This is a genomic window from Lysinibacillus sp. NPDC086135 (assembly GCF_044746345.1).
Classification (GTDB): Bacteria; Bacillota; Bacilli; order Bacillales_A; family Planococcaceae; genus Lysinibacillus.
This window is the reverse complement of the sequence record NZ_JBIVCA010000005.1, coordinates 57,672-115,342: the sequence shown is the minus strand read 5'-3', so window position 1 is coordinate 115,342 and position 57,671 is coordinate 57,672. Positions and strand designations below refer to the sequence as shown.

Genomic DNA, 57,671 nt, shown 5'->3' with positions numbered 1-57,671 from the left:
TTTAAATCGTACAGGTCGCGATGCTATTAAGGAAGTCTCTTTTTTGAGTCAAGAATTTAGTGGTGAGCATGGGGATGATAAGCAATCTCGGCTAGATATTCTCGTGAGAACCCAAGAAAATCTGATGATTAATGTAGAAATTCAATTAAGCAATCAGTACGATATGATTAAGCGAACCCTTTTTTACTGGTCAAGAATATATACTTCACAGCTTAGAAAGGGTACAGCTTATCACAAATTACGACCAACAATTACCATTAATATTTGTAATTTTAGTTTGTTTGAGCAAACTGATGCTTATCATACTACATTTCATCTGTATGAAGATAATGAAAAATTTAGAATTGATGATGTTCTTGAAATTCACTTTATAGAAATGAATAAATTTATTAAGCATTGGTTTGATAATAAATTGAACCCATTAGATAATGTACTTGCGAGATGGCTATTGTTACTAGGGATGGTTGATGCAAGAAAGGAAAGAGTCTATAAAGAAATCTATTTGGAGTTGGAGGAACTTGCTATGGACGATAAAAAAATAGAAAATGCTTTAACTATTTGGCAAGAATTAAGTCAATCTCCAGAAGAAATCTTTGCCTATGAATCCCGTTTAAAATATATATTAGACGAGGGAGCGAAGTTAGAGGATGCAAAATATTTGGCGGAAAAAGAAGGATTAGCTAAGGGAATAAAACAAGGTATTGAACAAGGTATTGAACAAGGGGAGAAAAAGAAGCAGCAAGAAATAGCTTTGACAATGTTACAGAAAGGCATTGATTTAGAAACAATTGCTGAATTTACAGAATTAACATTAACTGAAATAAATAAATTAAAGGAACAGCTTGATTAATGACAATCCATTTATCAAAAAAATTCGCGGAGAGGTTTTGGAGATGATTTTCGTTGATATCCAACATCCAAGACAGGCTGCCACAACACTTAAGAGAGATAATCCGATGGTTATTGGCCAATTTATCACAAGGGGTAACTCCAGTATGCCATATTCTACAATAATACTTTGTAAAGCTACTGGTATTACTTTTACACCGATACAAATCCCGAATATAGTCCCTAGTGCTGAAAGAAACAGGATTCCTGATGAAATCGACCATCTAATAGTATTTGAGGTCATACCAATAGATTTGAAAATTCCGTAAGTTCCGCATTCTTTTCTTACGTTTATTCTAGAAACACTAATAATGATGAATGTTACAGCGATAAATAAAATTTCGATAACAGATAATGGGATTATTAAAACAGCGATCACTTCTTTAAAGACAGCATCTAATAATGTTTGTTGGGTGACAGCTGAGATAGAGCTTTTAAATTTATTGTTTAAATCATCAACGATTTGAGCTGATAATGTCTCATCGACCAAATTGATCATACTATGTTCTGAAGCAGAATAGGTAGCATTATAAACTTTAATAACATCAGCGGTAATTTTCGCTGAATTAGACATATTTGCTATCGATTGATAAATACCAGTAACAATCAAATGATGCTGCTTGCCTTCGACCTAGTTGTACATTCGTCTCACTAATAATAGGAAAGGCAATTTTAATGATCCCAGGTTGTTGTTGAGACGTAAATAAATCATAATGTAAACCCTCTTCTAAGTTGATAAACTGTGAAGGGTCTCCTTCGATTGAATTAAAAATAACTTTCCCATCTAATTGAACAACTGTAATATCTATTCCTTCACTATTACTCATTTCTTGGAGGAAACTGCGTATATTTGAATTCTGTTCAAGATTTGTATAAAGGTCTTCTATGTACAATAATAGTTCATTTTCTTCTAAACGAATTTGATTGATAACGTATTCATTTTGTGGTTGCTCATTGCGATTTGAATTTGTAAAAAATAGTGTTAGGAAACAAATAAACAACAGTAAAACACAAATTAATATCGCCCATAACCATCTCTTTAACCAATTTTTTAAGTACATTGTGTTCTCCTACGAATGGTTTTGAGTAGTAAATTTATAGCCAACGCCCCAAACAGTTTGAATATAAACAGGACAAGATGGATCGTTTTCAACTTTTTCACGTAGACGTCTAATGTAAACGGTTATCGTATTTTCATCACCATATGTGTCATAGCCCCAAACAGCATCGAGTAACTGATTTTTGGAGAAAACCTTATTACGATGTTTCATTCGAAAAAATAACAAATCAAATTCTTTTGCTGAAAGGGGAATATGCTTTTTATTACAGGAAAAAGTATACTCACCTTTATTGATTTCCATATGATCGATTCGAATAATATCCATCTGGCTCGCATTGTTCTGCTGCCATCTATCCTGTTTTCGTAAATGGGCATTTATTCTTGCCACAAGCTCACTTAAAGAAAATGGCTTTGTCATATAATCATCTGCACCGAATCCTAATCCAAGAACCTTATCTGTGTCACTGTTGCGTGCACTTAAAATTAGTATAGAAACATTATTATTTTCACGAATTTGACGACATAATTCGATTCCATCGCAATCAGGGAGAGAAAGGTCAAGAATGATAAAGTCAGGAGAGATTTCTTTCATATAATGGATTGCCTCATGACCAGTTCTAGCGATATGGGGATCAAAATGGTTGACACTTAAGTAGTCCTTAATGATATTTGCAATATCACCTTCATCTTCTATAATTAGCACCTTGGCTTTTTTAACCATAAGAACTCTCCTTCTTTAGAAATTTACTTCCTTTTTCGATTCGAAAGGAGGAAGAACAACATGATAACGATGGCCGAATAGATGAAAATCCAAGCAAATTGCCAATAAAAAATGTTCGGTATTGACGTTATTGAATCTTCCGAACCCATCATTTCCAATGAAAGACGAACAGGGGGAAGCAGCCAAATGAGTCCCTTGATCTGAAGAATTGTCTCTTTTAAAGTTGTGATAACGACAGAAACAATTAAAATCCCAAGTACACCCCACCATGTATTTTGTTTGTTTTTTACGAGCTCTCTAGTAAAAATAGCTGAAAGTGCAATAGCTAGTACAGATAAACTAAAATGAGAGAGAAATCCTAGTATTTGATGTATAAATCTTGGTTTTTCTCCAAAGGCGCCAATTAGAGTAGGGTAGATGACTGATACACAGCTTAAGAATAATCCAATCAGTATACAAATCATAAAAATTCCTAAATTATATTGTGTTCGACCTTTTGCATGGAGTGTTGTAATTACTTTTTGCCCTTCATCTTCTGCGTGAAATAGTGTAATTGTAAACCATCCCATTAGAAAAAAGAGAATGATAGCTGTAAACGAATAGCTATCTAATATTGGATTTGGTACAAAGGTATAATTAACAACAAGGCATAAAATGAAAATTGAAAAAGGCGGAACATATTGATAGGTTCTTAAATAATTGATAAATTGATAGCGTAATAAACTTGTCATGCCAGCGTCTATTCCTCCTTAAAAATGAGTATAAAATTGTTCCTCCTTCTGATTGATAGGAATTAATTGTTTAATAGATGCTTTTTTCTGTAGTAGATCCAATAATACTTGATCTGTATCTTCTGTTTTAATAACGGCAATTACTTCATGACAACCATTATTTAAAAGACGTTGTTGTTGTATTTTAAGAAAAGGGAATAGGTTATACAATAATTTCTCGCTTGAAATTTCAAAAATTAAAGTATTTTTCGGTATAACGTTTTTATTTAATGAATCAGCTTGAATGACTTTATTATTTTGAATAACAAAAACTGTATCAACAAGATGTTGAAGTAATTTTGTTTCGTGACATGTTAAAACGATACTTAACCCTTTGGCCTTTAAAATTGAAAGTGTTTCTTCTAAATCACTTTGGGCTTTAGGATCGAGTCCTGATAATGGTTCATCTAAGATTAAGAGATCTGTGTCTTCAAGCATTGCCTGCATAATCATAACCTTTTGCTTCATACCTTTAGAAAAGTTAACAATCCGAATGTTCCGAGCTTCCTGTAATTGAAATAATTCGAGTAAATCGTTTATTTTTAACTGTAGTTGTTTTTTTGCCATGCCTCGAATACGGCCCATATGATAAAGATATTCTTCTGGCGTAAACAAAATATGTGAAGGGGTCACTTCAGGCACATAGCCAATTTTTAAAGATTGTCGATGTTTCACGATAGAACCGCTATCAGCATCGACTAATTCCGCAATAATTTTTAGAAGGGTACTCTTACCTGACCCATTCTTTCCTACTAGGGCTATAATTTGGTTGGCACAAATAGAAAATGTAGCGCTCTCTAAAATTTTCTTACCTTTATACTGTTTAGAGATGTTCTGTATTTCCATAATCGTATTCATCTTTACACACCTTTATTTTTAGGCTTTATTGTAAGTAATTCGTTTCTATAACCTACGATGCAAAATATTTAGCCATTAACTGTAAATTTAGTATAGATGAATAGTAGTTCTTTTGCTAATAGAAAGTTGGTGTAATTTTCTATTTTTGGGTAGTTTGTGACCTATCAACATAACGTGGCGTTGATTTCCGTTCCGACTGCGCTTTGTTGCTGACGCTTCGCTTTCGCACAGTAAACATCCGCTGTGCTGCATGGTCTTATCTGTGACGCTAATCCCCAAGTAGCCGCCTAGCCTCCACTGCAACAACTTATATTATGGCTATGTAAAAGACTCTACCCATTTTTGAGCAGAACCCTATGTTTAAACAATAGTTAATTAAAATTTAACTCGATACTAAAATAAAGGAAGTGATTATGTGGAAATACCAATAAAGGGATAATATTTATTACTTGTTTATTTTTAATAAATGATATTTTACTGTGTTACAATTAAGAGCGTAAATACCAGATTAGATGAATAAGGCTAATTGATTGAAATTATTTTATTCTTAATATTGAACGGAGTGAGATCTATGCAACGATTTCTAAATGATTTGTTAGGAGCAATAAAAGATAATTTAAAACTTATTGGTTATTATTTTCTGGGTGTATTTTCAGTAGGAGCTTTCTTGTATGCTGTTACTTTTGTTTTAAAATTTATAACTGGAGCTTCTTTTTAAAATTAAATAACCCCTAGAAAAAAATCTAGGGGTTAAGTATGAATTAATAAAATGTCATACATCCGAATTAATTTAGTTCAAAATAAATAGGCCAAAACGTCGTTATAGAAAACGATTTAAACGTTAATTCCGCTACTTCTATACCCTTTGATTATAAGGATCGATATTTTTTTAAACTAATAATATTTAATGTAATAAATACAAGAGCAAAGCAAGCAAGAATCACTAAATCCACTAAAATTTCACTAAAGGAATAACCTTTATACATAACCCCGTTCAAAGCGTCAGCGGCATAGTAAAGTGGCATAATACGCCCAATATTTTGCAGCCACTCCACCATATTATCAAGTGGGAAAATACCTGAAAAGAAAATTTGCGGTACAATGACTAGCGGAATAAATTGCATCATTTGAAACTCTGATGCAGCAAAACTTGATAACAGAGCTCCTAATGATAATGATACAAGTGCAACGATAATATTGATTAGTAGCACAAGCCAGATGGAGCCAACGTGTACGATATCAAGGACATAAACCCCGAATAGAACAATAATAGTCGTTTGAATAAATGCAAACAATCCATAACCAAGCATATAACCAGCAACAATTTCAGAACGTTTAATCGGTGTCGCCAGTAAGCGTTCCAATGTCCCTGAAGTTCGTTCTTTTAACAACGCTATACCTGTAATTAAAAAGACGAAAAAGAACACAAAGAAGCCTGTCAACATCGGGCTAAAAATATCAAAAATAGCGGTATTTTCATCGCCAAATACATACTCTGTCTTCAACTTCATCATTGCAGATTGTTCTGGCTGCAAAACTTGAGAGAGTTTCATTTTTAAAGCCTTGGCTGTAGACGGATCATCATTTAATAATGTGAGCTTCAATTGCGTTTGATGAAAAGCTAACCAGCCATCATATTTTTCTTCTTTTAAATCGGCAATAGAAAAATCATTTTTTTCGATAACATGAAAATCCGCTGCTTCAAGTTTTTCAATGATTGATGCAGGACCATTTGATACGACTACTGTCATTTCAGATTCGTTACTATTAAAAACAAAATACATTAACGAAAGCACAAGAAGAGGTGCAAAAAATAATAAGGCGAGTGTACGTTTATCTCGGATCATTTGCTGCATAATTCTTGTAACAATTGCGCCGATTCTCACAGTGCTTCACCTCCAGCCTTTAAAAACACTTCATCAAAGTCTTTTGCCTGATAATGAGCTTTCAGATCATGTGGTGTTCCATGCGCAATGATATGACCATTGCGCAGCATTGCCAATTGATCACAGCGCTCAGCTTCATCCATGGCATGTGTCGTTACTAAAATTGTTTTATGCTCATCGTTTTTTAAACGAATTAACTCCTGCCAAATTTCCTTTTTCAATACGGGATCAATACCAACCGTTGGCTCATCTAAAATCAACAACTTCGGGTTTTGGATAAGGGCAATTGCAAGGGATAATCTCCGTTTCATTCCACCAGAATAATTCAATACCTTACTATTTAAATCATCCGTTAAATGAACAAGGTTTGCAGCATAATTGACACGCTCCTCACGCTCTTTTTTTGATAATCGATAAAGCTTAGCAAAGAAATGAAGGTTCTCTTCACCGGTTAAATCCAAATATAGCGCATCAGATTGTGCCATATAGCCGATATCCGTCAGTAATTGTTTATGAGGGACAGTATAATTTAATACTTGAATACTGCCATTATCGGGTTTAATCATTCCCATAATCATTTTAATTAACGTCGTTTTCCCACAGCCTGAAGGACCAAGTAAGCCAATTAGCTCTCCCTTTGGAATTTCTAAGGAAAGCGGGGCAATTACTTGTTTTTGATGAAACTTTTTTTCAATGGAGTTTAATGAAATTGCATTGTTTCCCATATATCCATCTCTCCTTTACTGAACACAGTGTTGATACTTGAAATTTTAAGGCAATGTATTAGGAATTACAATAAACAGATAACTAAAAAGTGTTAAGTGATTTTGGATGGAGATTAACATTTTTAAGCTAGATGAAATCAAAAAGACTTACTAAACCCCCAGCATTCGTTGGAAATAGTAAGCCATTCATAAATAACCATTTTACTAAATTAGATTGATGGAAATAAATAATAAGGAATGCCGATATATAAGGTAATACTGTAATTAAATCCTATTTGACCTTGTTGTGATCATTGAGGTAACCAGTAATTACTTTCAGCAAATATCTTTTGGACCGAAAGCGTAGCGACAAATACTAATCAGAATAAAGTGATAATACAATGGGGGGACTAAATGTCTATTCACAATATTATGAATTTTGAAACCAAACGAGCTATAAAAAATGCATTACTTATACAAATAGAAGAAGTAGGTTTTGAACGAATAACAGTAAAAAACCTTGCTATTACTGCTAACATTAATCGAGGAACTTTTTATTTACACTATAAGGATAAATATGAAGTGATGGAGGATTTGCAGCAGGAATTATTAAATGAACTAGAAAGCTATGTAAAAAACGTTCAACCATTAGATGCCTTTCACACGATAAAAATAGGTCAACTTTATCAACCATTTATAGCAGTGTTTAAATATATTAAAGAGCATGCTAAAGCCTTTCGAGTTATTTTGGGGGAGCAGGGGTGCCCAGCTTTTAGTAAGAGGATGAAGAAAGTTTTTAGTAATCATATTTTGGACAGAATCTCTGTTATTCGAGAAGAAGGACTTGATCCAGAATTTCAACCATATTTTGAAGCCTTTTTAACATCCGCGATTTTAGGTGTTATCCAAGAGTGGTTAGATAATGGAGATGATTTAAACGTGGAGGAGTTAGCAATGATTCATTTTCGCTTATTGCGATTCCTTGGTGATTTGGCATCTTTTTAGCAATGAGTTTACAAGAATCTGCTTGCTCCAAGAAAGCAAGCAGATGTTTGCATTATAAATATAAATCACGTTTAACAAAAACACGAATCGCCAGCATATAGCATAGCATCCCAATTAAAAATAAATCCTTGCTGCTACAGGATACAAAAAAGCAGTAGCCACTAATGGCAAAGTGTAAGAAAAAAAGACCGATATTTAATGTTAGAAAAGCACTTATATCCAATTCATTTGGAAAAAAGAATCTCTGAAAATATGACTGCTACCAAAGTTGTTACTACAGAGCAGTGTAAAGATGCTAGCAATTCGGTGTCGCAATTAGGTATGCCGTGGAACCGTTATCGATATAGCCCATAATCAATTTATTTTCCTACATAATAATGAAAACTAATGGCAGAATGAGCAATACAAGTAGGTTGATAAAAATTCAATTAACGTATTACCTATGTTACTCATACCAAATGCTGACATCAATTCAGGCATTGTTTCGGTAAGCTTTTATCAAGATATAGATGGCAATGTCGTCCTAACAAAAAATCCTACGCTATGGAGCTTACCGAAAAAATCAGACTATGCACCAAAACAGCCTGAAAGCAACGGAACAGTGGATGCCTATACGCGCAAGAAGTCATGGAATTTTTAAAACGTTCTTTGCTTTTTATCCAACGGCAACGGAACGAGAACTCGCTTACTATGTGAAAAACAATGCCCTTCCTGCCATTGAAAAAAGGTATATCTTTTCAACGCTTATCAATCCCATTATGCAAAAGTCTGAACAACAAGGGGTGTATGGGTGACAGTCAAATATTTAGATGAAATCACAAAAGCCACACAACTGTCGCAGTATGAATTAACCTTAGAAAAAGATGTTAATTGAATGATTGTGAACTACATTGAAAACACCTAACAAGCGCCATTATCGCATTTGTTAGGTGTTTTCATTAAAGTTAAAAGATTGCTTCTTTGCATATTAGAAATAGCCCTTTTCTCTTACTGAGGTAAATTGATTACATATCACAATTAAATGGTCGATTAATTTCCACACCCAGTATTTCACCTGCTTGTTGCAAGCGTTTTATCACAGTTATATCTACTGGACTCGGCGTACAATTAGCACTCACATGGTTATGTGCTACGATGATAGATGCTGCATTTTGCATAATTGCCGTTTTAAAGACTTCACTTGGCGATGTAAGGTTCATATCAAGTGTACCGATATGACAACGATGTAAAGATAATAGCTCGTTTTGGGTGGATAAACAAACAACTAAAAATATTTCTCTATCTTCATCACCAATAAATTTGATTGCAGTACTCGCAAAATCTTCTGGACTTCTCACTTTGTAATGGTTCAACTGTTCAGCAAGGTATTTCTTTGACAACTTACGTGCCCTTAATCGAATAATTTCATAGATAGGCTGAAATGTTTTTTCTTTGGTCATTTTCTTTTCCTACATTGCTTGAAGCCACAATCTCGAAGTTGGAAGGCTGAATTCTTTCCGATTTCTTGGTAGACCACAGAAATTCGGTATCTACTACATGGCAAGAAATTGTGAAACAATAACCCAAAAATTTTTGTTGCGATAGCCTGTTGACAAAAAATTTTGATGGCTCTTGCCATGTAGTATGAAACTAAGAAAAGGACGTGTTAGGCAGAATCTGACACGTTCTTTTCTTAGTTGAACTACCGAAATTACAGTGGCGAAAGAAATCGAAAAAAGCTCAATATAAAAGACTTTTCAAGTATTTATTGGCAATGAAAGCTTTGAATTTATAGTAAATTTGTTGCTTGTCTTTTCCGATACGGCTTGAACATATTTAGTGAAATTGATGCTATTATAAACATAGGAATTAATGGTAGTGAGGAGTAAAACCAATCTTATCGTTATCCATTAATAGTTTTTTCTCTATATTAATAAACAATTTTTAACAACATAATATTGACATTTAAAGTCTACATCATGTAGACTTTAAATGTAGACGTGTTGTAGACATATTAAAGGAGTGTTCAACATGGAAATATCTTTTCAAAGATTATCTACAATGGAAAAAAAAATTATGGATTTTATTTGGGAAAAGAATAGTTCAGTAACAACGAGAGAAATAATGGAGTCTATTTCGGAGGCTAAAAATTGGAAGCATAATACAACTATTACTTTTCTTTCTCGTTTAATTAAAAAGGGCTTTCTTACCGCAACTCGTGTTGGCAAAGCTCATCACTATGAAGCATGTTTCACAGCAAAAGAGTATTTAGATTTTGAAACCAAACAATTTATTAATGAAGTTCACAAAGGTTCGATTTTAGGGTTTGTTTCAACTTTATGTGACAACGGTGATTTAACAAGAGAGGAAATTGAGCATCTTATGAAACGTTTGGAGGAATAGATGATGAGCCATTTACTTGTGAATTTATATCAACAACTATTTATCATGTCATTCGTTACAGGGATATTTTTCTTAATTTTCAAGTTGCTAAATGCAAAGGCTTTTACATTATTTAGTGCTAGATGGCACTATTATACAAGTATTTTTATTTATTCATTTTTATTTATTCCCTATCATAAATTGGGGTTGGTATTTTCATATAAATTTAATCAGGAAAATACGTCTGAATTGCCTTTTATACCATCTCATACTTTGTTTGATACATTAAATCTAGTAAGGCTATTGTATGAAGTAAAGCAATTTATCATAGTTTATTTTAGCTTTTTACCATATCTTTTTTTATTGGGAACCTTTATATTTATTACTTTCTTCTTCGTTCAAAATATTAAATTTAATACATATATTTCACATATATGTAATTTGGAAAAAGATTTGGATACCATGAAAGTATTAGAAAGATGTAAAAAAGAGATGCAAATAACAACCAAAATTTCGTTGTATGTATCTCCATACACATCTACACCTTTTTTATATGGGATATTCAAACCCAAAATTATTTTACCAAATATAGAATTTACAACAGAAGAATTGCAGTATATTTTTTATCATGAATTGTGTCATTGGAAACGTCATGATACATGGTTAAAATATCTTATACTTTTTATTAATGCAATTCACTGGTTTAATCCATTAGTTTATTATTTTAGGAATGACATTGACCGCTTTTGTGAGCTTTCTTGCGATGAAAGTGTTACTAAATCAATGAATAACGATGAAAGGAGGCGATATGGAAGATTACTGTTAAAGGTTCTATGGAGCGTTGCTGATAAAAAAAGTAATGTCTATGCCGCATTTAGTAACAACAGTAATGTAAAACAATTAGAGAGGAGGTTAGATTTAATTATGGCAAATGAGAAAAAAAGGTTTAGTCTTTTCTTTATTACCACTATATTAACATTTGCGATAGCGATGATGGTTTCATTTACTGTACATGCTACGATAAATAAAACTGAAATTAATTCGGTTTCTAAAATTGTACATGAACCAGTTGATGGTGAACAGTCCATTTCTGCACCCTCTACGCTCAAGGGGGACCCAATTCCAGAAAGCAAAGCATTAAATGAAGTACCCAAAGTTGTTGAAGGTGAAAAATCAATGTCTGTATCTACTGGCTTTTAAACACAAAAAAATTAACCAATCGAAGGAGTATGATATTGTGTTTAAACGTATTAATTGGAAAGTAAAATCAATTCAAACACTGGCTATTGTTTCAGCACTAACATTAAGTTTAATGGGAAATGTTACTGCAAATGCAGCTACTTCAACTACACCTGATGAAAAATCGTTGTCTGCAATGTCATCTATAAACAGTGACCAACCTAGCACTTATGCTTCATGGGGGGAAGTAACTATAACTTGGAATGGTAAGGACTATGCGTATTCAACTATGTCAACATATGCTGGCACTGCATACTATCTATACGCTAAAATCTCTGGAACAGATGCAAATGGTAGTATTCCTCCTGAAACAAATCATGCGTATAATGATTCATCTACAACAACGAAAAAATTGTTCAGCCGTTCTACAAAGAATGCAGTTACTTGGACTGCGTATGGCGAAATTAGAGATACTTCAAGCTCTGGAACACAAACAGCTACATTGTCAAAAACTGAACTGTAATTTCTCTAATAGGATATAAACTTCTTTTGTGAAATTGGGACAAATATAATTATGTTCTAATCTCATCATTATTTATAGTAAAGGGATGTTAAATGAAAAAATTAATCAATCTTTTACTTTTCGCCGCTTTTTTTATTGTAGGATGTAGTAGCCCAACTCCACAAATTCATAAGTGGGATAATACAAAATACGAAAATTTCGAGAGTAGCATAGGGATAGATGTCTTTAATGAAAATAGCTACAATGGGACAGATAATGATAGTTATAAAGCAAATAATACATTGTATATTTCTGATTTATTGAACCCAATTACAATTATGTTTAATAATAATGGGAAAAATAGAAATTTTATTCTAAATATCTATTATGACTATCAACCAATAAGTTTTAAAGTAACTAAAGATGGTTCTTATGAAAAAAATTACACTTTTTCTTTGGATGATAAATATGAAATTGAATTACCTTTATATTTAACATCTGATTTAGAAAAATCTGGCGCTCATAAATTAATGATAACATTTTCCATTGCTCCTGAACTACACGCAAAAAATTTTAACAAGAGCATAGATTGGTATGGAGCAACAATCATTCAAGATATTATTTTTGATTTAGATAATGATGATTTTATCAATAAAACCAATTTTGTGCAATCGGATGCGACAAGTGAATTGCACTATAGTTATACATTAAATCAAGATTATGATTATAGTATCATGGATACAGGAATTATGCCTTTAACTCCTGCTTCTATCAAAGTTAAGCCGAACGAAAGTTTTAGTTTAATGTACAACGTATCTTCTCCTAGTAAAAAGAGAAGCAAGGTTCTATTGTTAGCTACATTAGGCTTTAATCATGTTCCAATAAATGATAGCCCTTATTTAATATTAGAAGTACCTGAAAAAGGTACTGTAATCGGAAAGTTGAACTTTACTGCACCTGAGAAACCAGGGTTATATGAAATTATAAGTTATAGCGTTAGCAACCCTTTTGAAAAATATATTGGCAGTAGCCACATAGAGTATTTGATAGAATCTGCTCCAAGATTCACTTTAGAAGTACAAGAATAATATATGGGGGAAATAAGTGAGTATTTCAAATTTAAAAACCGATGAGATTTTATATTTAGTTGAATTTCATCGGTTTTTATTAATTATATTTCTATAAACCTATTACGATTAGAACATTTTGAATCATTTCGTTATCAAATGAGTGGAAATAAAGACTATGGTAATTTTACTCCATTAGACTAGATATTCCCTAGAACAGTTATATAGCTTTGGTGGTCAACTCCGAGGAGTCGCCCAGTCTTCACTCCAATCAACTATTTACATAGTAGATGTTTTAAGAAAAGTCATCCTCAACTTTTGGTGATGAACCCTTTTTGTTCCATTTTATCATATCAACGGAAAATTTATCTATATATACATGCCCCATTTGGTCCTGAAAATCCGAACACTTTACCTTTTTCGATTTGTAATTCCACATTCTGTACACTGTAAAAACTCCCAAACTTTTTAGTTAAATTATTGACCTCGATCATTGCCATACAATTCACCTCTTGGACTGTTTTTTATATTGAAAAAAGAACATGAATGGCTTCTTTAAAAAGACTCCTTCATGTTCTCTGCATAGAGATGTCAATTTTACATGTAATATCAATTTGAAGACATTTATTCTCCATAATAATCATTCAGTGCTACTTCTAAACGTTCTTCTAAGTGCTTCGAAATATAATTCAACACAAATTGCTCCTTTTCCATCTCAATTTGAGAGGAACGAAAAGTTTTTCTGAAAAAGCCTGCCTTATTTTCCATCGCAAATTGCTGTAATGCTTCTGTCCGTAATGTCGACACAATTCCATTTTCGATATGACGTTCACGAATTTTTTGAACAATATCCTTTACGCTACGCTCTTGCAGTTCCGAAATTTGCTTTTGTAGATTTTCATTTTTTTGTTTAAGTTCAACTGTTTCTTTTTGAATCTCTTCTACTTGAAGCTCCGATTCCGAGGATACTAATTGAATGTTTTGAGCGAGAAAGTCTTGATTGATCGTTACTTGTAAGGATCCATGTTCTTCGTTTGGAGTAATATTGAAAAGTCCTGTTTGTATCATTTGTTGCAGAACATTTCCAAGAATATCAACTTTATTCGCTAAATCATCAGTGCCCATAGTTGTCGCAGTTATTTGATGTTTGAAGAGTTGACCGTTGTCATCAATCCCTAGTAAAAGTTTTAAGCCTCTGACGCGGTGTTCATCTTTTAACAGTAAAATCATACGAAGTCTTAAGATGGCAGGAAGATTCAAACGAATATTGGTGTTTGTGCTATTCGAAGCATTATCAAAAATATACTGTTCAAATGGTTTAATGTAATAGCGAAGCATCGCATCCGTAATTTCAAACCAACCTGCGACTTCTGCAATGGAATAATGATTTGATTCTTCAATATGCGCTAAATAGTCGTCATTATAAAGCATTTCTTCTAAAGGCGTATTTTGTATTTCGACAAACAATGGGTCATGTTGCACAATTCCGAGTACCGTTTCTTTTGCAGCATTTAGTTTAAGCATCCTTTTACACCCCACTATATTTTTCCGAATAACTCTATATAGGTTTCTATTCTACTGGAAGCAATTGTATGACTATTTTGTGTAGGAAATAATCATTAGAACCAATGACCTGAAAACCTTTTCTGACTCTTAAGGGAAATTTAAGTCGTATAAAGTGGGGGAAATGTTGAAGTAATAGGGTAGAAGGGTACTCATTTAACGTGTACTCCAATTTGTACCCCTCCTATTTGGATTGCAGACTAGGCGACTCCTTAGGGATTAACGTCAAAGACAATGATAAAGGCAGCAAGTGGTAATACACAGTAAGAGAAGTCTTCCACAGATAATAATAAATATATCGTTTTAACAGACACTTATGCTACAAGACAAGCTGGCTGAAAATGTTTTAGATGTATTAAAGCATCGTTTTGTTGGGTTGCATATATTGAGCCGGATGGAGCTAGATGGCGTGCTAAAACAGGAACGTTTACTGGAATGGATGCAGCCAAAGCAGGAGCAAGTAAAGTTGAAATAGCTTGGTTGGCCCAGGTAACAAATATAGAAGCTGAATCACCCAGGGCCCCGTACCCAACTCGTACCTCACATGAGAATACGATGAAATACTAATAAATAAAATTTACCTTAAATTACGCCCTACATAAAGAACATGAAAACATAGACTTAATCATAGTTAGCCCATTATAAATAAAGGTAAATAATGTGAACTCTTAAGAAAAATTTAAGAAATCTCCTCGCAATTCTTTAAGAAATACCTTTTATAGTAAAAGTATCTAATAATTACTCATGATCGGGGAGAAAAATTATGCAATTAATAACGTTCCTTACTGAATTTATAAAACATCCAAAAACTATAGGTGCGATTTCACCTAGTTCAAAAAAACTAGCCAGAAAAATGGTCGAAACAATTTGTTTTAAAAATGCCCAATGTATTGTTGAACTAGGTCCGGGTACAGGTTCATTTACGAAAGAAATAATGAAAAGAAAAGAGCCGTCAACAAAGTTAATTCTTATTGAGAATAATGAAATTTTTTGTGAAAAGCTACGTAAACAATTTGAACTTGAGCCAAGTGTAATCGTTATCCATGGATCGGCTGAGGATTTATGCATGTATATGTCTGCATTAAATATCGAAAAAATTGACTATGTTGTATCTGGATTACCTTTTACATCTTTGAATCCTGCCGTTTCCGCACGTATTTTACGGAATGTAAAAGATTGTTTAAAGGACGGTAAATTTATTACATTCCAATATTCACTTGTTAGGAAATCCTTTATCCAAAAATATTTTGAGGATATTTCACATGAAAAAGTATGGATTAATTTGCCACCAGCCTATGTGCTAAGCTGCAAACTTGGAAATGTGAGGGCTAGTTAATGGGGCTACAGGATCTTTTATCGTATATCGAACAATATGGTTATTTTGCTTTATTTTTCAGCTTATGGCTAGGAATCGTGGGTATGCCACTCCCAGATGAGATGATCGTAATGAGTGGTGGCTTTATGTCTTCGTTAGAAAAAATGAGTGTGTTAAAAGCTTTTGTAATAACTTATCTTGGTGCAGTTTCAGGACTTTCCTTAGGATTTATCCTTGGTAAAGTGTTTGGCCATAAAGTACTTGATAAATTGGTGAAAAAGAACAAGGCTAAGTATTTATTAAAGTCAAAAGAACTAATAGATAGATATGGTCATTTCGCTTTAGTTATAAGCTATTTCATACCAATTGTGAGGCATATACTTCCATACTTAGTAGGTATGAACAACATGTCGTTTAAAAAATACGCTTTGTATTACTATTCAGCAGGCTTTGTTTGGACATTAATATACTTTACACTTGGTTTGTTCTTTGGAAAACACATTGAAAACATTTCCATACTAGCAACAAAATACGGTATATATTTTGGCGCTTTCGTCGGTATTATAGGATGTTTTTATTATTTTTATAGACGAAAATTAAAGACGGCATTGTAAGACGTTTTTATTATTTTTATATACGAAAAATAAAAAAATAGTTAAAATTGGGTTTATCACCAAAAGTTGTGGATGCTTTTGTTAAAACTTCTACTATGTAAATAGTTGATTGGAGTGGAGACTGGGCGACTCCTCGGGGATCAGCGATAGAGGAACGAAGGCTAAAAGCATCACATCCTGTGATAACGCCTTCGTGACCAACATCGTGCTGGCCCGAGATCCTGCAGCGCAGCGGATGTTTTCTGTGCAAAAGCGTAGTGTTAACGTAGCGGCAGCACCAAATGTTTTCTGTAGCGAAAGCGAAGCGTCAGCTACAAAATGTTTTGACTGTGCGAAAGCGTAGCGACAGCAGCACCAAAAGCGGCTCATCGGACGCCCCCAGGAAGCTCTGCTCTGCGCGAAAGCGAAGCGTCAGCGGCAAATGTTCTCTGTAGCGAAAGCAAAGCGACAGCTACAAAGCGCCCAGTCGGAACGGAAATCAACCGCACGTTATGGTACTAGGTCTGATTAATATACAACCTGATAGTTTACTATATTTTGAAATTGGTGGGATTAGATGACTCAAGAAACAATACTTATAGTTGATGATGAAAAAGAGATTAGAAATCTTATTGCAATTTATTTAAAAAATGAGGGCTATGATGTTCTAGAAGCAAGTGATGGAGAGGAAGGCTTAAGTCTTTTAAAGAAGCATCAAGTACATTTAATTGTCCTAGATATTATGATGCCAAAAGTGGATGGCATTGAAATGTGTATGAAGGTAAGGGAAATAGCCGAGATGCCAATTATTATGCTGTCAGCAAAGTCTCAGGATATGGATAAAATCGTTGGATTGTCATTAGGGGCAGATGATTATGTAACAAAACCCTTTAACCCTTTAGAGCTAATTGCGCGCATAAAATCTCAGCTTCGTAGATATATCAAAATGAATCGACTAGATAGGATGAACGAAAATGAGATAGAAATTGGTGATATGCGAATCAGTACCGACACACATGAAGTAATCGTCAACAATGAAAAGGTAAAGCTTACGCCAAGGGAGTTTTCAATTCTTGAGTTACTTGCAAGAAATCAAGGCATAGTCATGAGCGCTGAGCAAATTTATGAAAAGGTTTGGAAGGAAGAGGCTATACAGTCTGAAAATACGGTAATGGTACATATACGGAAGATTCGAGAAAGAATTGAGACAACACCAAGAAATCCTCAATATATTAAAACAGTATGGGGAGTAGGTTATAAAATTGAGAAAGATCATTAAGCTAATACTTTTCTTATTAAACAAACTAAAAATGTTCATTGTAACTGCTATAACAAAAGTTCGGCGAAGCATTAGAATTCAATTATTGACGACTTTTATTCTTTGTGCATTTTTAGGTTTACTTGGAGCAAAAGCCGCACTTTCGTTTGCTTTGAATATCAACCCGGCAGTTAAGATTGATTATAGTCAAGGGATGCAGGAAATAAATGATCAAGCGCAGCGTGCCGCAGATCTAGCCAGCAATGAAAATAGTTTAGCAGCATTACAGCAAATGATTGAATCAGAAAATCATAAATTTGAAATGGAACAAAGTGCATTAAAAGTAATCGTTACCGATGAGAACGGAAATGTTTTATACAAAACAAAGCAAGTGGAAGAGAAACAAATCAATTTGCATTATAAGATTCGGAATGTAATGGACTTTGCGATTAACCATCCACTCAATAATTATGAGGTACCAGCAATCGAGCAATTGAGGCAAGAATTCATTGCATTTTATCCTTTAACTATAGAAGATAAAAACTTATATTTGTTTGTCAGCGGTATTCCTGAAGGGATGGTTATCGCAAGTTCGAATGAGGGCCTTATCCCATTATTTAGTGCAATTGTAGTTTTTACATTTTCATTCTTATACATAACGAAACGAAAAATGAATCAAATTGAGTTGTTGGCGGAGGGGGTTATGGAAATCGCTAAAGGAAATTTAGCCTATCGCATTAAGAAAAAAGGGCAAGATGAGATTGCTGTATTAACAGACAATGTAAATCATATGGCCGAAGCAATTATGACGAATATAGAGATGGAACGAAGGATTGAAAAACAAAAAAATGAATTGATTACTAATGTCTCACATGACCTACGAACACCACTTACTTCGATTATGGGTTATTTAAGATTGTTAAGAGATGAAAAGTACGACACGAAGGAGCAATATGATGAGTATGTAAAGATTGCTTTCTCAAAATCCGAACAGTTAAAGAACCTGATTGAAGATTTATTTGAATATACGAAGCTAACGAATGAGAACATTGTCCTTGGGCAACAAGATATATGTATGAATGAGCTTCTCGATCAGTTAATTGAGGAGTTGATTCCGCAAGCGGAGGAAAACCATCGTACATTTATTAAAAATTTCTCGGAGGAGCGGATCTTCGCTACAGTAGATTCTGAAAAAATTGTCAGGGTCTTTGATAATTTATTAATGAATGCCATTAAATATAGTACAGGTAATGGCGAGATTTTTGTTTCTCTTGAAAGAAAAGAAAGTAATGTTCAAATCTGTGTCGCTAATGAAAGTGATGAATTTACATCCGAAGAGCTAACGAGCTTATTTGAGCGATTTTATAAAAAAGATCAATCTAGAACAAGTGTAGCGGAAGGTTCGGGGCTTGGACTTGCTATTGCTAAAAGCATTGTAGAACTACATGGGGGCAAAATTGGCGCGAAGTATACGGATGGTATGTTGCAGTTTATCATCGAACTTCCTGTTACAGCTTTATAATAAATAGCAAGGTAGCATTAGTGCAATGCTACCTTTTTTCACGGGTGAATTAGTTGCTCAATAGTGAGAATATGTTTGGCATTAGAGTGGGGGAGGCTCTTTTGTAAGTGCAGAAAAATATTTTTGTCCTTAATAATAATTTGAATTTCTGTATAGCTATATTGTTTTTGGACTTCTTGAACATATTCTGTAATTTTCAATAAATGACGTGTGTCTTTTATTTCTACTTCTACAAAAAAGGGCAGCGTTAATTGATGTAAACTTAAACAACCGCGACGAATCCAAATCGCTTCATTATCGTAATAACGGATAGGTAATTGGCGATTACTTGCGATAAATAAGTCCATTTATGTCTCCTTTTTTATACCATGATGTTAATAGTGACGGATAGAATCGTCAAAGTGACGGATAGAACGATCAAAATGATGGATAGAGAACCCTCAAAGACAGATACGCATATATCAATCGTCTTTAGAAAATATTTTAACGCAATTGATTGTACTTCGTCATCTTACAAGTTTATTGAAGAATTTCTTTTCTAATTACGTCAATACTATATGTTTTATTTGGCTGTAAAAGGGGGACATTTTGATGAAGAAAATGGTGCTATTTACATTATGGCTACTTTTTGCAGTTTGCTTTAGCCCAATATTTGTTCACGCTAAGGAGAACCAGGAAGAAGACTTAAAGAAAATTGTAAGTAGATTTATGCCATCGAATGCGTCGCTTATAAGCCCTAAAAATTCTTTCTTCACACGGCCAATTCAATTTTATGACTTTGACCACGATGGACAGAAAGAAATAATATTCACTTATAAAATTAAAGCAAAGGATTACCCTTCTCAGTTTGGATCAATAGTGCTAAAAAAACACAATACAGATTGGCGAAAGATTTGGGAAACTAAAACGCAAGGAGTCGATTTGGATTTTTCTGGTTTGGTAGATATTACTGGTGATGGCACAAAAGAATATTTATTTGGTGTGACAATTGGAGCGGCGATGGGAAGCAATCTAGAAGTGTTCCAATGGATCAATAACTCATTCGAAAAGATTGCTGAGGTTCCTTATCATAAAATGGACTTTGTAAATGGTGTACAAAAAGTTGGTCTAGCAGTTTGGCAAATGTATATTGGTGATAGCTATTTAGTGGATGTACTAAAATGGAATGGTGAAAAGTTGGTCTATAACGAAGAATTATATTCAAATTACTATCCGATCATCCAAATGTTTTATAAAGAAAAAATTTCAAAAATGGATGCCTGGTTTTATTGGTATTGCCTTGCAGATGCCCAAATCAAAGCAAATAAACTTGAAGAAGCATCTAAATCTATTCAAAAGGGGATTGTATTAGTTAAAAAATTATCAATGGAAGATGTAATCGAAGACTTTAATGATTTAACTGTAAGGCTGGAGAACAAGAGAACGGATGTTCAAAAACGCTAGACATATTTATGGTATGTCTAGTGTTTTTTTTATTGATATTTGTAAGTGAATACATTTTAAGGAATTGAAAAGATGTATAATAAGTTGAAAATAATAGAATAGGATGGAGTCAATCTATGAACTATTTTCTCTTTCGCAATAGTTGTATATTGCTATTAATGACGATTTTCCTAGTTCACACTTATTACACGGATGCATCATTAACAGCCGCTTTTTTCATCTGTACGGTTATTTTAACTTTATATTTCATCACACCTCTTTTGAAAAAGTTGCGAGTTATAAGTTACATAACGATTGTTCTTATATTATTTTGTAGTGTATTTGTTTCACTTAATATAATGTATGCATTGCCGATTTTGGCTTTCTTTATAATAGAGGGCGCTTTTCTACTACAGGCAAAGTTTTATTATTTTCTTATAGGAATCTTGACTGTAATCGGTATGATATTTGTCCTGTTGCGGTGGCTGCCATTATACGGGATGCTAATGCTGATTGCTCTTTCTGTATGTTCATTGGGGATGCGTCATTACATTCAAGCATACAGTGAAAAAAGTATTTTGTACCAAGAATTATTAGGGCAATATCGTGCATTAAAACGTCTATCCGTTGAGCAAGATCAGCTTGTACGAGCAGAAGAGCGCACAAAAATTGCACGTGATATACACGATTCGGTAGGACATAATTTAACTGCATTACTCATGCAAGCAGAGATGATATCTATTCAGTATGGGCATGACGCGTTAGATGATATTAAGCAATTAGCGCGTAAAAGTTTAAACGAAACAAGGTATGCGGTTCGGCAATTAAAATCGAGCGAGGCATATGGCATTACATCGGTGCTACACTTAATTCGAAGGCTAGAGATGGAAAGTCGTTTACATATTCGTTTTACTATTGAAAAGGGAGTACTGTCATTACCCATTTCCAATAAGCAAAGCATAGTGCTTTATCGCGTTTTACAAGAATGTTTAACAAATGCGATGAAATATAGTGATTCAAAGGAAGTCGACATCATTTTAGGGAAAGATTCATTACAACATATTAGCTTTCAAGTTAAAAACAAATCAATGAAACAGACACCGCTTGTTCATGGTTTTGGGCTAAAAAATATGACTGAACGAATACAGGAAATTGGCGGAGAGTTACGCATACATAAAACGGAGCAACAATTTATAGTTGATGGATCTTTTCCGATGAAGGGGAGAGTTTGAATGAAAAAACGAATTTTACTAGTGGAAGATCAAACTATTGTACGAAATGGTCTGAAAATGATGATTGAGCAAGATGAGACATTGCAAATTACGGCAGAAGCAAGCAATGGGCGGGATGCTTTAGTATTACTTGAGAAAGTATATGTCGATCTTGTGTTAATGGATATACGCATGCCAGAGATGAGTGGAATAGAGGCGACAAAGCATATACGCAGTCATTTTCCACATGTAAAAATACTGATTTTGACAACATTTGATGATGAAGAGTATGCCTTCCAAACATTAAAAGATGGTGCAAGCGGCTTTCTTGTCAAGTCGTCCGAACCAGCAAAGCTAATAGCGAGCATTCATAGTGTATTAGATGGGGGCATGGTTATTCAAGAAGATGTTGCCGCCAAGCTAATGCCTAAGTTGTTGCAACAAACGACTGCAAAAGTCTCAACACCACAGCTTTCTACGCTAACAGAGCGTGAATTAACGATTATTCAATTAATTGGGGAGGGTAAAACGAATAAAGAAATTGCGGATTCGTTATTTTTATCGGTTGGTACAGTGAAAAATCATCTTACACATATTTTACAGAAACTTACACTACGAGATCGGACCCAGTTAGCGATCTATGCTGTACGGAATGGAATTGTGTAAAGCATGATATAAGCATTCATAATGCATTTCATTTGGCAAACCTTATTCGTCCGGTATAAAAAATGACTTCAGTCACTGCCTTTTATGACGGAAGCTAGTCGTCTAGTCAATATGCAACTGCTATTCTTTAGAGAAAGGGGGCCGTTGAATGATTGAAGTAGTTAATCTAACAAAAACATTTAAAAAAGTAAACGCTGTGGATGATGTGAGCCTTTACATTGAGCCTGGCGAAATTGTTGGTCTTCTTGGACCGAATGGCGCTGGAAAATCAACGACAATTGCGATGATGTCGACTTTGATTCAACCAACAGCTGGTGATGTCTTATTACAGCATAAAAGCATTTTAAAAAATCCAACTTCCTTACGTAAAGTACTAGGGGTTGTACCGCAAGAAATTGCCTTGTATGAGGAACTAACAGCACGTGAAAATTTGGAGTTTTTTGGGGATGTCTACAAAATACCGCGTCTGAAATTGCAGGAACGGGTTCGTATAGTACTAGCGCAAATCGGACTCGAAAATGAGCCGAAAAAACTTGTTAAACATTTTTCTGGCGGGATGAAAAGACGTTTAAATATTGGTGTTGCCTTACTTCATGAGCCTGAATATTTAATTATGGATGAGCCGACAGTTGGCATTGACCCGCAATCGAGAAAGTATATTTTAGAAACTGTGAAGAGGCTGAATAAAGAGGCCAATACAGCGATTATTTATACGAGTCATTACATGGAGGAAGTCGAGTATTTATGTGATCGCATTTATATTATGGATAAAGGGCATATAATTGCAGCTGGTAAAAAGGAAGAAATTAAGGCGATATTATCTTCAGAAAAAACAATTGTCTTAAAGCTAGAAAAGCATTCAAATGATTTTGTTGATGTGCTTATGAAACAAGGCTTTTTATCTAATTTCCAAGTAAAGGATGCGGATATTTCCTTTAGTGTAGCGAAAAATACCAATTTCCTTCCGATGTTATTACCTTTATGTGAGAAGCATGACATAGTTCTTAAAAGTTTTCATGTCAAAGAGCCGACATTGGAAGATGTGTTTTTACATTTAACTGGTAGAGCATTAAGGAATTAGGGGGGATCCGTGATGTTTTTAGCACTTATTCGCAAACAGTTAAAAGTATTGTGGCGTCACCCTCAAGAGTTGGTGATTTTACTAGTAATGCCGATAGGCCTTATATCTATAATAAGTTTTGCGATCGGCTCATTAATGGATGGGGATAATAGTCCAATTGATGTAAAGGTTGCGATTGTACAACATGAGGATGAGCAGCAAGAGTTGGCGGCATTTTTGCAGGAATCACAAGGTGAGCTGAGGACTGATGTACATTCACGGGAAAGCCTTAAACAACTGCTATCCATTTCTATGCTCTTGCAATTGCTAGAGCAGGAGGATATGCGACAATTTATTACTGTCTCTCAGCTTGCTTCAAGTGATATGGATGTGCTTAAAAAAGAAGGAGAGTACGATGTAATACTTGAAATACCAGCTGGATTTACAAAGCAATTTTATACATCACTTTTCGCGAAAGGAGATATTCCAGCCTTACATGTGTATTTAAACGAACAGAAAGAAATTGCTTCAACGATTGTACAAAATATTTTAAAGTCATTTCAATATCAATATTCGCTTATGGCAGAGCTTAGTTCAAAAGGGTTATTAACGCGGGATGTTATATTACCAAAAGCAGATATTTCATCTACCGTTCAGACAGTGAATCAACAGGAGCCCGTCTCAACGAGTGTATATTATACGTTTAGTATGACTGTCATGTTTATTTTATATATAGCAGGGACAATCGCCAGTCAAGCATTTTTAGAAAAGCATATGCATATTTTTGATCGTATTTTACTAGCAAATATCCATCCGATCATTTATTTATTAGCGGTTATTGTTTCAACTGTTATTTTGTCATTCATTCAAGTGTCCATTGTATTTGTAGTTGTCTATCTTATGCTTGATATTTCATTTGTACAATTGCCTTTACATTTACTCGTGACATTGATGCTGGCAATTGTTGTTGGGAGTATTGCTGCATTACTATCAGCGGCTAACTACCGCTTTAATTCGGCAGAGTTTTCTAATGTGTTTGGTTCAGTTATCGTATCAATTTTAGCTTTATTTGGTGGTAGCTTTTTTAATTTAAGTACCTTTGCACCAACTCTTGCGAAAATTGGGAGCTGGACACCGAATGGAGCAGCCTTACAAAGTTATTTAACGATACAGCAAGGTGGAGGGCTTGGCCAGATTTCATCTTATTTATGGATATTAACGGCTGTAGCAGTGGTTTGTACAACAACCGCCTTTTTATTGTTCCCGAGAAGAGGTGGTATTGCATGATAAATATACTCAAGACAAAATTTTTATTATTAAAAAGAAAGCCTAGTTCATTAATCTTAACTACTATTATTATATGTCTTTATGCGTATTTGATAGGGCAAGGACAACAAATAAAGCAGCCGATTGCAGTCCATTCGACTTTAAGTGAGGAAATGACAAAGCAAGTATTGACTGAGTTAGAAAGTAATAAAAATTACGAATTTACGATTTATAGTGAGGATGAAGCAACAGATTTAGTTGAAACGGGTAAAGTCGATGTAGCAATTTTATTACAGGAAGCCGGCTATAAGTTACTGGTGGCTGTTGATTTTATGAATTCCAAATTGGTTCAGCATGAACTAGACCGAATTTATAGTCAGGTGGTTCAAAATGATGCGATGATAAAAGCTTTTCCTACAGATTTGCAGGATGAGGTAACAAGTGCGATCGCAGTAGCGAAAACAGCTCCATCATTTGATATTCAGTATGCAAACTTTGCCAATGAAAAAGGATTTAAATGGGACTCTGGACTTCACACTCTATTTGGCTTTGCACTGTTTATGGTTATTTATACGGTATCCAACGGTGTCAATCATATCGTCATGGAGCGTAGAAATGGTATTTGGAATCGTTTAACGGTTTCAAATATTAGTAAATGGAAAGTATATGCCGCCAATCTAGCTTATGCGTTTTTAATAGGCTATCTTCAAATCGTATTAGTATTTTGCATTTTTTATTTTGGGGTTGGTGTAGAGTTTTACGGAGGGTTTGTAGCAAGTTTAATCGCAGTCATACCGTATCTATTGTGTATCGTTGCACTATCCATATTTATCGCCTCAATTACGAATACACCTAGTATATTTAATACAGTGATGGCGTTTCTTGCAGTACCATTTGCGATGCTAGGTGGCGCTTACTGGCCATTAGAAATCGTTACTTCTAAAGTAATTTTAGCTCTATCTTATATTTCGCCAATCACATATGGTTTAGAGATTTTAAAAGGTGTGACGATTAATGATAGTTCTTATGTAGAGTTATTACAACCTTTAAGCCTACTATTATTTATGACAGTCGTATTTATGGGCATTGGAATTAGTGTCATGGAGAAGAAAAGCTAAAATTTAGCGAACTCCTTGCCAAAATTTAGCAATCTCCCGTAATGAAAAAAATGTAATACCTGTTTAAGTTCACTTGTATATTTAGTCATAAAAAACTGCATCCCCATTGTTAGATATGTAACAATGGGGATGCAGTTTATGAACGACTTACTTTCTTACCTTTTGTTTAGTGGATATCACGTTTTTTGAAGTTACCACCACGTACCTCTGATACATCAGAAATAACTACAAAGGCACTTTCATCGATATCTTTAATAATCGACACAAGTTTATTTTCTTCCATACGGTTAATGACACAGTTTAATATATCCGTTGGTTCATTAGAAAAACCGCCACGCCCTTTTGTATATGTAACACCACGTCCTAAACGAGCTTGTATCGCATCCCCAATTTCTTCTGATTTTGCACTGACAACACGAACATCTTTTGATTTTTCTAAACCTACTTGAATAATATCGATAACGTTTTTCGCAATATAGTACGTTAAAGCTGAGTATAATGCGCTCTCTAAGCCAAAAATAAAGCTTGCCCCTAAGAAAATAAAGGCATTAATAAATAATATAATATCCCCGACTGAAAACGGAATTTTACGTGATAGCAACACGGCTAAAACCTCAGAGCCATCTAACGCCCCACCGTTACGTAAAACAATCCCAATCCCAACACCTAGTAGCATACCACCAGATAAAACAATTAATAACGGATCATTTGGACCTAAAATTGTTTTAACATCATGCATAAGAACTGTGGAAATAGAAAGAGCTGCTATCCCAGTACAACTCATCAATGCAAAAGTTTTACCTACTTGTTTGTAGCCAATCCAAATAAAAGGAATATTTAATACAAAGAGCAGTACGCCTAATGGAATATCAAAGAGGTGTGCTCCCATAATACTAATACCTGTCACGCCACCATCAATGACATCGTTCGGTATTAATACCGCTTCTAGTCCATATGCTGCGATGATGGCGCCAACTATAATCATGATAAATTTTCGTGTGTTTTCAACTGTCTTTCTTCTTTTCATAAATCTTCTCCATTTCTTTACGTAAAAATATTACTTAAGGTTTTGGAATAATATTTATAGCAATTGTTTTTGTCTCAGTCTCTTTGCTTGAGTCGGCCATATTATAGTATTTAATTATTAGATCGTTTAATTCATTTTCAAAACTCATAAATTGATTAGTCGTTAATGTCAAATCGATAAATGAGAAAGTTGCTAAATCTGCAAGTCTTTCTTCTTCATCAAGTAAATTTAAATAATTTTGATATTGAGATAGTAAAGCTAATTGATAGTTAGAAACATAATTTAATTTTTGCTTGATTGTTAGTCGTGTCCAATCCTCCTGACTAAGTTTTTCTGCTCCTTCATTTAATGCATAAAATTTTTCTGTGACAGAACGTACTTTTCGCTCTTTCACAATTTTTATGATGTTTTCATCCATTAAAATTTGGATGTGACGATACAAAGTAGCTTGAGGTACATCCTTTATAATAGAAATCATCTCCAAAGTGCTTAAGCCTTCTTCTTTATCGTGCATTAGAGCTTGTAAAATTTTCATTCTCACAGGGTGCATTAAAACCTCTGCTTTATTCCGCATAAAAACGATCCTCCTATCAAATGGAATCAAGGGAAGCAATCAAATGTTATCAATATGAGAACATTATCAATAAATATACTATATATTTTTTTTACAGATGTACAGTAGAAAGGTAATGAAATTATTTACATCTTCTGTTATCATTATTGATAACGATAATGAATTGGGGGTTTTAGAAATGAAATTACACTATGGTTTTGATGATTTAAGCCAATTGGATTGGGCAAGTATACTTCCAATCATTCTGCCATTTTTATTCGTAGGATTTGTTCTAATCATTGTTGCTTTATTCGATTTATATCGGCACAGAGATACGCGAGAAAACATACTGATGTGGACAATTATTATTTTGTTCTGTAACTCAATTGGTTCTGTTCTATATTTCATTATTGGTAGAAAGGATGTAAATAAACGTGCGCTTAGAGATTAAAAATATTACGAAAAAGTTTAAACAAAAAACAGCCGTGAATGATTTTTCAATGGTCATTGATTCCAATGAGTGTGTTGGATTAATTGGACCAAATGGAGCGGGGAAATCCACGTTAATTCAAATCATTGCAGACATGCTGAATGCAGACAAAGGTGAAATTCTTCTTGATGGTCAAAAGATTTCATCTATGAGAAATCAAATTGGTTATTTACCTCAGTTTCCTAATTTTTTCTCATGGATGACAGCATTTGAAACATTGTCCTTTATGGGAACACTTTCAGGCATATCAAAAAATGAATTGCAGAAAGAAATTCCATTACTTTTAGAAAAGGTAGGCTTAGGGAAAGAAGCACATATTCATGTCGGGACATTTTCAGGTGGTATGAAGCAACGTCTCGGCATTGCACAAGCATTGTTGCATAAGCCGGCTTTAATGATTATGGATGAACCGGTATCAGCGCTAGATCCAATAGGAAGAAGAGAAGTGTTAAATTTATTAAAAGAGATAAAAAAAGAAACGACAGTTTTAATATCAACGCACATATTGAGCGATGCGGAGGAAATTTGTGAGCGCTTTATAATGATTAAAAATGGTCACAAAATAGAAGATGCTACAAAATCAGAGTTACTTGAGCGCCATCAAGAATCAGTTATCTTTTTAATGATTCGCAAGGTAGATTTTCAGTGGTTAACAATGCTTGAACAATTATCTTATGTGCAGAAAATCGAAAGCTGTGAAAATGGCTTCAAAATCCACGTTGAAAATTTGGAAACAGATGCTAATCGATTAATACAGCACGGACTGGATTCAAAAGTGATGATTACTAAATTTGAAGTGGGTATTCAAGACAATCTAGAAGAAATATTTTTAGAATTGGTGGTGTAAATGAATGAATGCTTTTATTGCATTAAGCAAAAAAGAAGTACAGCAAATGGCAAGGGAGTTTAAAATATTGTGGCTCCCAATCGTATTTATTTTACTAGGGCTAACTCAGCCGATTATGATGTATTATTTACCTGTTATTTTACAATCGGCTGGTGGTGTTCAAGGTATCACAATTGATCCTACGATGGCAAAGCCTGTGGGACAGGAGGTACTTGCCTCAACATTAAATTCACAGTTTGATCAGCTAGGCATTATTATTCTGGTCATTGCTACTATGAGTATTATCCAAGGAGAGAAAGCAAATGGCATGATGGCATTTATCCTAACAAGGCCAGTATCGATAGCTTCTTATTTAAAAAGTAAAATCATCATCCATTATATATTGGCTGTTATCTGTATAGCTCTTGGCTATGCAGTGTCCTATGGCTATTCAGCGTACTTATTTACTACTGTTCCTTTGACACAAGCTTTATGGGCATTAGTATTTTATTGTGTTTGGTTGTTATTTATCATTACGTTTGTTGCGATGATGAGTACATTTTTTAAAAGTACTGCATTTATTGCACTAATAAGTATTGTTAGTCTATTAATATGTCGTTTTATCGCTGGGCTACATCCATTAATAGACATTGTTAATCCTGCTAGTAATAGTATGTATGCAACAAATATTCTAATGTCGGGTGATGTGGAAACTTGGTATGGCCTCCATATTATAGGAACACTGCTGCTCGTTTTATTGATGACTGTTACTATGCAAAGTTTTATTGCGAAAAAGAAATTTTAACTTCTTTCAGAAAAGTGTTTGGGTAGCAAGAGTGAAATAAAATAGAGGGATTCGGGCTATGAACTTCACATCCTATGAAAACACCTGAGTGACCAACAACATGTACTTCAGGGTTTCATCTTTGACCTGATTCCCAAGGAGTCGCACATCCACTACCAAACCAACTTATTTGCATGATATACGTTTTCACAAATGACATCAACTTTTAGCGATAAGCCATATGAAAGGAAACGTGAACAATTGAATATAAAAATAGATCCAATGAGTAAAATTCCTATTTATCAACAGTTAACCCAGCAACTACTTTTTGAAATAGCCATAGGGGAAATTTGCGAAAATGGTGATCCATTGCCCTCAATTCGTGATTTAGCAGCCGAAACAAACCTTAATCTTCATACCGTTCATAAAAGCTACAAGGAGCTTCAGAAGAAAGGAATAATCGCTATAAAACCTAACTCAAAAGCAACTGTTAATAAGCCTGCTGAAGCAAAGAGTGTTAGCCTTCAACAAATTTCTATAAAGGTTGAACAAATAATGTGTGAAGCTTATGTTTTAGGTATTAGCGAATATCAATTACAGCAGCTGTTTCATGAGAATAGAAGAAAATTTTATATTGAGCCTTAAAAAAAAGAGATGACTTCTGCAATGAACAGAAGCCATCTCTTACTAATTAGAGTGAATTTTAGTAAACTCATCCTTGGTCATTCCAAAATAGATCTCGTCATAAAAGGTACCATTTGTATAAATCATATTTCTTAATCGGCCTTCTTCAACAAATCGCAGTTTTTTATGTAGAGCTATAGAAGATGCATTAAAGGAGTAAACACAAATTGTTGCTTTCTGATAGCGAAGTTCAAAGAAATAATGCTTTAAAATCGTTAAAATCATATCTTTTGCATGCCCTTTTCCTCTATGTGGGGGAAATACCGTTATAGCATAGTCAAATGTCCCATTCTTTCCATCACAACCAGAAACCTCAATTGTCCCCACGACATTGTTTGAAGCATCCTCTGCAATCCAGTAAAAATCATCACTGTCAGTAGATGCCCCTTGTGATATTTCATTTATCCATTCTTCAATTTGCTGATTTGTCCGGGGGAAAGCGATTGAATCAAGGTTTTTAAGTATGTCATCATCTAAATTTTCAAATATATGAATGTCTTCAGACTTAGGCGCTCTTAACCGAATTTTTGCTCCGCGCCAATAGGAAACTTTCATTGAACTCATCTACCTTTCTAATTTGTATAGTTAAATTATACCATTATAATTGTGTAGAAAAGAACCACTAAAGAGTTCATTACTTTTACAATGTTTTATTAAAAATACAGCCACAATAGTTGTATTCACAAGGCCAATCGCCACTAGTAATAAATTACGCCATGCAAGTTCGAAGGGGCTAACATTACAAATAGCAGCAGGGATTAAAGCCCGTGGAATTAATGTTCCTTCTCCTACAAAGATCGCTGTTATTTGTCCTAAAGCTGTTAAAGTAGCAGTACCACCACCAATGCATTGCCAAACAAACTACCGACGGAATCTGCTAAGGAAATATTTGAGAAGCCAGAATCGTCTATGCCTGTAATGGCGCCAACGACTGCTAAAGTGACGACTGCAATTCCCTTTGTTAATGGAACTACAGCAGCTAGGCCCACACCGAGATCGTTGGCAATACCGTGTGAAGCCTCTAGTAATTAGTTACCAATAGTTTGCATAAATCCGGAATCACTAGATAGGGATTAAATGAAAAAAGAGCGATTAAAACATCGCTCTAAAAAATTATAAAATGGCAATTCTTTTCTTAGGTTCTTTGTTCATATCTAACAAACGACTTTTTGAGCTTGCTTTTTTTGCTTTAGATGATTGGGGTATGACCAGTGCGTCCACATATGTAAATTCTGTTCAAATGGACCTCGTTTATTTTTTTTCAAGTAGAAAAAGCTCGCTACACATTGCAAACTATATACAATAAGGCCTAACAAAATGCCATTAAAGACACCAAGTTTTCCATACAACCCTAAGCCATAGCCATAAAAGATAGTCGTACAAATAATGGATTGCATTAAATAATTTGTTAGCGATAGTTTACCAACATATTCAAAGACCTGTGAAATAATAGAGGTATGCCAAAATTTATACAGTAAGGCAGCTAAACATACATACCCTAACGATAATAACATAGCGCCGCCCATCGAAAACATAGGAGAAAAACTATTTTCCATTAGTCCTAGAGACTTGCACAACAGTCCAATTGGTACAAGAAGTGCCCCTAGCATATACCACTTTTTCTCCTGCTCCATATGTTCAAATGCACGTATTTTGGCTAGACCCATCCCTACTAAAAATAATGGTAAATGTAAAACTAGTCCAAATATCACTTTGGCCATATAAACTAAAGGATCTTCCATTCCTGGCATTTCAGCATGTTTACGAAAATCATATGTTTCTGCAAAAGTACCATTTACATATGTATGACTTTCTTTTTCAATATAAGTATCAATCCTTTGCTGTTGCTTCATTGAGACCTCACTTGGTCCATACAACAGCACAGTAGAAGTAACAAACAGTATCCCTGCCCAAATAAATGTAGTTTTTGCTTTTCGATTGATAAAAAGAATTAATAAAGGGATCGTTACACCATAAATTACTAAAATATCACCTTCCCAAATTACTGAATGTAGCCAACCTAATGCAATAAGACCAATACTCCGACGAAGAATTACCCATCTACTTTTTCTACCTTTTCGGTGTACAGATTCTACTAGTTTCATAAGTGAAAAGCCGAAAAGCAATGTGAAAATCGGCATAAATGAGTCTACAACAAAAACTTTCAAGAAGTACAGTGCACCTTGATCAAGCTGTGATAAACCCCTTACTTCATCCTTTCCTATAATTCCAAATTGAAAAATAAGCAAATTCGCGAGTAATATCCCAAGTAAACTAAATCCTCGCATACAATCAATAAAAGAAACTCGTTTTATTCCCAAAAATGTAACCTCCCAATTCATTATTTTGCTATTAGACCAAAGCACCTCTTCGATGTACAACTTCATTGGAGTCTTTCTAGTTGAGTCGGAAACCTTAGCTAAGAGGGCTATTTCTTTTTTCTTTTTATTTTGTCAAAGCTATCAAATATTAAGTTAGTAATTGAAAAGACAAATACTTCATAGATAAACGTCAGCATTCTGTTACCCTCCTTCTGTGCGTCCACAAATGTAAAATCTGCTCAAATGGACCTCGCTTTTTTAGCGCGGTACACATTTCAACCTATATACTTTTCTATGTTTCCAATAAGTAAATTCGCAAGTAATATCCTAAGTGAACTAAATCCTTGCATAAATCAATAATAGAAACTCGTTTTATTTCTAAACATGTAACCTTACTATTTAATATAGTGTAAGTATATGGGCATAACCTTATAGGAAGATAATGAGCATCTTAATAAAGTCTTAAAAACTGAATAAAAAGTTATAAAGTTTTATAAGAGGGATACGACTTTTTATGATGAAAAGATCACTGTTTTATGAGGCTTTTGTTGTATATTCATTTATCATGTAGAGTACAAGCACTAGCTATTAAGGGCCGAACCCACGTATTGTATGAATAAAGGAAACACGTTTTTTGATTGCGTTTAATCTCCTTAATTGGTTATCTTATACATAGTGGTTGGTAAAGCTTATTGTGAAATTATGACTACTTTAAATTAATCTTAAAAGAAGGTGATAGTATGCAAGATGCGTCAATTTTAGTGTTAGAGGACGAACGTGCAATTGCGGAAATGATTGAAATTATATTAAGAAAAGAGGGGTTTTTAGACATTACACTTTGCTGTACTGTTCAAGAAGCAAAAAATAAAATTAAAGCAAAGGTTTTTGATTTTTATCTATTAGATATTATGCTTCCTGATGGGAGTGGGCTGGATATGGCGAATATGATTCGTGAGCATAGTGAAGCGCCTATATTCTTTTTAACGGCAAAAGGTAGTGATGCAGATAAGCTTCGCGGTTTTATGAACGGTGCAGACGATTATATTACGAAGCCATTTAATCCACTTGAGCTCGTTGCGAGGGTGAAGGTACAGCTTACAAGATATATGAAGAAAAAGATTGGGTCAAAAAGCCATGTATTCACATGTGATGGGTTTACATTTGATATGGATGCAGCAGAGATAACGGTAGATGGTACAAAGGAAATTATTAGTGGGCGATTATTTCACTTACTGAAGTATTTATGTGAAAATGCAGGGCAAGTATTATCGAAGGAGCAAATTTATGAGCGTGTATGGGGTGATTGTTTGTTTGATGATAATACTGTGATGGTACATATTCGAAAACTACGTGAAAAAATTGAAAAGAATCCAGGTAAACCAACTTACATTATAACTGTAAGGGGTATTGGTTATAAACTTGTTGGAGATGTTCTTTCATGAAGCCAGCTAGGAGATTAACGCTTCGTTTTGTGTCTTATTTCAGCATTTTTTATTTACTAATCATTTCAGGCTTTATTATTTGTTTGGTGTTTTTCTTTCAATCTCTCATTGGTCATATGGGTGACAATATTCATACAATGACTTCTTCTGAAATTGAAGATAATGCTGTCATAGAAAAAGGCAAATCCATTAAGCTTGCTGATTATTTAGTGAAGCGAGCTGAAGAGAATGCAGGGCAATTATATTTGTTCAATGAATCGATGGATATTGTTGATTACACAGGAGATTCATGTGAACTATGTGGAATGACAGATAACGAAATAATGACTCTTCAACGCCCGGGGATGCACACATGGGAGATTCCTAAATATTATTTGTTATTTCTACCTATATCATCTGTCCAACCACTTTTTGAGGAGGCACTGCAAAATTGGAAAGCTACAGGGGGAATTTCAAATGTGGTACTCCAGCATTTACAAGACAATAAGGCATCTGTTGAAATCTATAATGAGCAATGGGATAGGATAGAGATCATTGGAGAGCGTTATAAAAAGCTACATAAGCCTCAATTGCTAGAAGAGAAATATGATATTTTTGAACATAAAGAGTTTATAGAGAATGCTGCTTTGGAGGATGGCTCGACACTAGTTGTACGGATGCCAAATCCGTCATACAAGCCTTTGGAAGATCCTTTTAAAAATGCAATGTTTTTATTTATTTTCAGCTTCTTTGGTGAAAGTATTATCATGTTAATAGGGGTATTCTTTTTATCAATTAGCATTTCTCGTCAATTTGTTCGTCCGCTTGTGTATATACTATCTCGAATAGAGCGACTTACACAGTTTGATTACAGTGAAGTAAGAGATAAGAAGGTACATCACCGAAAGACAGGTAAATTAAAAAGGAAATTTAAGTTATTTAAGCCAGTTGATGAATCTCTCAATCACTTATCGGAACGTCTTGACTCTAATGAACGGCAAATTAAGCATGCAGAGCAATTACGTGAAGAATGGATAACAGGCTTATCACATGATTTAAAGACACCGTTAAGCTCTATATATGGTTATTCAACCATGCTTGCTTCTAAAGATTATGAGTGGACAAATGAAGAAATGCGCGACTTTGCAACTACAATGCAGGAGAAGGCGACGTACATGGATGCTCTTATACAAGATTTAACCTATACGTACCAATTAAAAAATAAAGCGATCCAGCTTGAAAAAGTGTTATTACCACTCAACATATGGTTACCTCAATATGAAGATGAGCAGGTGTCTGTAAAGGTTTATGGGGATGTTAAGCTCGAAGCAGACGAGCTTTTATTAAAGCGCATTTTAGACAATTTAATAACTAATGCTAAAAAATATACGCCTGATGGTACAAAGGTAAGTGTAGAAGCGAAAAATATCGGTAATGAAATTATGCTGACCATTGCTGATAAAGGTCCTGGAATCCCTCAGAAGGAGCTTGATAACCTCTTTGAGCGATATTATCGAGGGACAAATACTACAGACGATACAACGGGTACAGGATTAGGGTTGGCTATTACTAAACAGTTAATTGATTTGCATGATGGAGCCATTAGTGTCCAATCGGGAGCAAGAGGTACAGTTTTTGTGTTGAAATTTAAACATTAAAATATTGTGAATTTGGGCAGTACAGATGAAAAACATTCACTCTTGAATAGGCTTGAAGTTGAAGTGTAGTTTTTTAGAGGATTATCTCTATATGAACAGCTTTTTCATAACTATTTTCAAATCGGAGCTTTGGCAGGAAATTAAAAATAAAGGGTCACCTGAAATAAAGTGACCCTTGTACAAAAGGTAGAAGAAAGGCTAGACATTTTCAACAGGCGATTAGTTAAAAATTAATCATTAAGTTTGTGTAACTAATTCTACAGCTTCTACTACTAATGGAGTTCCGGCTGAGATTGTGCCAGTAACACCGTTAAAAGTTAACTCTGTTGCAGAAATTGTATACGATCCACCTTCTTGTAATACACCGTTTATATAGAAATTATAGTAGCCGTGTGTTACTACTGGAAAAGCAGTCGCAGCAGTTCCACTATCATTTAGAAAGGCAGTTGCGGGGATTGTAGTACCGTCAGCAACTGTTAAATCTGCTGCTAACACATCAAAAAATCTTGTGGAAGTACCATTAACGTTTACATGAATATTAATAATTGAAAGTGCCATTTTTTTCACCTCCTTTCAAGGGAAAAAGAATAATTTAGCAGATTCTCCTATCACATTTGTTGGAAACCCAATGATTCAATAATGATTGGAGTTCCGGCAAAAATAGTTGTATTAAATGGCTTAAGGATTAATGAATCCGGGGTTACTTTATAAGCACCGCCTTCTTGCATCACAGCATTGATGTAAAGATTGACATATCCATTGGGATTAAAAAGCTTGAATTCTGTTACTGGATCGCCAGTATCATCTGTAAATAAATTAGCAGGAAGAGTTGTTCCATTTGTTAAATCAATATCATCTGTCACAATATAAAAATATCTATTTATTATTGGAATAATAGTTCCTTCAGGGATAACAACTGGAGGAGGTTGAATAGAACCTACATCAATAGCTTTCATACGGGGCCAAAAAATTCGATTATTTTCACAACAACTGTCACAAATCAATTTTTGCGGGTCCAATTTTCCCATTATTTTTTCACCTCCCTTTTTCATATGTTTTTGACCCCGTAAGTTATAGGCATTTTTTATAAAGAAAGATTTTCAAAAAAAAATATCTTATTTTTACTATATTTTATGAATTAGAATGGGAAGGTGATTGGCGCTTAGTCTATAAAAAGAGAATTAAATAAATTTTTTTACGAAAAAATAGGTTTTTGAATACCTTAAAGCAATTAAAATGGAGTTTTATAAAAGTAAAAAGTGATAGAAATACTGTTGAAAAAGCAAAAAAAAGAATTAGACTAGAAGAATTTGGAATAGATTGGTTTTGAAGAATTAAGCTTTTGTAGATTTTATTTTGTTTATAAATGAAAAAGCCATAGCGCAACAAAGTGCGAAAGTACTATAATCGTTCCTTGATTTCACGTATAACTACTATTTATTTTGTCAAACATAGACATAAAAATGATCACTTCTAAATCGAAGTGACCAAGTAGAGAGGATTAAAGGAAAAGAAAAACCTCAGAATTTAGTTTATGAAGTTTTGTTTTTCCATGTTTATTCAAAGCGTACATTTTCAGAAATTTCTTTCATCTTAGCCCGATCCAAAATTTCTATCGCATTATCTTCTCGAATGATAATCCCTTTTTCTGTCCAGTCCTTTAGGATACGATTTATATGTCTTTTTGTAGTACCAATTAATGAGGCAACATCATCTAAAGAATTTGTTTTTATGTATTGATTGACATGTGTTGGGGATTCAACAGTACATAAATAAGCTGCTAAACGTACATTTACTGGAGAAAGCGCATTAACTCTAGATGAAATTGTGCAAGTTAGGAGCTTATATGCTAACTCTTTCAATAATAATTGATTAAATTTACTATCAAATTTTAAATGAGTTTCGTACACTTCTAATGGAATAATTAAAACTTCACATGGCTCTACAGCGATACAGTTAGATACAATTAAACAATCTGTAAATATTTCAATATCGCCCATAATCGAGGGCTGTTGGCAGTACCTTAATAGTAACTCTTTCCCAGTCACTTCTAAACTTGATACCATATACCTTCCTGACAGTAAAAAATATATTCCGTCTATCTGGTCTCCTGCTTTTAGAATGTATTCATTTGGTTGGAAAGGACATACAATAAGGGATGAAGTTAGTTCTTGTGTAAAAGTGTAGTTATAAATAGATTTAAATAGACTTTGATTCATTTTTTCCTCCGAGACATCTGTCCTGTATTAATAGTATTAATTTTAATATAGTTATAGTTAATTAATAAAGAGGTAGGGATTCAAATGAACTTTGTATTCGATTTAGATGGAACACTTTGCTTTGATGGTAAAAGTATTGATAGAGAAATTATTGAAGCACTTCAAGAATTAAAGTTAGCAGGGCATCAAGTGATTTTTGCCTCAGCTAGACCTATTCGTGATTTAGTACCTATCATACCAAAGGATTTTCATGAAGGTCTATTAGTTGGAGGAAATGGAACATTTACTTATGATCATGGGCAAATTCAAGTGACACATTTTGAACAACAAATTTTGGACAAACTCATCACACTTATTCATCGACATCAGTTGAAATATTTAGCAGATGGTCAGTGGGATTACTCCTTTACAGGTGATATTGCACATCCTATTTATCGAAATATCGATAAAACCAATTCAACGAACATACCGTTGGAACAATTACTTCCAGTCTGCAAATTAGTTATTTTCCAACCAAATGAGGAAGTGTTAGAAGTGCTTGAAGCATTTCCAGTCATAGTCACACACTATAAAACTGAACATGCCATCGACATTAGCCCTCTAGGGATTAATAAAGTTAGTGGACTACATAGGTTGAACATTCAACAGTTTATTGCTTTTGGGAATGATAGCAATGACCAATGCTTGTTTGAACATGCAGTACATAGCGTATGCGTCGGGAATAATGACGTGAAACGTTATGCAAAAGAAAACATTGAACAAGCAGATGTAGCAGGGAAAATTCGAGCATTAAGGGGAAAGTATCGTGTAGATGAAGAAGACACATCTAAGCTTGTTAAAAATTAATTACCTGCTACACAGTACGAAGACAATATGCAGTAGCTTCTTCAAGAATCGGGCGTTATCCAGGAAGGATTGCGCTCTTTTGCTGTATTGGGTCTAACTGTTTATAAGGAAATTGGGTGCTATTGTTAGAATTATAGAGAAGATAGTGACATATTTTAGGGGGTAAAACGATGATTGGAATATTAGCAGGAATGGGACCGTTATACCAGTGAGTATTTTTATTAAAGGGCTGTAGCAACGATTGCTGCCTAGTACACAAATGAGGGTGGTATCGTGACGTTTAACCATTAAGCCAATGATAAGGACAATAAAAACAACGTAAATCCAATGAAGAGCCGTGAATTCAATCCCAACGTTTCCCCCTCAAAATTCAATCTGATTCTATAGAATATGAAGGGAAAAAAGTTATATGGTTTTAGGAAATTTTGACTGAAGTAGAAAATTGAAAAAGTAATAATAATATATAATAAAGGAGAGGTAGCAGAAAAGCTTACTGATGCGGTGAATAAATATTTATTACCTGCTGCAATAAGAGAACTTTCTAAACAACAACGCCAACAGCAACAATATATAAATTAAATGGAATCGAAAAAAAACAATTCATAATAAGAAAACAATGTTGCAACATCAGTAATAGTCCAAGTTCGCAACATTGTTTATTTTTTTTCGAAAAAGATTCCTTAAAAAATCTTTTGATACTTCGTACAGTAGTTAAAACAGTACTAGATGTAGAGTGGTTTAATATTAAAGAGTAGGGGGAAGTATGATTAAAAAGAGTATAGTTTTAATTACTAGCATTCTCTGTATTTTACTAATTATGTCTACAGATAAAGTTTTGGCAACAATAAGTAATAGGGATTTAGAAAATAAAACTGATTGAAGTTGAAATTGAGAGCAACATGAAAACACATGATATTCTGGGGATGGCCTTTGCACTAGTTGATTCTAATGGGATTATTTATTCTAAAGGTTTTGGAATTTTAGATATACGAGAAGATACCCAGCAGATTGACGAAAATACAAACTTTAACTTAGGATCGCTTTCTAAAGTGTTTACCACATTAGCTATTATGCAGCTTCAGGAGAAAGGATTTTTAAGTATAGAAGATCCTGTTGTTGACTATCTTCCTTGGTTTAAGACAAGAGATGCTTTCATGTCAAATCAAATTACTATTAAACATTTACTTAATCACTCGAGTGGTTTGCCAAGTCGTCTCAATGTTCATGATGTTAAAAGTGTAGATCGCCGGGAGATTATAGAGCAAATTAGTGATAAACTAGGTAATGTTATGTTAGTTGCAAAACCTGGTGAAACTTTTGAATACACTAATATGAATACCGATTTATTACAAATAATTATTGAGGAAGTTTCAGGTGTTCCTTTTATAAAATATATGGATGACAATATTTTTAAGCCTCTCGGAATGAACAGAACAGGGTATTTTACATTTGATAATCATCACCTTTCCAATACAGCAATGGGGCATCGCTATCAATGGGGGAAAATTAAACCCTATGAGGAAAAGCTAGTCTATGCTACATCTAGCTCGGCTGGGTTATCCTCAAATGCCACAGATTTAGCAAAGTTTATGATGTGTTTACTCAACGGGGGAATAACGCCTACGGGTAATCTGATTCGTTCAAATAGTATTACTGAAATATTCAAAGCTAATAAATATGGCGTAGGGTACAATTGGTATGTATATCCTCATAATATGTATATGGAGGGTGGGTTACCAGGCTTCACTTCAACGATGGTCCTTTCTTCTGATAAATCCTTTGGTCTTGTTCTCTTATCAAATTCGAAACAAGATATAACATACCATTCTGGATTTAATTTATTTAGAATAGTTGAAGGAGGAACCCCTAAACCTTTATTAGGTAAGGATTTTCCAAAGGTGAATTCTGCCGCTAAGATAATTCTTGGTATCACAATCTTCATTTGTATTATTTTAATCTCTGTATTAGGATCAACATGCTATAATTTAGCAAAAGGAAGGCATAGGGTAGCTTTTGCGAAACCTAGTTTCAGTAGATTTTGTGTGATCATTTTCTTACTAGTATTATACTTTGGAGTAATGTATTACATTTACGTTTTACTACCTTTTTACGTGGGAGTTCCTTCGTTATTCAACTTTAAAAAAGAACCAGATGTCACATCAGGACTGATTATATTTAGTATAGTACATACATTGCTCTCTTTAGTTTTATTCTTGAAAATCCTAATAATTCAAAAGGTTAAACAGATCCAATCGGTATAGTTTAATTAGAAATTAAAGCGTTGATCCAACAAGGGATTAACGCTCTTTTTGTTGAAGTAAATTGAACTAACGAAGCCGGTTTAGTTGTTCAACATACCTTTCGTTAAAATGGATGATTATATAGCGGGAAGAAAAAATATATATAAAATGTCACAAAAAATAATAAAAATCAGTACACTTAAAAGATAATATTCCGATATTTAATAATGTCTAATGTCTAACATCTATATTTACGATACATCCACTTTTTGAATAAATCAGTCTAAATTTTATACAAAAATTTGAAAAATAAATTAATCCTCTTTTTTTAGAAAGTAAAAGCTCTATTAAACCGGATGTTATTTGAATCGTAATACTGAATAACATTAGGAAAGCCTAACAACAAAAATTTACTATTGTAATAGAGCATTGAGAGATAGTAACAGGAGGAACAAAATGAGAAATTATTTCGAAGACCCGTACATAAATATTGAGCAACAACTAATAAACTTGGTCAGTGAAATTAGTGAATATAAAGGAATGTTGACCGCTTATAAAGAGCAAAGACCTGACATATTCACTAGCCTTGAAAAAGCTATACCCCTACAATACATAAAAAACTATATTTCAGTTTATGAGGATATAAAAGTTTCAAATAAGCGATTAAAAGAACTTATTTTAGATGATATGATGCCCCAATCAATTTCCGAAGATGCAATATTTTGTTATTATGAAACTTTGTCTTTAGTACATAAAAAATCTTGTACTTTTTCTATAAGTCCAGATACTATACAAGAATTGCATTTCCAATTAATTCATTATAATACCTCTGACGGTGCAAAATGGCGCCAAAAGCCATTTTCAATCCCAGGACTTCCCGAAAAAGGGATGCATACGATTTGTTATCGTCCTTTTCCACCTGAAAATATTCCGCGGGCAATAGAACAACTATGTAACCAGTACAATTTATTACATCGTAAAAAAGAGTTACCTACACTTATATTAATAGCTCGTTTTATATTGAACTTTTATTGCATAATTCCTTTTAGTCAAGGCAATGGTAGATTAACAATTATGTTAATGCAATTACTATTAGTAAAAAGCGGACATACATTTGTAAAATATGTTTGTTTAGATGAATATATAAAGAAGAGAGAGTCAGAATACTATGAAGCCATATTTAAATCGTCGGTTAATTGGTATTGTAATGGGCATAATAGTAGCTTCTGGCTAAAAGAGTTCTTAATTATTATTTTAGAAGCTTATGAAGATCTACATAGCAGAGTACTGGATTCTATATGTAAACATACTAAGGTAGAGCGAATTCAAAATTTTATTCATCATCAAAAGCAACCATTTACAAAAGAATGTATTCGAAACATTTACCCAGATATAGCTGAAAGTACTATTAGTAAAGCTTTAACTGATTTGCAACTATTAGGTGAAATTAAACTTATTTCAAAAGGGAGAAATGCGCGCTGGATGAAAGTATAGTCTTAATCTACACTTTTTAAAGTCGGGGCTAATCAGTTTTTACTAAACAAATCAAAAATCTACTCTAAGAACCAATTGCCAATCTTTAATCGGCAATTGGTTCTTTAGTTATCTATCTAGATAAGGAATGGAAAGCAATAAAAACGTCCTTTCTAAAATAACCAATATGTCTAAATTTTGAAGATTTATTGCCTATTCCGTTGGCAAAAATATGTCATTATTGCAATTTCAATCTGCTTATTTTCGCCATATTATGGCACATTCATGTTAATTTTGTTCCTATTAATCTACTTTAAAATCAATATTACAGCGAGAATTAACTATTTTACACATAAAATAGTTTCTTTACACTGCAGTTTGCCAAAAATTGTGACAATACCTAAAATTTACATTGTAGGAAAGTATAAATCATTTTGGCAAGGATCTTTCCTGAAACAATAAGTATAGTAGAGGGACTTAAGAAGTAATTGCATAAATTACTTTGAAAAATATTATAGAAGGAGGTAAACAACATGAAAAAGAAAATAATTACAGGGTTAATGATAACGTCCATTTTTACAACGGGGGCTATTCCTATACATACTTTTACAACGCCTTTAGTTCAGGCGGAAGTTCAAGAAGAGAACATCGCTATTTCCTCATCTTTAAGAAAATTAGGTGCACAGTCTAAATTGATTCAACTATATATAGATCAGGCTTTAATAAGCCCTAATGTACAGCTAGAGGAAGTACCAGCTTTAAACACAGAGCAATTTCTAATAAAACAGGATATGAAAGAATGGTCATCGGAACATTATCCAAAGTTAATGCTAATAAATTCAAAAAGTAAAGGGTTTGCCACTAAATTTAATCATTATTATCCAACATTGAAAGGGTATGTAGATAATAAGGACGATAGAGAAGGTTTTTTGGATAGATTAGAAGTCCTTCAAGAAATGGCTATAACGAATCAAGAAAATGTGCAACTTCAGATTAATGAATTAACAGACCTTAAATTACAGCTTGAAAAAAAACTTAAAGATCTCGATACGGATGTGACAAAAGCTCAGGGGGTACTAAGTTTAGAAGGAACGGGGAAGATAGACAAGCTAAAAGACGAATTACTAGATACTAAAAAATTAATTCAAAATGATTTGCAGCAAATGGCATTTCTTCCGGGAGCTTTAAATGTACAAGGACTTAAAATATTCCAAGAGATTTATAGTCTTGCAAAAGATATTATCGACCCAGCTGCACAAACAGCGGCGGCGGCGTATAACAAAGGAAAAGAAATTAATAAATCTATTCTAGAAGCTGAGGAAAAAGCAGAGCAAGAAGCAAAAGAAAAGGGTAAATCTGCTTTAGAGATTGAAACTGCTAAAAAAGAAGCTCGTGAAGCAATTGAGAAAAATAAAAAAGGTGAAATTGCTGCAGCGGCAGCTACAAAAGCGAAAGAGTATGACCTTATGAAAGCAATTGACCCAGAAAAAATCAAAAAAGCATATAGTACCTTCGCTGAAGTAAATAAACTAAAGGCAGAACAACGAGCATACTTAGATGATTTAGGACAACAAAATCAAAAATTATATGATTTAACAACGAAACTAACGATAGCAGATTTACAAAAATCAATGCTACTTCTTATGCAACATGATTTGCATACATTTGCTAGCCAAGTGGATGTAGAACTAGACCTATTGAAACGCTATAAAGAAGACTTGAATTTAATAAAAAATAGTATCAAAAAATTAAGTACTGATGCTGCTACTACTGACAATCCGTCTCAAAAAGAGACATTAAGACGATTGAAAAATATAATAAGTCAACTAGAGGAACAAGTTGATAAATTTTAATATTCTAAAATTATAAAAATCTATCGAAGATTTGGAGGAGTTTAATATGAAGAAATTCCCTTTTAAAGTATTAACTGTGGCAACTTTAGCAACGGTTATAACCGCAACTAACAGTGGCACTATTCATGCACTTGCACAAGAACAGATTACTCAGGAACAAAAAATAGGAAATTATTATACATTAGGACCTGAGGGACTGAAAAAAGCGTTAGCTGAAACAGGATCTCATATTCTTGTAATGGATTTGTACGCAAAAACAATGATTAAACAGCCGAATGTAAATCTATCCAATATTGATTTAGGTTCAGGAGGGGGAGAATTAATCAAAAATATTCATCTTAATCAGGAACTGTCTCGAATCCATGCGAATTATTGGTTAGATACGGCGAAGCCAAAAATTCAAAAGACAGCACGTAATATTGTAAATTATGATGAACAATTTAATAACTATTACGATACATTGATAGACACTGTACAAAAGAAAGATAAGGAAGGCTTAAAAGAAGGTATAGGCGATTTAATCAGTACAATTAATACAAATTCGAAAGAAGTTACAGAAGTAATTAAAATGTTAGAAGCTTTCAAAACAAAACTGTATACAAATACTATAGATTTTAAAAATAATATTGGCGGTCCAGATGGGAAAGGTGGATTAACGGCAATATTAGCGGGAAAACAAGCATTGATTCCACACATTCAAGCTGAAATTGAGAATTTGCGTTCCACTCAGAAGGCCCATTTTGACAATGTATTAGCATGGTCAATTGGTGGTGGCTTGGGAGCAGCTGTTTTAGTTATTGGAACGATTGCAGGAGGGGTGGTAATCGTTGTGACTGGCGGAACAGCTACACCGGCTGTTGTAGGCGGCCTTGCAGTTCTAGGTTCTGCTGGTATTAGTTTAGGAACAGCAGCTGGTGTTACAGCATCTAATCATATGAACTCCTATAACGAAATTTCTAATAAAATCGGAGAATTAACGATGAAAGCCGATTTTGCTAACCAAGCAGTTATTGCACTTACTAACGCTAAAGACACTTTGACATATCTGTATCAAACAGTGGATCAAGCGATAATGTCTCTAACGAATATTCAGCAACAATGGAATACAATGGGGGCAAATTATAAAGATTTATATGATAATATCGATCAAATGCAAGAGCATAAGCTCTCTTTAATACCTGATGATTTAAAAGCAGCTAAACAGAGTTGGAATGATATTCATCAAGATGCAGAATTTATTGCAAAAGACATTGCGTTTAAACAAGAAGAAAAGAATTGAAAGACAGCTAGGAGGAATACAAAATGAAAAAAAAATCTCTTTACAAAGTACTCGCTGTATCGACGCTTTTAACCTTGACAACAACTTCTGTAATTTCTCCAGTAGCAGCATTTGCAGAGACAAGTAAGATTGAGCAAACTAACAATAGTGATACGTCTCTTTCAGCAAATGAAGCGAAGATGAAAGAAACCTTGCAAATGGCGGGGCTTTTTGCAAAATCTATGAATGCCTATTCTTATATGTTAATTAAGAATCCAGATGTCAATTTTGAAGGAATTAATATTAAGGACTATCCAAATTTACCTGGTAAAATTGTACAAGATCAAAAGGATGCAAGAGCACATGCCCTTACATGGGATACAAAAGTAAAAAAACAGCTGATAGATACATTGACAGGTATTATTGAATACGATACAAAATTTGAAAATTATTATGACATAATTGTAGAGGCCATTCATACAGGAGATGGAGAGACGTTAATAGAAGGGATTACAGATTTACGAGAAGAAATTCAACAAAATCAAAAATATGCACAACAATTAATAGGAGAATTAACTAAATTAAGGGACGCTGTTGGACAAGATGTAAGAGCATTCGGCAGTAACAAAGATCTTTTACAGTCGATTTTAAAAAACCAGGGGGTTGCAGTTGAGGATGATCAAAAGCGACTAAAAGAAGTTTTAGAATCAGTAAACTATTATAAAAAATTAGAGTCTGATGGAATAATAACAGTATCTGTGCCCTCTATTCCTACGTGGATTGCTGGTGGTATTATGTTAGGGATAGCAAGAGATCAATTAGGTCAATTAGAACCGTTATTAGCACAATTAAATCAGACAGTTGATTATAAAACAACATTAAATCGTGTAGTTGGCATTGCACATAGTAATATTAGTGAGATGTACAATGCACTCGATGATGCTATTAACGCTCTTACTTTTATGTCTACACAATGGAATGATTTAGACTCTCAATATTCAGGCGTACTGAGACATATCGAGAATGCATCTGCAAAAGCGGAACAAAATAAATTCAAATTTTTACTACCTAATTTGAAATCAGCTAAAGACAGCTGGGGAACATTAAAAGTAGATGCAGACACATTAAAAGCAGGGATAAAAGAGTTAAAAATATAGCCTGTTTTCAATATATATTACTTAAAAATTATAATAGAAAAGTAGATTTGGGGAATATTTAATTTTCCAAATCTGCTTTTTTATTCCAGTTTTTTAGACTGTTTTCTTGCAATTAGAACACTTTCTTAGAAATAGTAACATAGACCAGTACCGTGGTGCAGAAATATTTTTATGTAAAATTCGTTCAGGCCAGACAGTTATTTTCTTTCATCATAACTAACTGCCCAACCTTTTTTGATGTAACAAACCAAAATAACGCTGTGTCTTTACTTGTAAGATAAATTTGCACACCATTAGATGTAGAAGCCAAAGAACGTATATTAGCCAATTAGTGTTATATCAATAAATCTGATACGACCTGAACAATTAGCAAGAAAAAAATGATGGGTAATAAAATTTGAATCCATTTTGTTTTGATATATGGAATTATCTTTAAACCTAAGAACGAGCCAACGATAGAGCCAATTGAAACAGGAATTGCGATTCCCCAATTAACAATGCCCGTAAAGTAGTAAAAGAGAAATGCACCTGTACAACTTGAAAATGTAATAATTCTTGTTACCTCAACTGCTTTTATATAGTTATATTGCTTTTTAAGATGATAGGTTACATTCATTAAGGCTGAGCCTGGTCCAAAACCACCGTCATATATTGAAATCACAAACGGAATGAGTTTATTAATTGGTTGTTCCTCCGTTTCTTTTATATCCTTTACCATAAATTTATTACTGCAAAGCACGATGAAAAATGCGAAAATTAAGAATACACAAGCTACAACATTCATGACTTGCTCTGATAATCGAGTGGCTAAAAATGCGCCAAATAAACCTCCAAAACTAGATATCATAATTAAAGATGTGAATTTTTTTACCGATAAATGCCCTTTAATTATAAACGATACGACATTGGATAGGGCTGAAATTCCTGTCGCGAATTTATTAACTGCTACGGTTGTATGAATTGGAATGCCAATAAGTAACATTGCGGGTAACAAAACGAAGCCTGCAGCGCCGAAAAGAACACCAATAATTGCTGCGAGTAAGCCAATTGTAAATAACATAAACCCATTTACTGATAACCATTCATGTAGTAAAATTTCCATCAAATCACCTCATATCTAAATTACTGCTAAATAATACATAAAACAAATATATAATAATTGCTTATTCATAAATATAATTTATGAATAGAAAGGTGTGATTGAAATGAATTTGCATGCATTAAGGATTTTTACGAATGTAGCAAAGCTTGGAGGAATTACCGCAGCAGCGAATAAAATGCTTCTTAGCCAACCAGCTGTTACTATTCAAATTCGGAAATTAGAGAGCGAAATAGGAACAAAACTAATTGAAGGAAAAGGACGTGGCATTCAATTAACTCCTGAGGGGAAGTTTTTGTATGAGCAAGGATTGCGTTTATTTTATTTAGAAGCACAAATTGATGACAAGCTTGGTAAATTTTTAGCGAAGGAAGAAAAAATACATATTGCTTCTTCCTATATACCGATAAACTATATACTCCCGCCTATTATAGCAGCGTATAAGCTTGCTAATCCTCACATTGAATTTTTTGTGTCGCTAGGCAATGTAAAATCTGTGGAAGAGCAAGTCCTGAATTATGAAGTAGATCTTGGTTTTGTCGTGCAAAATAAAATGGGCCACCCTGATTTACGGTTTGAAAAAATAGTAGATATCCCGTTTTGGTTTGTTGTTCACCCATCACATTCTTTAGCAAATCAAACTGTCCCCATTTACAAATTATCGAATGAGGACTTTATTTATCGGGAACGTGGTAGCTCGACACTTGATTTATTGGAGTCGGTTTTTTACACGTTTAACGGTCCATTACCTAAATTAGGACTTCAAATGCAGGGCTTGCATGAATCGATTAAAGTAGTAGAAGCAGGATACGGTATGACTTTAGCACCGTCCTACAGTGTAACGGAAAGTATAGCAAATGAGAAACTAGCTCGGGTGTATGTTGAACAGGCAGATATTCAGCAAAGTTTATTTATATGTACACGCAAATCAGATATAGAAGAGCATCCATTTATACAGTATTTAAAAGATCATTTAAACGCTGTAAACTAACTTAAAAGTAATAGAGCCAAAATCGAGAACAAGCATTAGAATGTTTATTCTCGATTTTCTCATATAATTTCTCTTCTTTTTTATTTCCATTCCTTGTAATAATAATATATAGTGATTGTACTCAAACACAGTGAGTAATTTAATTCTTTAGTTATAGGAGGATATCATGGGAAGATTAGTTCATTTTGAAATTCATGTAAGTGACATGGAACGTGCAAAGAAATTTTATGGAGAGGTATTCGGATGGTCATTTCAAGACTGGAGTGATTATGCAGGAATGCCTTACTTTGGAGCGGTGACTGGCAATGAGGGCGAGCTTGGAATCAATGGTGCTTTAATGCAACGTCAAGGTACTTCTCCGGAGCCAAACCAAGCCTTAAATGGATTTGCTTGTACAATGGGTGTGGAAAATTATGATATAACAGAAGCTAAAATTCTTGAGAATGGCGGCACGGTTGCAATGCCGAAATATGCACTACCAGGAATGGCGTGGCAAGGATACTATATTGATACTGAAGGCAATATATTCGGAATTCATCAACCTGACAAAAATGCAAAATAGAGTTCATAATAGTTGAAAAATATGCAATACAAGACACGGCAAGCATTTTTTAAAATCCTGACTTAGACTACGAGGAGCTGTTTCATTGAAAATTAAACAGCTGAATAGCTATTGCTCTTTCTCTATTTACTTTGACGGGCTGCTCGGGATGTAGAACACGCCAAAAATTAATTTTATTAAGGAATTAAGAACTTTGCTAGAAGTTAATCTATTTTTAATAAGAGCGTGTTTTGGTTTAATTTATAATCAAAACACGCTTTTTAGATTTCTTAATATCATGATTTATTTCTTTGGATCAAAATGCTCTTATGAAAAATCTGTATGGATGATTGTCTGTAATCCTTCTTTTACTATTTTTTTATCTGGAATGGAGAAGCGATTCTTACTCTTCTATCAGCGAGTTCGATCCTTTATCAGCGATTTTTGCTCTTCTATCAGCGATTCTTGCTCTTCTATCAGCGATGTTCGATCCTTTATCAGCGATTCTTACTCTTCTATCAGCGATATTCGATGCTTATCAGTGATTCTTGCTCTTCTATCAGCGATGTTCGATCCTTATCAGTGATTCTTGCTCTTCTATCAGCGATGTTCGATCCTTTATCAGCGATATTCGACTCTTTATCAGCGATGTTCGGGCGTTGATTTCTTAAGACAGCTTCATTCATTTTGCCTGTTGCTACTTCAATTTTAGGTCGTAAGCTTTCCGCATTCTCTATATATGTTATCAAAACCACTCTCCTATTGTTTGGATCTACTTCTCTTTCGATATCACGCAAAAAAGAAATAACCCTATATATACTGATGCTCAGCAATTGTTTTTAAAAAACATTCCATCGAATTTGTCATATATGCATCTTTTCGTCGAATAAAGACGGTTGAAATCGTACCGTATTTTTTAGGAATTGGATGACAATAAACCTTGCCTGTAGTAGAAAGATGTTCAGCGGCTGATTGTGGTACAAGTGTAACGCCAAGACCAATTGCAACACTGTTTAAAATTGTCTCTAAAATATTAAATTCCATAATTCTTTTTGGCAATAAACCTTCATCTTTGAGCCAGAGTTCTAGCTTGGATCGATAGCCGCAACCTTGATTAGAAACAAGGATTGGTGTAGACATAAATTCCTCAATATGAAAGGATTTGTTTTGTGATAGGAGAACGAGGTTTTCTGTATACACATCATATTGTTCTAAAACTGGATGTTTAATCGGTCCAGTTATAAAAGCCCCATCTAATTGGTGATCCGCTACTTCTTTGATAAGTTCCTCAGTTAAACCAGCTTGTAGTGTTAAGTCGACATTCGGATATCCTTTATAGTAGGACGCTAGAATGGTAGGTAATATACTTACTGTTTCGACTGTACCGATTTTTAAAGTACCAGTCGGTGTATCACTATCTAAAAATACTTGTTTCATTTCCTCGACATCTTGCAAAATTTTATTAACGTAAGTAAGCATTTTTCGCCCTTCTGGATTTAATGTCATCCCTTTTTTATGGCGATAAAATAGCGGCGTTTTGAGCTCCTTTTCTAATAGCTTAATACGTGCAGTTACATTGGATTGTACATAATTTAATTCTTTTGCAGCATGGCTAACGCTCCCGTTATTTGCGACGCTTTTGAAAATCTGTAAATCTCGTAGTTCCATCGAGCATTACCCCCTTAAAAACTATCATTATAAATGATAGTTAATATCACTTTCAATCATTTTACGTGATGTATTTTCTTTTTTATAATTCTCATTGTGCAATAGAGGAGCTCAGTCTAAAAACGCCACGTCCTGTGGCAATGACTGAGTGAGCCACATCGTGCGGCGAAAGCACAAAACCGATTCCGGTCGCAATCATGACGAGGCATAATTGATAGGGTTATATAGAAATGAGGAAAAACAGTGAGAAAAAATCAAATAGTAGTAGGCGTGATCGCATGTTTAATTGCAAGTATATCATGGGGAGCCATGTTTCCAGTTGCAGATCATGCGCTTGAATATATAAATCCGCTCTATTTTTCAACGATTCGATATGGAGCGGTATCGATTGTATTAGTCATTTTATTATGGATGAAAGAAGGGAAGAAAGCATTTCGTTTAGAAGGGAAAGGTAAATTGCTCGTCTTTTTTGGGACTATGGCGTTTACAGTTTACAACGTGCTTGTTTTCTTAGGCCAAATGTTAATGGGGAAATCCGGTGTTATGGTAGCGTCGATTATGGAAGCGCTCATGCCGATGATTTCGATTGCTATTCTTTGGGGGTATAAACATGTGAAACCGAAGAAGTATATGATTAGTAGTATGATCATTGCTTTTGTTGGGGCTATATTTGTTATTACAAAAGCCGATATGGGTTTCTTTCTTACACTAAAACATAATCTGGTTTCGCTCGCATTCATTTTAATTGGTGTAGTTGGGTGGGTCATCTATACAATGGGCGGTCAAACATTTAATGATTGGTCTACTCTGCGCTATTCCACATTAACATGTGTATTTGGCACAGCTGTAACAGGTATCATCACAATAATCATGACGATACAAGGGGTTGTATCAGTCCCAAGTATGGAAACGATTTTTGCTATTAAATATGATTTATTGTTTATGATGACACTGCCGGGTATTGTAGCATTGCTTAGTTGGAATTACGGTGTGAAAATCCTATCATCCATTAATGGAATTTTATTTATTAACTTCGTTCCAATTACTACATTAGTCATTATGATGGTACAAGGATATAAAATAACAATCTTTGATATAGTAGGGACCTTACTTGTTATTTCTGCTCTTATTTGGAATAACATCTGTCAACGAAGAGAAGAAAACACGAGTCCACAGGTTATGCATGAAGAAGAATTGCGGCAGGCTGTTTAATAGTACAAGGCTTATTATTTTTTTTGCTGGCTCAATTTACCTTCTAAGCATTTTAACTTATTTATAAGGCATAGTTTAACGTAGCGACACTTATACAACTACCTGATTGTTAACGGTACTACAGTTTCAACGTAAGTATCTAGCGTAGGCGATTTAGTGCGATGATGGCGCGTTTTTTAGAATTAAGACCTTCTAGTACCAAATGAAATTCAAATGTAAGATAAACAATCACGAAACTCCATTTTGATCAAATTTTTTTCAAAATGGAGTTTTTCTATTTGTTATTAAATAAAGTTTGAAGACAATTTTTAATCAATCTTTTATGATCTTTAGAACATGTCATAAATGTAGGGTTATTAATGATTGTCTTTATTTTCTTGTTGAAGCAATAACTGAACAGCAGTTGTATTGTTATTTACTGCCTTGGTTAAAAGCCCAAGAGATTTATCAAACTTCCAAAAGATCAGCAAAAACGCCACTATTGGAAATCCCACGGTTGAAATAGCCTGAATTACTCCTTCCATAAGTAAAGTCCCCTCTTATTATGAGATTCCAAATCTTTATCATCCTTGGTTAAAAGCTCAATAAAATCTGTAATAATACTTTGAAAAGCATCTTCCTTATTCATTTTTATATACTTACTACTATTTTGGATGTCCTCGCGATACAAATTAATAATATTAGTCATTGCAGCTTTATCACCACTTTTAGCCATTGCAATTAACTTCGCTAATTCATCGTTTGATATAACTGCTTCAACATATTTCGTTTCCATTTATTCACCCCTTGCTGTGACATTTTTAAATCTTTCGCCAATTCCTTTTCAGTCTTACCTTCTAAATAAATACCTTTAATAACGTTTCGGCCTGTTTCAGATGGTAGTGTATTTATTAGTTGGAAAAGAAAAATCTCACTTTCTACAGTAGGCGTAAAATTGGATGTTTTAAATGAAAAATCATCATCACCAAATACTTCTTTTTTTCTCTTTACCTTTTCTTTATATTGCAATCTCCAAGCAATTCTTTTTATTTCCTGTCTATAATGCTCAAAAAGAGTCGTACTATGTTTTTGTTTCATATAACCCCTCCTACCATAAAGGTAAAAATTAAGACATTATAACAACGAAAAAAATTTTTTTAACAATAAGGTAATAAAGTTTAAAAATAGACTCGTTACTCTCTACTGTATACGTTCTTTTTCGAGATAGGTAGATAACAAAATTTCACTATTTGTAATTGTTAATGTAATATTTATATAAGCAATAGATTTTTGTTAGCTATATATTAGGGGGGAATTAAATGAAAAAAATTTATTTGATTTTTATGACTTTAATATTAGTGATAATAGCAGTGTTAATTATTTACAGTTACAAAACAGAGGGAGAAGAAGCAAAAGTAACATTAGAAAGTGTTGTAGGCAACTCTCTTTTTAAACTGTTGGATAACTATGATACTATTCTTTCGAAAAAAGAATTATCAATTGACTCTATAAAAGAAATTGACAAAAATTTAACTTCGATTGAGGTTAGTTCGGGCGTTATAGACCTAGCAGTAGGACAAGAATTACTTAGCCCTATTGCCAATAGTTTGTTGAAAATAATGAGCGATTTAAAGGATAGATATGATAAAAGCGAACAATTCTCAGAACAGGATAAAGAAAAATACAAAAAGGCAATTGCAGAAATAGATGCTATGATTCCTCTAATTTATAAAGTTTACTACGACCCTAATTCTAAAGAAGGTGCAGAGCCTAAATTAGAAATAGAAAATTTCGATGAATTGAAAACTATAAATATTCGAATTGTTGAAAATCAATAAAAACCTAGGTCATAATTACCTAGGTTTTTTAGTAAGAATTTATTTTGCGAAATAGTCTTCCATCCCTTTGATAATGAAATCGGCAGTGCTTTCAAGACTAGCCGTTTTGTCTAACCAACCTTCATTAATTTGGCCGAGCTCGATTAGAGTAGTTGCAGCTGTACGTGTAGTATCACGTATGATCGCAAAATCCCCTTCGTGTGGAACAGTTCCGTAACGAGTAGCAATTGCTTGGGAAAAATTCTTGGATGTTGTTTTACCTTTTTGATAAAACGGGCCAATTCGTCCTGTCCAAGCAGTATTAACGTGAATACTAACCAATCCACTAACCTTCGGGAACGAATTATTAATATACGCTACACGTTTGTTTACATCGTCATCTGCATTAGAACTACCAAAATCTTTGTCTGTGGTACGAGTCATGTAAATAGTAGCCCCTTTTGCTTCTAATTTTTTTTCAAGAATTTTCGACATGTTTAAAGTCACTACTTTTTCTTTTCGAGAACCTGATGTTGTACCATCGTATTTACCGCCATGCCCGGCATCAATAATGAATGATTTACCTTTTACGCTCATTTAAAATTCCACCTTTATTTTTTATTTGAAAACCGGCTTTCATTAATAAAGGTAAAAATCAAAACTAAATAACAACTAGAATTTAAAATTAGCAATTTAAGAGTGGTTTTTTTATATCTAATGGGTGAACTCTGTCTTAAAATTTACATCAATATTTGATTTATAGACTGAACTATAAGTACGACAAATTCTGAATTTTTTTGGGGGTTTATAATAAACTCTAAAGTAAAGCAAGAGGTAAGACTTATAAACAAAAATTGACTTCTGCTATTGAAGATGAGTTATTCGTGATTTATGTAGAATTGTATGAAGAAACACCAATGGAAATGCAATAGCTCTTATGTGAAGGTATTAAACTTGACATTCGTGAATTAAATGCCTATAAAAATCATCTGCTAATAACATTTGAATATATGGCGAATCATTTAGATATTTTAAGCATGATCGGCGGTATATAAACATATATCGAAGACAAGGATGGGAGCGGGGTCAGAACGGAAATCAATGACACGTGATGAGAGAAATATAGAAGGCATTTTTTTCCTGTATGCCGAAATAAACAAGAGTACAAATAGAGAGCAATATTTCTATATAATTGTACAGTTTAATGATGACTACCATCTGATGAGGAGAATACTTATTTAGTAGAGAATTCGTGATCATGGATTTCTCTACTACTAGAGGAGGAATCGGAAGTTTTGATTAGTTTAAAATCAATTGATCAAAGTAATTGGGAAGCTTGTATTCAATTGAAGCCTAAGCAAGAACAGGAAGGGTTTATTGCCTCGAATTTGTATTCAATTGCAGAAAGTAAATTTTTACCACACATGAAGATCAAGGCAATCTATTGTGGAGAAATACTTATCGGTTTTGCGATGTACGGGATCGATTCGGATGATGGAAAATATTGGATATATAGGTTTATGATTGATGAGCAATTTCAAGGGTGTGGACATGGCAAGAGCGCAATGAAATTAATAATTGAAGACATCCGGAGTAGGGATGATCGCACTGATGTCATCTTGCTTGGGTATCAGCCAGACAACGAGCAAGCAAGAAAACTATACGCCAGTATAGGTTTTAAAGAGTCTGGAATGGCACCTTGGGGAGAAATGCTCGCAAAATATAGTTTTCATTAGAATGTCTAAATGAATAATAAATGTTGCGTAACTAATGTTTACGTGGGATGTTCTTAAAGTCTATAAAGGGCTTTAAGAGCATCCCTTTTTATAAAATTTTTGCATTTCCACTTTCCCCTCGTGTCGTTTCGTTATTAAAAATACAAAAAAATAAATTAGTGCAACTTTTTTTATCAAACGAGGATAGATTGAAAGGTGGGAAGAGATGGACATTGAACAGCTTTATTTACGCTATATAAACGAAATCTATCGGTATTTATATTCCTTATGCAAAAACCAAACATTAGCAGAGGATTTAATGCAAGAAAATACTTTTATAAAGCACATTACATTACTTAGCGGTAAATGAGGGATCCTTTCATTCGTTAATTTCTTTACTCGACCAGTTATCCCCTTATGAAAAGCAGGCAATTATGTTGTCTGATGTGCAGTCGAAAAAGATGAGAGTTTTAAGAGAAAAGGAGAGATAATGTTGTGGATGATTATGGAAAACGAAAGCCAGCTCTAAAGCAGAAATCGCAAATATAAAAGATCAAAGAATTTCAAAAAGCTATTAAAAGAACAATTATTACGTCAAAATCGAAGTTGGTTTTTGCAACTTTAACGATGATATTATTGATGTCCTTTAGATCATCTTCAATGAAGCTTGCGTTTGAGCAATATAAACGTATTTCGGGATTTTGTTTTTCTTATCTTGTGTTTTATAGATCCTAAAGCTTCTATTAACATAGTTATAAATGAATAATTCAATTTAGCGTGTTTTAATCCGTTTTCGGTTTAAAACACGCTCTTAAACTATACTAATTTCTTTTGTTTGGATACAGAAACTGACCGATTTAAAATACTGTTGGCTATCATTCCAATCATAATAATGATCATACCGATTAAAGATACTCCAACTGGCCAAGAACCGTTTAAAAAAAGGATTTCACCAAGAACAGTAAAAATCATTGTGCCAGCTTGCGTTGCCTCCACTGCCCCTAACAAAGACAGGTTATTTTTCGCTAAGTCAGTAGCGAAGAAAAATGTCATTGTGGCGATAACACCCGAACATAATGCTAATAAGAAACCTTGCGTGATTTGCCCAGATGTTGGTATACCTGTTGTAGTCCAACCATAAATCGCTAGTATAATACTAATAGGAAGGCTACCTATTGCCATGCCTAACACGCGTTGAAATGTATCTAAGCGACCAGCAACGACTGCCATCATTTTTCTATTACCGAAAGGATATAAGAATGCAGCGATAACTACAGGGAGGAAGCCAGATAAAAATTGAGAAATAGTAATATCCCCAGATTCTGTTAATTGCATACAAATGACACCCGTTAAAATAAATAAGGAAACGAGTAAGCTTCGCATTGGAATTTTACCGCGAACTCGTTTAACTCCAGATTTCGTCTCCAATGTAATAAAAAATAACGGAGATAATAACAAACCAGCTAAAATGGTTATTTGCCATGTACCTGCTACGAGCCATGCAGGACTAAAGACAGCAGCATAGCTTAATAAGGAATAAAATCCAACCCCGGCTATTGTGCCATAGCCAAGCCAAGCCAAAGGATGTTTACCCATTTCTACCCATAGTGGACGAAGGTTTTTGCGAAATAGGACGATAAAGAATAGAATGGGTAAAGCGAATAAAAATCGGAAGGAAGCAGTCCAAGCCCAGCTTGTTCCTGATACGTTCATAACTCGATTTATAATAAATGTAGCTGAAAAAAACGCAGATGATAAAATACCTAATAAGATAGCACGCATTTCGTTCACTCCTTTCTAAATATATATTATAATATAATTATTTAGATAAAAAGTAAATTATA

The 57,671-nt window shown here is 33.9% G+C and carries 63 protein-coding genes and 1 pseudogene (1 of these 64 only partly in view); 37 read left to right on the top strand and 27 right to left on the bottom strand.

Annotated elements, in window-relative coordinates:
- A protein-coding gene (locus ACIPKN_RS09255; RefSeq protein ID WP_400935356.1) for an Rpn family recombination-promoting nuclease/putative transposase crosses the window boundary here: on the top strand, positions 1-850 show its 3' portion. Its footprint begins 128 nt before the window's first position; 850 of the gene's 978 nt are visible here — the last part of the coding sequence; its start codon lies off the left edge, out of view; its stop codon occupies positions 848-850.
- On the opposite strand, the gene ACIPKN_RS09250 is transcribed toward ACIPKN_RS09255, so the two are convergent.
- From ACIPKN_RS09250 to ACIPKN_RS09230, 5 genes are read right to left on the bottom strand one after another with little or no spacing between them, the layout of a single operon-like run.
- Entirely contained in the window at positions 830-1,498 is a 669-nt protein-coding gene (locus ACIPKN_RS09250; protein WP_400935354.1) for an FtsX-like permease family protein, read from the bottom strand. The two genes, ACIPKN_RS09255 and ACIPKN_RS09250, sit on opposite strands and share 21 nt — an antisense overlap.
- Positions 1,455-1,949: a hypothetical protein gene (locus ACIPKN_RS09245; protein ID WP_400935352.1), complete on the bottom strand. Its 495-nt coding sequence runs from the start codon at positions 1,947-1,949 to the stop codon at positions 1,455-1,457. Before ACIPKN_RS09245 ends, ACIPKN_RS09250 begins: the two co-directional genes overlap by 44 nt.
- Positions 1,950-1,958: 9 nt before the next feature.
- Entirely contained in the window at positions 1,959-2,669 is a 711-nt protein-coding gene (locus ACIPKN_RS09240; protein ID WP_400935350.1) for a response regulator transcription factor, read from the bottom strand.
- A gap of 23 nt (positions 2,670-2,692) precedes the next feature.
- The gene (locus ACIPKN_RS09235; protein WP_400935348.1) at positions 2,693-3,400 is read right to left on the bottom strand and encodes an ABC transporter permease; all 708 of its coding nucleotides are present in this window, start codon (positions 3,398-3,400) and stop codon (positions 2,693-2,695) included.
- Positions 3,401-3,418: 18 nt separating this feature from the next.
- Positions 3,419-4,285, bottom strand: a complete 867-nt coding sequence (locus ACIPKN_RS09230) for an ABC transporter ATP-binding protein (protein ID WP_483869518.1) — start codon at positions 4,283-4,285, stop codon at positions 3,419-3,421.
- 583 nt (positions 4,286-4,868) lie between these two features.
- On the opposite strand from ACIPKN_RS09230, the gene ACIPKN_RS09225 reads away from it, so the two are divergent.
- A complete protein-coding gene (locus tag ACIPKN_RS09225) occupies positions 4,869-5,015 on the top strand; it encodes a hypothetical protein (RefSeq protein WP_400935344.1) in 147 nt (48 codons plus the stop codon).
- A gap of 151 nt (positions 5,016-5,166) precedes the next feature.
- Here the strand turns inward: ACIPKN_RS09225 and ACIPKN_RS09220 are convergent, their stop codons facing one another.
- Positions 5,167-6,183 carry an ABC transporter permease gene (locus tag ACIPKN_RS09220; RefSeq protein WP_400935342.1) on the bottom strand — a complete coding sequence of 339 codons (1,017 nt, stop codon included), beginning with the start codon at positions 6,181-6,183 and terminating at the stop codon, positions 5,167-5,169.
- Entirely contained in the window at positions 6,180-6,908 is a 729-nt protein-coding gene (locus ACIPKN_RS09215) for an ABC transporter ATP-binding protein (RefSeq protein WP_400935340.1), read from the bottom strand. The genes ACIPKN_RS09220 and ACIPKN_RS09215 overlap by 4 nt, the downstream gene beginning before the upstream one ends.
- A gap of 393 nt (positions 6,909-7,301) precedes the next feature.
- Here ACIPKN_RS09215 and ACIPKN_RS09210 point away from each other — a divergent pair, with 393 nt between their 5' ends.
- Together ACIPKN_RS09210 and ACIPKN_RS09205 are read left to right on the top strand one after the other, a co-directional pair.
- Positions 7,302-7,892, top strand: coding sequence for a TetR/AcrR family transcriptional regulator (locus ACIPKN_RS09210; protein WP_400935338.1), 591 nt, complete (start codon positions 7,302-7,304; stop codon positions 7,890-7,892).
- Between the two features lie 569 nt (positions 7,893-8,461).
- Complete coding sequence (locus ACIPKN_RS09205; protein ID WP_400935336.1) at positions 8,462-8,686, top strand: conjugal transfer protein; 225 nt, start codon at positions 8,462-8,464, stop codon at positions 8,684-8,686.
- Between the two features lie 210 nt (positions 8,687-8,896).
- Here the strand turns inward: ACIPKN_RS09205 and ACIPKN_RS09200 are convergent, their stop codons facing one another.
- Entirely contained in the window at positions 8,897-9,271 is a 375-nt protein-coding gene (locus ACIPKN_RS09200; protein ID WP_400935334.1) for a JAB domain-containing protein, read from the bottom strand.
- A 631-nt stretch (positions 9,272-9,902) separates the two neighbouring features.
- Here ACIPKN_RS09200 and ACIPKN_RS09195 point away from each other — a divergent pair.
- The 4 genes from ACIPKN_RS09195 to ACIPKN_RS09180 all read left to right on the top strand — a co-directional run bounded on the left by ACIPKN_RS09195 (position 9,903) and on the right by ACIPKN_RS09180 (position 13,022).
- The gene (locus ACIPKN_RS09195) at positions 9,903-10,274 is read left to right on the top strand and encodes a BlaI/MecI/CopY family transcriptional regulator (protein WP_400935332.1); all 372 of its coding nucleotides are present in this window, start codon (positions 9,903-9,905) and stop codon (positions 10,272-10,274) included.
- Entirely contained in the window at positions 10,275-11,453 is a 1,179-nt protein-coding gene (locus tag ACIPKN_RS09190; protein ID WP_400935330.1) for a M56 family metallopeptidase, read from the top strand.
- Positions 11,454-11,490: 37 nt separating this feature from the next.
- Positions 11,491-11,955 (top strand): hypothetical protein, encoded by a 465-nt coding sequence (locus ACIPKN_RS09185; RefSeq protein ID WP_400935328.1) that lies wholly within the window; start codon positions 11,491-11,493, stop codon positions 11,953-11,955.
- A gap of 92 nt (positions 11,956-12,047) precedes the next feature.
- On the top strand, positions 12,048-13,022 hold the full coding sequence (locus ACIPKN_RS09180) for a hypothetical protein (protein WP_400935326.1): 975 nt from the start codon (positions 12,048-12,050) through the stop codon (positions 13,020-13,022).
- A 344-nt stretch (positions 13,023-13,366) separates the two neighbouring features.
- Here the strand turns inward: ACIPKN_RS09180 and ACIPKN_RS09175 are convergent, their stop codons facing one another.
- Both ACIPKN_RS09175 and ACIPKN_RS09170 read right to left on the bottom strand, forming a co-directional pair.
- Positions 13,367-13,501 carry a hypothetical protein gene (locus tag ACIPKN_RS09175; protein ID WP_400935325.1) on the bottom strand — a complete coding sequence of 45 codons (135 nt, stop codon included), beginning with the start codon at positions 13,499-13,501 and terminating at the stop codon, positions 13,367-13,369.
- Between the two features lie 124 nt (positions 13,502-13,625).
- Positions 13,626-14,525, bottom strand: a complete 900-nt coding sequence (locus ACIPKN_RS09170) for a coiled-coil domain-containing protein (RefSeq protein WP_400935323.1) — start codon at positions 14,523-14,525, stop codon at positions 13,626-13,628.
- A 355-nt stretch (positions 14,526-14,880) separates the two neighbouring features.
- On the opposite strand from ACIPKN_RS09170, the gene ACIPKN_RS09165 reads away from it, so the two are divergent.
- From ACIPKN_RS09165 to ACIPKN_RS09145, 5 genes are all read left to right on the top strand, one after another.
- Positions 14,881-15,039 carry a hypothetical protein gene (locus ACIPKN_RS09165; protein ID WP_400935321.1) on the top strand — a complete coding sequence of 53 codons (159 nt, stop codon included), beginning with the start codon at positions 14,881-14,883 and terminating at the stop codon, positions 15,037-15,039.
- 288 nt (positions 15,040-15,327) lie between these two features.
- A complete protein-coding gene (locus ACIPKN_RS09160; protein ID WP_400935318.1) occupies positions 15,328-15,900 on the top strand; it encodes a class I SAM-dependent methyltransferase in 573 nt (190 codons plus the stop codon).
- Positions 15,900-16,493, top strand: coding sequence for a DedA family protein (locus ACIPKN_RS09155; RefSeq protein WP_400935316.1), 594 nt, complete (start codon positions 15,900-15,902; stop codon positions 16,491-16,493). The genes ACIPKN_RS09160 and ACIPKN_RS09155 overlap by 1 nt, the downstream gene beginning before the upstream one ends.
- A 556-nt stretch (positions 16,494-17,049) precedes the next feature.
- Complete coding sequence (locus tag ACIPKN_RS09150; RefSeq protein ID WP_400935314.1) at positions 17,050-17,751, top strand: response regulator transcription factor; 702 nt, start codon at positions 17,050-17,052, stop codon at positions 17,749-17,751.
- A gap of 31 nt (positions 17,752-17,782) precedes the next feature.
- A complete protein-coding gene (locus ACIPKN_RS09145) occupies positions 17,783-19,252 on the top strand; it encodes a sensor histidine kinase (protein WP_400935530.1) in 1,470 nt (489 codons plus the stop codon).
- A 38-nt stretch (positions 19,253-19,290) separates the two neighbouring features.
- Here the strand turns inward: ACIPKN_RS09145 and ACIPKN_RS09140 are convergent, their stop codons facing one another.
- Positions 19,291-19,599 (bottom strand): hypothetical protein, encoded by a 309-nt coding sequence (locus ACIPKN_RS09140; protein ID WP_400935311.1) that lies wholly within the window; start codon positions 19,597-19,599, stop codon positions 19,291-19,293.
- Positions 19,600-19,843: 244 nt separating this feature from the next.
- Here ACIPKN_RS09140 and ACIPKN_RS09135 point away from each other — a divergent pair, with 244 nt between their 5' ends.
- From ACIPKN_RS09135 to ACIPKN_RS09110, 6 genes are all read left to right on the top strand, one after another.
- Positions 19,844-20,695: a hypothetical protein gene (locus ACIPKN_RS09135; RefSeq protein WP_400935308.1), complete on the top strand. Its 852-nt coding sequence runs from the start codon at positions 19,844-19,846 to the stop codon at positions 20,693-20,695.
- 116 nt (positions 20,696-20,811) lie between these two features.
- Positions 20,812-21,906 carry a sensor histidine kinase gene (locus ACIPKN_RS09130; RefSeq protein ID WP_400935305.1) on the top strand — a complete coding sequence of 365 codons (1,095 nt, stop codon included), beginning with the start codon at positions 20,812-20,814 and terminating at the stop codon, positions 21,904-21,906.
- Positions 21,907-22,551 (top strand): response regulator, encoded by a 645-nt coding sequence (locus ACIPKN_RS09125; RefSeq protein ID WP_400935302.1) that lies wholly within the window; start codon positions 21,907-21,909, stop codon positions 22,549-22,551.
- Positions 22,552-22,699: 148 nt separating this feature from the next.
- The gene (locus tag ACIPKN_RS09120; RefSeq protein ID WP_400935300.1) at positions 22,700-23,632 is read left to right on the top strand and encodes an ABC transporter ATP-binding protein; all 933 of its coding nucleotides are present in this window, start codon (positions 22,700-22,702) and stop codon (positions 23,630-23,632) included.
- A gap of 12 nt (positions 23,633-23,644) precedes the next feature.
- Positions 23,645-24,898, top strand: coding sequence for an ABC transporter permease (locus ACIPKN_RS09115; RefSeq protein WP_400935298.1), 1,254 nt, complete (start codon positions 23,645-23,647; stop codon positions 24,896-24,898).
- Positions 24,895-25,995 (top strand): ABC transporter permease, encoded by a 1,101-nt coding sequence (locus ACIPKN_RS09110; protein WP_400935295.1) that lies wholly within the window; start codon positions 24,895-24,897, stop codon positions 25,993-25,995. The genes ACIPKN_RS09115 and ACIPKN_RS09110 overlap by 4 nt, the downstream gene beginning before the upstream one ends.
- A 166-nt stretch (positions 25,996-26,161) precedes the next feature.
- Here ACIPKN_RS09110 and ACIPKN_RS09105 read toward each other — a convergent pair whose 3' ends face one another.
- Positions 26,162-27,022, bottom strand: a complete 861-nt coding sequence (locus ACIPKN_RS09105) for a YitT family protein (protein WP_400935293.1) — start codon at positions 27,020-27,022, stop codon at positions 26,162-26,164.
- Positions 27,023-27,056: 34 nt separating this feature from the next.
- Positions 27,057-27,596 (bottom strand): helix-turn-helix domain-containing protein, encoded by a 540-nt coding sequence (locus tag ACIPKN_RS09100; protein WP_400935290.1) that lies wholly within the window; start codon positions 27,594-27,596, stop codon positions 27,057-27,059.
- A gap of 178 nt (positions 27,597-27,774) precedes the next feature.
- On the opposite strand from ACIPKN_RS09100, the gene ACIPKN_RS09095 reads away from it, so the two are divergent.
- The 4 genes from ACIPKN_RS09095 to ACIPKN_RS09080 all read left to right on the top strand — a co-directional run bounded on the left by ACIPKN_RS09095 (position 27,775) and on the right by ACIPKN_RS09080 (position 30,320).
- Positions 27,775-28,026: a PLD nuclease N-terminal domain-containing protein gene (locus tag ACIPKN_RS09095; protein WP_142508449.1), complete on the top strand. Its 252-nt coding sequence runs from the start codon at positions 27,775-27,777 to the stop codon at positions 28,024-28,026.
- On the top strand, positions 28,010-28,912 hold the full coding sequence (locus ACIPKN_RS09090; RefSeq protein ID WP_400935287.1) for an ABC transporter ATP-binding protein: 903 nt from the start codon (positions 28,010-28,012) through the stop codon (positions 28,910-28,912). The genes ACIPKN_RS09095 and ACIPKN_RS09090 overlap by 17 nt, the downstream gene beginning before the upstream one ends.
- Before the next feature lie 4 nt (positions 28,913-28,916).
- Entirely contained in the window at positions 28,917-29,696 is a 780-nt protein-coding gene (locus ACIPKN_RS09085) for an ABC transporter permease (RefSeq protein ID WP_400935284.1), read from the top strand.
- A 240-nt stretch (positions 29,697-29,936) separates the two neighbouring features.
- Positions 29,937-30,320 (top strand): GntR family transcriptional regulator, encoded by a 384-nt coding sequence (locus ACIPKN_RS09080; RefSeq protein ID WP_400935281.1) that lies wholly within the window; start codon positions 29,937-29,939, stop codon positions 30,318-30,320.
- A gap of 42 nt (positions 30,321-30,362) precedes the next feature.
- Here ACIPKN_RS09080 and ACIPKN_RS09075 read toward each other — a convergent pair whose 3' ends face one another.
- The 3 genes and pseudogenes from ACIPKN_RS09075 to ACIPKN_RS09065 form a co-directional block, all read right to left on the bottom strand.
- On the bottom strand, positions 30,363-30,914 hold the full coding sequence (locus ACIPKN_RS09075; protein ID WP_400935278.1) for a GNAT family N-acetyltransferase: 552 nt from the start codon (positions 30,912-30,914) through the stop codon (positions 30,363-30,365).
- A gap of 30 nt (positions 30,915-30,944) precedes the next feature.
- Positions 30,945-31,420: pseudogene (locus ACIPKN_RS09070) on the bottom strand (hypothetical protein); the annotation flags it as partial.
- 93 nt (positions 31,421-31,513) lie between these two features.
- Positions 31,514-32,680: a DUF418 domain-containing protein gene (locus ACIPKN_RS09065; protein WP_400935275.1), complete on the bottom strand. Its 1,167-nt coding sequence runs from the start codon at positions 32,678-32,680 to the stop codon at positions 31,514-31,516.
- Positions 32,681-33,420: 740 nt separating this feature from the next.
- Between ACIPKN_RS09065 and ACIPKN_RS09060 the strand changes: the two genes are divergently transcribed.
- Positions 33,421-34,122, top strand: coding sequence for a response regulator transcription factor (locus tag ACIPKN_RS09060; protein ID WP_142508444.1), 702 nt, complete (start codon positions 33,421-33,423; stop codon positions 34,120-34,122).
- A complete protein-coding gene (locus ACIPKN_RS09055) occupies positions 34,119-35,759 on the top strand; it encodes a sensor histidine kinase (protein ID WP_400935272.1) in 1,641 nt (546 codons plus the stop codon). The genes ACIPKN_RS09060 and ACIPKN_RS09055 overlap by 4 nt, the downstream gene beginning before the upstream one ends.
- 237 nt (positions 35,760-35,996) lie before the next feature.
- On the opposite strand, the gene ACIPKN_RS09050 is transcribed toward ACIPKN_RS09055, so the two are convergent.
- The 3 genes from ACIPKN_RS09050 to ACIPKN_RS09040 form a co-directional block, all read right to left on the bottom strand.
- Positions 35,997-36,317, bottom strand: a complete 321-nt coding sequence (locus ACIPKN_RS09050; RefSeq protein WP_142508441.1) for a DUF4183 domain-containing protein — start codon at positions 36,315-36,317, stop codon at positions 35,997-35,999.
- Positions 36,318-36,367: 50 nt separating this feature from the next.
- Positions 36,368-36,811, bottom strand: a complete 444-nt coding sequence (locus ACIPKN_RS09045) for a DUF4183 domain-containing protein (RefSeq protein WP_255505097.1) — start codon at positions 36,809-36,811, stop codon at positions 36,368-36,370.
- Between the two features lie 504 nt (positions 36,812-37,315).
- Entirely contained in the window at positions 37,316-37,978 is a 663-nt protein-coding gene (locus tag ACIPKN_RS09040; RefSeq protein ID WP_400935268.1) for a Crp/Fnr family transcriptional regulator, read from the bottom strand.
- Between the two features lie 84 nt (positions 37,979-38,062).
- Here ACIPKN_RS09040 and ACIPKN_RS09035 point away from each other — a divergent pair, with 84 nt between their 5' ends.
- The 6 genes from ACIPKN_RS09035 to hblA all read left to right on the top strand — a co-directional run bounded on the left by ACIPKN_RS09035 (position 38,063) and on the right by hblA (position 46,805).
- A complete protein-coding gene (locus tag ACIPKN_RS09035) occupies positions 38,063-38,824 on the top strand; it encodes an HAD-IIB family hydrolase (protein WP_400935266.1) in 762 nt (253 codons plus the stop codon).
- Between the two features lie 899 nt (positions 38,825-39,723).
- Entirely contained in the window at positions 39,724-41,085 is a 1,362-nt protein-coding gene (locus tag ACIPKN_RS09030) for a serine hydrolase domain-containing protein (RefSeq protein ID WP_400935263.1), read from the top strand.
- A 435-nt stretch (positions 41,086-41,520) separates the two neighbouring features.
- Positions 41,521-42,558 (top strand): Fic family protein, encoded by a 1,038-nt coding sequence (locus tag ACIPKN_RS09025; protein ID WP_400935260.1) that lies wholly within the window; start codon positions 41,521-41,523, stop codon positions 42,556-42,558.
- A 512-nt stretch (positions 42,559-43,070) separates the two neighbouring features.
- A complete protein-coding gene (gene hblC / locus ACIPKN_RS09020; protein WP_400935257.1) occupies positions 43,071-44,390 on the top strand; it encodes a hemolysin BL lytic component L2 in 1,320 nt (439 codons plus the stop codon).
- 46 nt (positions 44,391-44,436) lie between these two features.
- Positions 44,437-45,669: a hemolysin BL lytic component L1 gene (gene hblD, locus ACIPKN_RS09015; protein ID WP_400935254.1), complete on the top strand. Its 1,233-nt coding sequence runs from the start codon at positions 44,437-44,439 to the stop codon at positions 45,667-45,669.
- 23 nt (positions 45,670-45,692) lie between these two features.
- Positions 45,693-46,805 (top strand): hemolysin BL binding component B, encoded by a 1,113-nt coding sequence (gene hblA, locus ACIPKN_RS09010; protein ID WP_400935251.1) that lies wholly within the window; start codon positions 45,693-45,695, stop codon positions 46,803-46,805.
- A 334-nt stretch (positions 46,806-47,139) separates the two neighbouring features.
- Here hblA and ACIPKN_RS09005 read toward each other — a convergent pair whose 3' ends face one another.
- A complete protein-coding gene (locus ACIPKN_RS09005; protein ID WP_400935248.1) occupies positions 47,140-47,907 on the bottom strand; it encodes a sulfite exporter TauE/SafE family protein in 768 nt (255 codons plus the stop codon).
- Between the two features lie 103 nt (positions 47,908-48,010).
- Between ACIPKN_RS09005 and ACIPKN_RS09000 the strand changes: the two genes are divergently transcribed.
- Both ACIPKN_RS09000 and ACIPKN_RS08995 read left to right on the top strand, forming a co-directional pair.
- Positions 48,011-48,895: a LysR family transcriptional regulator gene (locus ACIPKN_RS09000; RefSeq protein ID WP_400935245.1), complete on the top strand. Its 885-nt coding sequence runs from the start codon at positions 48,011-48,013 to the stop codon at positions 48,893-48,895.
- A 166-nt stretch (positions 48,896-49,061) separates the two neighbouring features.
- Positions 49,062-49,457 (top strand): VOC family protein, encoded by a 396-nt coding sequence (locus ACIPKN_RS08995; RefSeq protein WP_400935243.1) that lies wholly within the window; start codon positions 49,062-49,064, stop codon positions 49,455-49,457.
- Between the two features lie 497 nt (positions 49,458-49,954).
- Here ACIPKN_RS08995 and ACIPKN_RS08990 read toward each other — a convergent pair whose 3' ends face one another.
- Positions 49,955-50,185, bottom strand: a complete 231-nt coding sequence (locus ACIPKN_RS08990; protein ID WP_400935241.1) for a hypothetical protein — start codon at positions 50,183-50,185, stop codon at positions 49,955-49,957.
- Positions 50,186-50,246: 61 nt separating this feature from the next.
- Positions 50,247-51,104: a LysR family transcriptional regulator gene (locus tag ACIPKN_RS08985; RefSeq protein ID WP_400935238.1), complete on the bottom strand. Its 858-nt coding sequence runs from the start codon at positions 51,102-51,104 to the stop codon at positions 50,247-50,249.
- Positions 51,105-51,347: 243 nt separating this feature from the next.
- On the opposite strand from ACIPKN_RS08985, the gene ACIPKN_RS08980 reads away from it, so the two are divergent.
- Positions 51,348-52,316, top strand: a complete 969-nt coding sequence (locus ACIPKN_RS08980; protein WP_400935235.1) for a DMT family transporter — start codon at positions 51,348-51,350, stop codon at positions 52,314-52,316.
- Positions 52,317-52,672: 356 nt separating this feature from the next.
- On the opposite strand, the gene ACIPKN_RS08975 is transcribed toward ACIPKN_RS08980, so the two are convergent.
- The 3 genes from ACIPKN_RS08975 to ACIPKN_RS08965 are packed head-to-tail and all read right to left on the bottom strand — an operon-like array spanning position 52,673 to position 53,393.
- Positions 52,673-52,840 carry a hypothetical protein gene (locus ACIPKN_RS08975; RefSeq protein ID WP_400935232.1) on the bottom strand — a complete coding sequence of 56 codons (168 nt, stop codon included), beginning with the start codon at positions 52,838-52,840 and terminating at the stop codon, positions 52,673-52,675.
- On the bottom strand, positions 52,828-53,091 hold the full coding sequence (locus ACIPKN_RS08970) for a helix-turn-helix domain-containing protein (protein WP_400935230.1): 264 nt from the start codon (positions 53,089-53,091) through the stop codon (positions 52,828-52,830). Before ACIPKN_RS08970 ends, ACIPKN_RS08975 begins: the two co-directional genes overlap by 13 nt.
- Positions 53,046-53,393, bottom strand: coding sequence for a sigma-70 RNA polymerase sigma factor region 4 domain-containing protein (locus ACIPKN_RS08965; RefSeq protein ID WP_400935228.1), 348 nt, complete (start codon positions 53,391-53,393; stop codon positions 53,046-53,048). Before ACIPKN_RS08965 ends, ACIPKN_RS08970 begins: the two co-directional genes overlap by 46 nt.
- A gap of 221 nt (positions 53,394-53,614) precedes the next feature.
- On the opposite strand from ACIPKN_RS08965, the gene ACIPKN_RS08960 reads away from it, so the two are divergent.
- On the top strand, positions 53,615-54,133 hold the full coding sequence (locus ACIPKN_RS08960; protein ID WP_400935225.1) for a hypothetical protein: 519 nt from the start codon (positions 53,615-53,617) through the stop codon (positions 54,131-54,133).
- Positions 54,134-54,172: 39 nt separating this feature from the next.
- Here the strand turns inward: ACIPKN_RS08960 and ACIPKN_RS08955 are convergent, their stop codons facing one another.
- Complete coding sequence (locus ACIPKN_RS08955) at positions 54,173-54,709, bottom strand: N-acetylmuramoyl-L-alanine amidase family protein (protein ID WP_400935223.1); 537 nt, start codon at positions 54,707-54,709, stop codon at positions 54,173-54,175.
- A gap of 698 nt (positions 54,710-55,407) precedes the next feature.
- Here ACIPKN_RS08955 and ACIPKN_RS08950 point away from each other — a divergent pair.
- Positions 55,408-55,848 (top strand): GNAT family N-acetyltransferase, encoded by a 441-nt coding sequence (locus ACIPKN_RS08950; protein ID WP_400935220.1) that lies wholly within the window; start codon positions 55,408-55,410, stop codon positions 55,846-55,848.
- Between the two features lie 205 nt (positions 55,849-56,053).
- On the top strand, positions 56,054-56,197 hold the full coding sequence (locus ACIPKN_RS08945; protein WP_400935218.1) for a sigma factor: 144 nt from the start codon (positions 56,054-56,056) through the stop codon (positions 56,195-56,197).
- Between the two features lie 446 nt (positions 56,198-56,643).
- Here ACIPKN_RS08945 and ACIPKN_RS08940 read toward each other — a convergent pair whose 3' ends face one another.
- The gene (locus ACIPKN_RS08940; RefSeq protein WP_400935216.1) at positions 56,644-57,609 is read right to left on the bottom strand and encodes a DMT family transporter; all 966 of its coding nucleotides are present in this window, start codon (positions 57,607-57,609) and stop codon (positions 56,644-56,646) included.
- Positions 57,610-57,671 lie beyond the last annotated feature (62 nt).

Coding starts and splice junctions, on each gene's coding strand:
- ACIPKN_RS09045 (WP_255505097.1), bottom strand. CDS start 36,811: ATGAAAAAGGGAGGTGAAAAAATAATGGGAAAATTGGACCCGCAAAAA.
- ACIPKN_RS09225 (WP_400935344.1), top strand. CDS start 4,869: ATGCAACGATTTCTAAATGATTTGTTAGGAGCAATAAAAGATAATTTA.
- ACIPKN_RS09235 (WP_400935348.1), bottom strand. CDS start 3,400: ATGACAAGTTTATTACGCTATCAATTTATCAATTATTTAAGAACCTAT.
- ACIPKN_RS09150 (WP_400935314.1), top strand. CDS start 17,050: ATGACTCAAGAAACAATACTTATAGTTGATGATGAAAAAGAGATTAGA.
- ACIPKN_RS09145 (WP_400935530.1), top strand. CDS start 17,783: ATGTTCATTGTAACTGCTATAACAAAAGTTCGGCGAAGCATTAGAATT.
- ACIPKN_RS09180 (WP_400935326.1), top strand. CDS start 12,048: ATGAAAAAATTAATCAATCTTTTACTTTTCGCCGCTTTTTTTATTGTA.
- ACIPKN_RS08970 (WP_400935230.1), bottom strand. CDS start 53,091: ATGGAAACGAAATATGTTGAAGCAGTTATATCAAACGATGAATTAGCG.
- ACIPKN_RS09215 (WP_400935340.1), bottom strand. CDS start 6,908: ATGGGAAACAATGCAATTTCATTAAACTCCATTGAAAAAAAGTTTCAT.
- hblC (WP_400935257.1), top strand. CDS start 43,071: ATGAAAAAGAAAATAATTACAGGGTTAATGATAACGTCCATTTTTACA.
- ACIPKN_RS09245 (WP_400935352.1), bottom strand. CDS start 1,949: ATGTACTTAAAAAATTGGTTAAAGAGATGGTTATGGGCGATATTAATT.
- ACIPKN_RS09120 (WP_400935300.1), top strand. CDS start 22,700: ATGATTGAAGTAGTTAATCTAACAAAAACATTTAAAAAAGTAAACGCT.
- ACIPKN_RS09100 (WP_400935290.1), bottom strand. CDS start 27,596: ATGCGGAATAAAGCAGAGGTTTTAATGCACCCTGTGAGAATGAAAATT.
- ACIPKN_RS09095 (WP_142508449.1), top strand. CDS start 27,775: ATGAAATTACACTATGGTTTTGATGATTTAAGCCAATTGGATTGGGCA.
- hblA (WP_400935251.1), top strand. CDS start 45,693: ATGAAAAAAAAATCTCTTTACAAAGTACTCGCTGTATCGACGCTTTTA.
- ACIPKN_RS09110 (WP_400935295.1), top strand. CDS start 24,895: ATGATAAATATACTCAAGACAAAATTTTTATTATTAAAAAGAAAGCCT.
- ACIPKN_RS09060 (WP_142508444.1), top strand. CDS start 33,421: ATGCAAGATGCGTCAATTTTAGTGTTAGAGGACGAACGTGCAATTGCG.
- ACIPKN_RS09160 (WP_400935318.1), top strand. CDS start 15,328: ATGCAATTAATAACGTTCCTTACTGAATTTATAAAACATCCAAAAACT.
- ACIPKN_RS08945 (WP_400935218.1), top strand. CDS start 56,054: ATGGACATTGAACAGCTTTATTTACGCTATATAAACGAAATCTATCGG.
- ACIPKN_RS09085 (WP_400935284.1), top strand. CDS start 28,917: ATGAATGCTTTTATTGCATTAAGCAAAAAAGAAGTACAGCAAATGGCA.
- ACIPKN_RS09240 (WP_400935350.1), bottom strand. CDS start 2,669: ATGGTTAAAAAAGCCAAGGTGCTAATTATAGAAGATGAAGGTGATATT.
- ACIPKN_RS09195 (WP_400935332.1), top strand. CDS start 9,903: ATGGAAATATCTTTTCAAAGATTATCTACAATGGAAAAAAAAATTATG.
- ACIPKN_RS08955 (WP_400935223.1), bottom strand. CDS start 54,709: ATGAGCGTAAAAGGTAAATCATTCATTATTGATGCCGGGCATGGCGGT.
- hblD (WP_400935254.1), top strand. CDS start 44,437: ATGAAGAAATTCCCTTTTAAAGTATTAACTGTGGCAACTTTAGCAACG.
- ACIPKN_RS08995 (WP_400935243.1), top strand. CDS start 49,062: ATGGGAAGATTAGTTCATTTTGAAATTCATGTAAGTGACATGGAACGT.
- ACIPKN_RS09055 (WP_400935272.1), top strand. CDS start 34,119: ATGAAGCCAGCTAGGAGATTAACGCTTCGTTTTGTGTCTTATTTCAGC.
- ACIPKN_RS09155 (WP_400935316.1), top strand. CDS start 15,900: ATGGGGCTACAGGATCTTTTATCGTATATCGAACAATATGGTTATTTT.
- ACIPKN_RS09230 (WP_483869518.1), bottom strand. CDS start 4,285: ATGGAAATACAGAACATCTCTAAACAGTATAAAGGTAAGAAAATTTTA.
- ACIPKN_RS09130 (WP_400935305.1), top strand. CDS start 20,812: ATGAACTATTTTCTCTTTCGCAATAGTTGTATATTGCTATTAATGACG.
- ACIPKN_RS09005 (WP_400935248.1), bottom strand. CDS start 47,907: ATGGAAATTTTACTACATGAATGGTTATCAGTAAATGGGTTTATGTTA.
- ACIPKN_RS09115 (WP_400935298.1), top strand. CDS start 23,645: ATGTTTTTAGCACTTATTCGCAAACAGTTAAAAGTATTGTGGCGTCAC.
- ACIPKN_RS08965 (WP_400935228.1), bottom strand. CDS start 53,393: ATGAAACAAAAACATAGTACGACTCTTTTTGAGCATTATAGACAGGAA.
- ACIPKN_RS09190 (WP_400935330.1), top strand. CDS start 10,275: ATGATGAGCCATTTACTTGTGAATTTATATCAACAACTATTTATCATG.
- ACIPKN_RS09040 (WP_400935268.1), bottom strand. CDS start 37,978: ATGAATCAAAGTCTATTTAAATCTATTTATAACTACACTTTTACACAA.
- ACIPKN_RS09105 (WP_400935293.1), bottom strand. CDS start 27,022: ATGAAAAGAAGAAAGACAGTTGAAAACACACGAAAATTTATCATGATT.
- ACIPKN_RS09000 (WP_400935245.1), top strand. CDS start 48,011: ATGAATTTGCATGCATTAAGGATTTTTACGAATGTAGCAAAGCTTGGA.
- ACIPKN_RS09165 (WP_400935321.1), top strand. CDS start 14,881: ATGCTACAAGACAAGCTGGCTGAAAATGTTTTAGATGTATTAAAGCAT.
- ACIPKN_RS08940 (WP_400935216.1), bottom strand. CDS start 57,609: ATGCGTGCTATCTTATTAGGTATTTTATCATCTGCGTTTTTTTCAGCT.
- ACIPKN_RS09025 (WP_400935260.1), top strand. CDS start 41,521: ATGAGAAATTATTTCGAAGACCCGTACATAAATATTGAGCAACAACTA.
- ACIPKN_RS09170 (WP_400935323.1), bottom strand. CDS start 14,525: ATGCTTAAACTAAATGCTGCAAAAGAAACGGTACTCGGAATTGTGCAA.
- ACIPKN_RS09205 (WP_400935336.1), top strand. CDS start 8,462: ATGCACCAAAACAGCCTGAAAGCAACGGAACAGTGGATGCCTATACGC.
- ACIPKN_RS09030 (WP_400935263.1), top strand. CDS start 39,724: ATGAAAACACATGATATTCTGGGGATGGCCTTTGCACTAGTTGATTCT.
- ACIPKN_RS09135 (WP_400935308.1), top strand. CDS start 19,844: ATGAAGAAAATGGTGCTATTTACATTATGGCTACTTTTTGCAGTTTGC.
- ACIPKN_RS09210 (WP_400935338.1), top strand. CDS start 7,302: ATGTCTATTCACAATATTATGAATTTTGAAACCAAACGAGCTATAAAA.
- ACIPKN_RS09050 (WP_142508441.1), bottom strand. CDS start 36,317: ATGGCACTTTCAATTATTAATATTCATGTAAACGTTAATGGTACTTCC.
- ACIPKN_RS08985 (WP_400935238.1), bottom strand. CDS start 51,104: ATGGAACTACGAGATTTACAGATTTTCAAAAGCGTCGCAAATAACGGG.
- ACIPKN_RS09125 (WP_400935302.1), top strand. CDS start 21,907: ATGAAAAAACGAATTTTACTAGTGGAAGATCAAACTATTGTACGAAAT.
- ACIPKN_RS08975 (WP_400935232.1), bottom strand. CDS start 52,840: ATGGAAGGAGTAATTCAGGCTATTTCAACCGTGGGATTTCCAATAGTG.
- ACIPKN_RS09075 (WP_400935278.1), bottom strand. CDS start 30,914: ATGAAAGTTTCCTATTGGCGCGGAGCAAAAATTCGGTTAAGAGCGCCT.
- ACIPKN_RS08960 (WP_400935225.1), top strand. CDS start 53,615: ATGAAAAAAATTTATTTGATTTTTATGACTTTAATATTAGTGATAATA.
- ACIPKN_RS09035 (WP_400935266.1), top strand. CDS start 38,063: ATGAACTTTGTATTCGATTTAGATGGAACACTTTGCTTTGATGGTAAA.
- ACIPKN_RS09140 (WP_400935311.1), bottom strand. CDS start 19,599: ATGGACTTATTTATCGCAAGTAATCGCCAATTACCTATCCGTTATTAC.
- ACIPKN_RS09175 (WP_400935325.1), bottom strand. CDS start 13,501: ATGGCAATGATCGAGGTCAATAATTTAACTAAAAAGTTTGGGAGTTTT.